This window comes from Enterocloster citroniae (assembly GCF_040545455.1).
Taxonomy (GTDB): domain Bacteria; phylum Bacillota; class Clostridia; order Lachnospirales; family Lachnospiraceae; genus Enterocloster; species Enterocloster citroniae.
The window spans coordinates 1-57,671 of sequence record NZ_JBEPLZ010000028.1; the positions used below are offsets into that span (position 1 = coordinate 1).

50 protein-coding genes, 1 tRNA gene and 2 pseudogenes (1 of these 53 running past the window's edge) are annotated in these 57,671 nt (G+C 48.3%); 44 read left to right on the forward strand and 9 right to left on the reverse strand.

Translation table 11 applies throughout. The features are described 5' to 3' along the window. The first annotated feature begins 448 nt into the window (after positions 1-448). Together ABID13_RS24395 and ABID13_RS24400 are read left to right on the forward strand one after the other, a co-directional pair. Positions 449-1,222, forward strand: a complete 774-nt coding sequence (locus ABID13_RS24395) for a DUF4393 domain-containing protein (RefSeq protein ID WP_048930356.1) — start codon at positions 449-451, stop codon at positions 1,220-1,222. Between the two features lie 148 nt (positions 1,223-1,370). Further along, positions 1,371-1,748 (forward strand): annotated as a pseudogene (locus ABID13_RS24400) (site-specific integrase); the annotation flags it as partial. Between the two features lie 130 nt (positions 1,749-1,878). Here ABID13_RS24400 and ABID13_RS24405 read toward each other — a convergent pair. Then, a tRNA-Leu gene (locus tag ABID13_RS24405) sits at positions 1,879-1,961 on the reverse strand. Between the two features lie 131 nt (positions 1,962-2,092). Between ABID13_RS24405 and ABID13_RS24410 the strand changes: the two genes are divergently transcribed. The 9 genes from ABID13_RS24410 to ABID13_RS24450 all read left to right on the forward strand — a co-directional run bounded on the left by ABID13_RS24410 (position 2,093) and on the right by ABID13_RS24450 (position 11,260). After that, entirely contained in the window at positions 2,093-2,446 is a 354-nt protein-coding gene (locus ABID13_RS24410) for an anti-sigma factor family protein (RefSeq protein WP_007870773.1), read from the forward strand. Between the two features lie 115 nt (positions 2,447-2,561). Next, positions 2,562-5,336: a DNA polymerase I gene (gene polA / locus ABID13_RS24415; protein WP_048930357.1), complete on the forward strand. Its 2,775-nt coding sequence runs from the start codon at positions 2,562-2,564 to the stop codon at positions 5,334-5,336. After that, complete coding sequence (gene coaE / locus ABID13_RS24420) at positions 5,326-5,964, forward strand: dephospho-CoA kinase (protein WP_048930358.1); 639 nt, start codon at positions 5,326-5,328, stop codon at positions 5,962-5,964. The genes polA and coaE overlap by 11 nt, the downstream gene beginning before the upstream one ends. A gap of 18 nt (positions 5,965-5,982) precedes the next feature. Then, the gene (locus ABID13_RS24425) at positions 5,983-6,780 is read left to right on the forward strand and encodes an MBL fold metallo-hydrolase (RefSeq protein ID WP_007870776.1); all 798 of its coding nucleotides are present in this window, start codon (positions 5,983-5,985) and stop codon (positions 6,778-6,780) included. A gap of 165 nt (positions 6,781-6,945) precedes the next feature. After that, the gene (locus tag ABID13_RS24430; protein ID WP_007870777.1) at positions 6,946-7,218 is read left to right on the forward strand and encodes an ACT domain-containing protein; all 273 of its coding nucleotides are present in this window, start codon (positions 6,946-6,948) and stop codon (positions 7,216-7,218) included. Between the two features lie 78 nt (positions 7,219-7,296). Further along, the gene (locus tag ABID13_RS24435) at positions 7,297-8,661 is read left to right on the forward strand and encodes a PFL family protein (protein ID WP_007870780.1); all 1,365 of its coding nucleotides are present in this window, start codon (positions 7,297-7,299) and stop codon (positions 8,659-8,661) included. Positions 8,662-8,676: 15 nt separating this feature from the next. Next, complete coding sequence (locus tag ABID13_RS24440; RefSeq protein WP_048930359.1) at positions 8,677-9,318, forward strand: histidine phosphatase family protein; 642 nt, start codon at positions 8,677-8,679, stop codon at positions 9,316-9,318. A 45-nt stretch (positions 9,319-9,363) separates the two neighbouring features. Then, positions 9,364-9,999: an HAD family hydrolase gene (locus tag ABID13_RS24445; protein WP_007870785.1), complete on the forward strand. Its 636-nt coding sequence runs from the start codon at positions 9,364-9,366 to the stop codon at positions 9,997-9,999. 43 nt (positions 10,000-10,042) lie between these two features. Next, on the forward strand, positions 10,043-11,260 hold the full coding sequence (locus tag ABID13_RS24450; RefSeq protein WP_048930360.1) for a class I SAM-dependent methyltransferase: 1,218 nt from the start codon (positions 10,043-10,045) through the stop codon (positions 11,258-11,260). A 54-nt stretch (positions 11,261-11,314) separates the two neighbouring features. Here ABID13_RS24450 and ABID13_RS24455 read toward each other — a convergent pair whose 3' ends face one another. Next, positions 11,315-12,574: a nucleotidyltransferase gene (locus ABID13_RS24455; RefSeq protein ID WP_007870789.1), complete on the reverse strand. Its 1,260-nt coding sequence runs from the start codon at positions 12,572-12,574 to the stop codon at positions 11,315-11,317. A gap of 266 nt (positions 12,575-12,840) precedes the next feature. Here ABID13_RS24455 and ABID13_RS24460 point away from each other — a divergent pair, with 266 nt between their 5' ends. From ABID13_RS24460 to rpmF, 6 genes are all read left to right on the forward strand, one after another. Continuing rightward, complete coding sequence (locus ABID13_RS24460) at positions 12,841-14,304, forward strand: S1C family serine protease (protein WP_007870792.1); 1,464 nt, start codon at positions 12,841-12,843, stop codon at positions 14,302-14,304. A gap of 134 nt (positions 14,305-14,438) precedes the next feature. Next, positions 14,439-14,771: a cyclic-di-AMP receptor gene (locus ABID13_RS24465; RefSeq protein WP_007870796.1), complete on the forward strand. Its 333-nt coding sequence runs from the start codon at positions 14,439-14,441 to the stop codon at positions 14,769-14,771. 284 nt (positions 14,772-15,055) lie between these two features. Next, complete coding sequence (pta, locus tag ABID13_RS24470) at positions 15,056-16,051, forward strand: phosphate acetyltransferase (RefSeq protein WP_007870799.1); 996 nt, start codon at positions 15,056-15,058, stop codon at positions 16,049-16,051. A 24-nt stretch (positions 16,052-16,075) separates the two neighbouring features. Further along, positions 16,076-17,272, forward strand: coding sequence for an acetate/propionate family kinase (locus ABID13_RS24475; protein WP_007870800.1), 1,197 nt, complete (start codon positions 16,076-16,078; stop codon positions 17,270-17,272). A gap of 97 nt (positions 17,273-17,369) precedes the next feature. Continuing rightward, positions 17,370-17,897: a YceD family protein gene (locus ABID13_RS24480; RefSeq protein ID WP_007870803.1), complete on the forward strand. Its 528-nt coding sequence runs from the start codon at positions 17,370-17,372 to the stop codon at positions 17,895-17,897. Positions 17,898-17,900: 3 nt separating this feature from the next. After that, entirely contained in the window at positions 17,901-18,083 is a 183-nt protein-coding gene (rpmF, locus tag ABID13_RS24485; protein ID WP_002564324.1) for a 50S ribosomal protein L32, read from the forward strand. A gap of 77 nt (positions 18,084-18,160) precedes the next feature. Here rpmF and ABID13_RS24490 read toward each other — a convergent pair whose 3' ends face one another. Then, complete coding sequence (locus ABID13_RS24490) at positions 18,161-19,135, reverse strand: helix-turn-helix domain-containing protein (protein ID WP_048930361.1); 975 nt, start codon at positions 19,133-19,135, stop codon at positions 18,161-18,163. Between the two features lie 222 nt (positions 19,136-19,357). Between ABID13_RS24490 and ABID13_RS24495 the strand changes: the two genes are divergently transcribed. Further along, positions 19,358-20,719, forward strand: coding sequence for an MATE family efflux transporter (locus tag ABID13_RS24495; protein ID WP_048930362.1), 1,362 nt, complete (start codon positions 19,358-19,360; stop codon positions 20,717-20,719). 92 nt (positions 20,720-20,811) lie between these two features. Here ABID13_RS24495 and ABID13_RS24500 read toward each other — a convergent pair whose 3' ends face one another. Beyond that, the gene (locus ABID13_RS24500; protein WP_048930363.1) at positions 20,812-21,948 is read right to left on the reverse strand and encodes an aldehyde dehydrogenase family protein; all 1,137 of its coding nucleotides are present in this window, start codon (positions 21,946-21,948) and stop codon (positions 20,812-20,814) included. Positions 21,949-22,089: 141 nt separating this feature from the next. Continuing rightward, positions 22,090-22,605 (reverse strand): SDR family NAD(P)-dependent oxidoreductase, encoded by a 516-nt coding sequence (locus tag ABID13_RS24505; RefSeq protein ID WP_048930364.1) that lies wholly within the window; start codon positions 22,603-22,605, stop codon positions 22,090-22,092. Positions 22,606-22,787: 182 nt separating this feature from the next. Between ABID13_RS24505 and ABID13_RS24510 the strand changes: the two genes are divergently transcribed. The 10 genes and pseudogenes from ABID13_RS24510 to ABID13_RS24555 all read left to right on the forward strand — a co-directional run. After that, positions 22,788-23,156: a hypothetical protein gene (locus ABID13_RS24510; protein ID WP_007870816.1), complete on the forward strand. Its 369-nt coding sequence runs from the start codon at positions 22,788-22,790 to the stop codon at positions 23,154-23,156. A 170-nt stretch (positions 23,157-23,326) separates the two neighbouring features. Then, positions 23,327-23,998, forward strand: coding sequence for a response regulator transcription factor (locus ABID13_RS24515; RefSeq protein ID WP_007870818.1), 672 nt, complete (start codon positions 23,327-23,329; stop codon positions 23,996-23,998). Further along, entirely contained in the window at positions 23,995-25,098 is a 1,104-nt protein-coding gene (locus ABID13_RS24520) for a HAMP domain-containing sensor histidine kinase (protein ID WP_048930365.1), read from the forward strand. The genes ABID13_RS24515 and ABID13_RS24520 overlap by 4 nt, the downstream gene beginning before the upstream one ends. A 24-nt stretch (positions 25,099-25,122) precedes the next feature. Next, on the forward strand, positions 25,123-25,497 hold the full coding sequence (locus ABID13_RS24525; RefSeq protein ID WP_007870822.1) for a hypothetical protein: 375 nt from the start codon (positions 25,123-25,125) through the stop codon (positions 25,495-25,497). Positions 25,498-25,539: 42 nt separating this feature from the next. Further along, positions 25,540-25,815 carry a hypothetical protein gene (locus tag ABID13_RS24530; RefSeq protein WP_007870824.1) on the forward strand — a complete coding sequence of 92 codons (276 nt, stop codon included), beginning with the start codon at positions 25,540-25,542 and terminating at the stop codon, positions 25,813-25,815. Next, positions 25,751-26,713 (forward strand): MATE family efflux transporter, encoded by a 963-nt coding sequence (locus ABID13_RS24535; RefSeq protein WP_197092193.1) that lies wholly within the window; start codon positions 25,751-25,753, stop codon positions 26,711-26,713. The genes ABID13_RS24530 and ABID13_RS24535 overlap by 65 nt, the downstream gene beginning before the upstream one ends. Before the next feature lie 95 nt (positions 26,714-26,808). Next, the gene (locus ABID13_RS24540) at positions 26,809-27,363 is read left to right on the forward strand and encodes a PDDEXK nuclease domain-containing protein (protein WP_330376744.1); all 555 of its coding nucleotides are present in this window, start codon (positions 26,809-26,811) and stop codon (positions 27,361-27,363) included. A 359-nt stretch (positions 27,364-27,722) separates the two neighbouring features. Beyond that, a complete protein-coding gene (locus ABID13_RS24545; protein WP_048930368.1) occupies positions 27,723-28,310 on the forward strand; it encodes a WHG domain-containing protein in 588 nt (195 codons plus the stop codon). Positions 28,311-28,344: 34 nt separating this feature from the next. After that, the gene (locus ABID13_RS24550; protein WP_045092621.1) at positions 28,345-29,142 is read left to right on the forward strand and encodes a class I SAM-dependent methyltransferase; all 798 of its coding nucleotides are present in this window, start codon (positions 28,345-28,347) and stop codon (positions 29,140-29,142) included. A 195-nt stretch (positions 29,143-29,337) separates the two neighbouring features. Next, positions 29,338-29,487: pseudogene (locus ABID13_RS24555) on the forward strand (recombinase family protein); the annotation flags it as partial. 443 nt (positions 29,488-29,930) lie between these two features. On the opposite strand, the gene ABID13_RS24560 reads toward ABID13_RS24555, so the two are convergent. Beyond that, positions 29,931-32,723, reverse strand: coding sequence for a response regulator (locus ABID13_RS24560; RefSeq protein WP_334291750.1), 2,793 nt, complete (start codon positions 32,721-32,723; stop codon positions 29,931-29,933). Positions 32,724-33,024: 301 nt separating this feature from the next. Then, the gene (locus ABID13_RS24565) at positions 33,025-34,467 is read right to left on the reverse strand and encodes a GntR family transcriptional regulator (RefSeq protein WP_045092623.1); all 1,443 of its coding nucleotides are present in this window, start codon (positions 34,465-34,467) and stop codon (positions 33,025-33,027) included. Positions 34,468-34,649: 182 nt separating this feature from the next. Here ABID13_RS24565 and ABID13_RS24570 point away from each other — a divergent pair, with 182 nt between their 5' ends. From ABID13_RS24570 to ABID13_RS24585, 4 genes are all read left to right on the forward strand, one after another. Beyond that, positions 34,650-38,537: a PAS domain-containing hybrid sensor histidine kinase/response regulator gene (locus ABID13_RS24570; protein WP_048930369.1), complete on the forward strand. Its 3,888-nt coding sequence runs from the start codon at positions 34,650-34,652 to the stop codon at positions 38,535-38,537. A gap of 73 nt (positions 38,538-38,610) precedes the next feature. Then, positions 38,611-38,904, forward strand: coding sequence for a hypothetical protein (locus ABID13_RS24575; protein WP_048930370.1), 294 nt, complete (start codon positions 38,611-38,613; stop codon positions 38,902-38,904). A 104-nt stretch (positions 38,905-39,008) separates the two neighbouring features. Continuing rightward, a complete protein-coding gene (locus ABID13_RS24580) occupies positions 39,009-39,209 on the forward strand; it encodes a hypothetical protein (protein ID WP_048930371.1) in 201 nt (66 codons plus the stop codon). 169 nt (positions 39,210-39,378) lie between these two features. Continuing rightward, positions 39,379-39,768, forward strand: a complete 390-nt coding sequence (locus ABID13_RS24585; protein ID WP_147329421.1) for a hypothetical protein — start codon at positions 39,379-39,381, stop codon at positions 39,766-39,768. A gap of 160 nt (positions 39,769-39,928) precedes the next feature. On the opposite strand, the gene ABID13_RS24590 is transcribed toward ABID13_RS24585, so the two are convergent. Then, positions 39,929-40,561 carry a TetR/AcrR family transcriptional regulator gene (locus ABID13_RS24590; RefSeq protein WP_048930373.1) on the reverse strand — a complete coding sequence of 211 codons (633 nt, stop codon included), beginning with the start codon at positions 40,559-40,561 and terminating at the stop codon, positions 39,929-39,931. A gap of 166 nt (positions 40,562-40,727) precedes the next feature. Between ABID13_RS24590 and ABID13_RS24595 the strand changes: the two genes are divergently transcribed. The 6 genes from ABID13_RS24595 to ABID13_RS24620 all read left to right on the forward strand — a co-directional run bounded on the left by ABID13_RS24595 (position 40,728) and on the right by ABID13_RS24620 (position 49,166). Then, a complete protein-coding gene (locus ABID13_RS24595) occupies positions 40,728-42,719 on the forward strand; it encodes an oxidoreductase (protein ID WP_048930374.1) in 1,992 nt (663 codons plus the stop codon). Between the two features lie 15 nt (positions 42,720-42,734). Further along, positions 42,735-43,628, forward strand: a complete 894-nt coding sequence (locus ABID13_RS24600; RefSeq protein WP_048930375.1) for a cupin domain-containing protein — start codon at positions 42,735-42,737, stop codon at positions 43,626-43,628. Positions 43,629-43,904: 276 nt separating this feature from the next. Further along, entirely contained in the window at positions 43,905-44,399 is a 495-nt protein-coding gene (locus ABID13_RS24605) for a GNAT family N-acetyltransferase (protein WP_048930376.1), read from the forward strand. Positions 44,400-44,610: 211 nt separating this feature from the next. After that, positions 44,611-45,540 carry a helix-turn-helix domain-containing protein gene (locus tag ABID13_RS24610; protein WP_048930377.1) on the forward strand — a complete coding sequence of 310 codons (930 nt, stop codon included), beginning with the start codon at positions 44,611-44,613 and terminating at the stop codon, positions 45,538-45,540. Between the two features lie 115 nt (positions 45,541-45,655). Beyond that, positions 45,656-47,461, forward strand: coding sequence for an ABC transporter ATP-binding protein (locus tag ABID13_RS24615; RefSeq protein WP_048930378.1), 1,806 nt, complete (start codon positions 45,656-45,658; stop codon positions 47,459-47,461). Beyond that, complete coding sequence (locus tag ABID13_RS24620; RefSeq protein WP_048930379.1) at positions 47,421-49,166, forward strand: ABC transporter ATP-binding protein; 1,746 nt, start codon at positions 47,421-47,423, stop codon at positions 49,164-49,166. Before ABID13_RS24615 ends, ABID13_RS24620 begins: the two co-directional genes overlap by 41 nt. Positions 49,167-49,190: 24 nt before the next feature. Here ABID13_RS24620 and ABID13_RS24625 read toward each other — a convergent pair whose 3' ends face one another. Continuing rightward, positions 49,191-51,041: a putative bifunctional diguanylate cyclase/phosphodiesterase gene (locus ABID13_RS24625; protein WP_048930380.1), complete on the reverse strand. Its 1,851-nt coding sequence runs from the start codon at positions 51,039-51,041 to the stop codon at positions 49,191-49,193. Positions 51,042-51,390: 349 nt separating this feature from the next. Between ABID13_RS24625 and ABID13_RS24630 the strand changes: the two genes are divergently transcribed. From ABID13_RS24630 to ABID13_RS24655, 6 genes are all read left to right on the forward strand, one after another. After that, on the forward strand, positions 51,391-52,674 hold the full coding sequence (locus ABID13_RS24630) for a hypothetical protein (RefSeq protein ID WP_048930381.1): 1,284 nt from the start codon (positions 51,391-51,393) through the stop codon (positions 52,672-52,674). A gap of 194 nt (positions 52,675-52,868) precedes the next feature. Beyond that, a complete protein-coding gene (locus tag ABID13_RS24635) occupies positions 52,869-53,045 on the forward strand; it encodes a helix-turn-helix domain-containing protein (RefSeq protein WP_156200125.1) in 177 nt (58 codons plus the stop codon). Between the two features lie 163 nt (positions 53,046-53,208). After that, entirely contained in the window at positions 53,209-54,414 is a 1,206-nt protein-coding gene (locus tag ABID13_RS24640; RefSeq protein ID WP_048930382.1) for a GGDEF domain-containing protein, read from the forward strand. 8 nt (positions 54,415-54,422) lie between these two features. Continuing rightward, positions 54,423-55,670 (forward strand): GGDEF domain-containing protein, encoded by a 1,248-nt coding sequence (locus tag ABID13_RS24645; protein ID WP_007870870.1) that lies wholly within the window; start codon positions 54,423-54,425, stop codon positions 55,668-55,670. Between the two features lie 23 nt (positions 55,671-55,693). Then, on the forward strand, positions 55,694-56,743 hold the full coding sequence (locus ABID13_RS24650; RefSeq protein WP_048930383.1) for a cobalamin B12-binding domain-containing protein: 1,050 nt from the start codon (positions 55,694-55,696) through the stop codon (positions 56,741-56,743). Next, positions 56,740-57,671, forward strand: partial view of a putative bifunctional diguanylate cyclase/phosphodiesterase gene (locus ABID13_RS24655; protein WP_048930384.1) — the 5' portion only. Its footprint extends 817 nt past the window's final position; the window shows 932 of its 1,749 coding nt (coding positions 1-932); it begins with the start codon at positions 56,740-56,742; its stop codon lies off the right edge, out of view. Before ABID13_RS24650 ends, ABID13_RS24655 begins: the two co-directional genes overlap by 4 nt.

Below are 57,671 nucleotides of genomic sequence, written 5' to 3' on the forward strand. Positions count from 1 at the left end.
ATTTCAAAAAAGTTGTTATAATAATCTTGTTTTAGCATAGTTCCATTATAACATGGAACGGAGAGAAAGATGGTTGTTGTTAGCCATCTTTTTTTTCTTTTTAGTGGATAAATTTCAGGGGCAGGCGTGACTCGCATGAGTCACGCCTGCCCCTGTTCGGAACCATCTATTTCCCGACAGCCCCTTCTTTAGTGGAAAATTTTTTGTATCAAATTGTTTTGTTCTATCTAACCGTTTTAATGTTGTAAGTAGCGTTGGATTAATTGGATGATAAGAGTGGACTTACTTATGTATTGAATACCAAAACAAAAAAGTTTCATAAAACTTCATGCGAAAGTCTACCTACATCTAATCGACAGGACATGGTTTTAAGTCGCGATGAGATCATAGCTAATAGGTATGATCCATGTAAAAAATGTAACCCATAACAAAATTCGGAGGAAGGTATATGGATATAAATATTATACCGAAATTTCTTGATTCAGCATTAACTCCAGTAGGAAAAGAAGTTGGTGAACGATTGGCGGATATTGTAAGTCTTGTTTTTACCCCAGTAATTAAAGCCAAGACAAGAAGAGATAATAATCTTAAACTATTTCTGGAAGACCTTGATAAAAAAGTTAATGAAATACCAGAAGATAAACTTCAGGAACCGCCACTAAATATAGTGGGACCTGCACTTGATGATGTGGCAAAGTTTTATTATGATGAAGAATATTTAAGAAAATTATTTGCAAATTTAATTGCTTCGTCAATGAATAAGGATTGTTATGTACATCCGTCATTTATAAAAACTATTGAACAGATGTCTCCTGATGATGCCCAAATAATCTATAAAGTGTTAGTTCCATTGGGACTAAATTTCTCAGATCATGTTAGAAATATATTTATAGCTGGGGAATTTACTCTTATATTTATTGAGGGTTCTAATCTAAAGCAGTGGCAGGATGCAACATTATTATTCACTATACCAAGAGATATTAAGGTGCCACGTAGATATCCAGATCAATTGGCACTGAAAAGAGGATTGACAAATTTGGAGCGCTTAGGATTGATATTTTTTAGTGATTTGAGAAAGTCAAATTATAAATTAGAATTATTTCCTAATGTACCGAATAACGGGGTTTACGAGGTTACTGTAGCGGCAACAACCTATGGTACATCCTTTGCAAATGTATGCTGTGAAAATCCGTATGATCATAAAATTTATACAATGTGGTGAATTGTAAAAAATGGGGAGACAGTTATTCTGTCTCCCTAAAAATATGTAAATTATATCCAAAATGTCTCCTATATAAAGACACAAAATAATAAAGAACTGAAAGAAGTCCGTAATGCACGGACGAATTACCACATGAAAGAATAAAAAGCATCGGTATTATCCGGTTACAGATGAAATACAGGCGCTTTTAGATAAGATCTATGCTGTTGAAAAGAAGTACGGTTATTTGAGTGAATATATATTCTCTGACGAAAGAGGCCGGATCCATGCAAGTGTAATATCTGATTGTGCGAGGAATGCGTCTATTTATATAGGCATGAGTTCAAAACCTATCCATAGCTATAGACGTACTGTATCTTCAAAGATGAGATGCAGTGGTGTAGCAACTCCAATTGTTGCTTCCTTAATGGGACATACAGAAAAAGTAAACGATGATTTCTATTCTTATGATGTCTCAGGTGATAAGTATAAGCTTGAAATTGTATCAAAAGTCAATAAAGATATTAAACAAAATATGACATTTTGATACTCAAGGAATACCACCTTTTAAGGAATACCAATTTTGGTATTCCATTTAAATGTTACACAAAAAATATAAAGCCTCAGAAACAACGCAAATACGGTGCTTCCAAGACTTTACACTTTCCAAAAAACAGTGCCGGCAGTGGGACTTGAACCCACACGATGTCGCCATCAACGGATTTTGAGTCCGCCTCGTCTGCCATTCCGACATGCCGGCCTATCTTTGCAACGTTGATTATTTTATCACAGTAAAGAGAGTTTTGCAAGTATTTTTTGCGTTGAAAAAGCAGATGATTTATTGTATGATGTAAGAAGATTTGATTACAATGACAGTTAGGAGGTGCGGCTGTGACCTGCAGGGAAGCGGAACGTCTGGTTATGCCTTATATTAACGGCAGCATTACAGATGAGGAGTTGGAAGAATTTTTAAACCATATTGAGCACTGTGAGAACTGCCGCGAGGAACTGGAGATTTATTTTACGGTGGATGTGGGTATCCGCCAGCTGGATGAGGGAACCGGCAGCTATAATATCCAAGGGGCGCTGGAGACAGCACTGGAGCTTTCACGTCAAAGAATCCACACATTAAAGCTTCTTCAGACAGCCAGGTATGCGGTGAACACCCTTTGTTTCTGGGCGCTGCTCATGGCACTGATACTGCAGTTTCGGTTATGGGGACAGAGCGGATTCCTGGGCCTGTAGAACCGGATATTGTTGAATCCGGGCCTGTAGAACCGGGTATTGCGGAATCTGAGCCTGTGGAAACAAAGACACTGACCGGCAACGGTATTTCAGATAAAGAAAGGACTATCTTAATATGGACAAACTAGTTTTAATCGATGGACACAGTATACTAAACCGGGCATTTTACGGGGTACCGGACCTGACGAATTCTGAGGGTCTTCATACCAACGCAGTGTACGGTTTTTTAAATATCATGTTTAAGATCCTGGAGGAAGAAAAAGCGGATCATCTTGCGGTGGCCTTTGATTTAAAGGAGCCCACCTTCCGCCATGAGATGTATGATGATTACAAGGGCACAAGAAAACCCATGCCCGAGGAGCTCCACCAGCAGGTACAGGTCATGAAGGATGTGCTTACGGCCATGGGAGTGCCGATCATGACCCTGCCTGGTTTTGAGGCGGATGATATCCTGGGAACGGTTGCAAAGAAAAGCCAGGCACGGGGAATCAATGTGTCCGTGGTATCCGGTGACAGGGACTTGTTACAGCTGGCGGACGAGCATATTAAGATCCGCATTCCCAAGACCAGCAGGGCAGGCACCGAGATCAAGGATTATTATCCGGAAGACGTAAAGAGGGAATACCAGGTCACCCCTGTGGAGTTTATTGATGTAAAGGCTTTGATGGGGGATGCCTCTGATAATATACCCGGTGTCCCATCCATCGGTGAAAAGACGGCCACCAGCCTGATCGCTGCTTACGGAAGTATTGAGAATTGTTATTCCCATCTGGATGAGATCAAACCGCCCAGGGCACAGAAAGCGCTGGGGGAGCACTACGATATGGCCCAGATGAGTAAGAAACTGGCCACCATTTGCCTTGACTGTCCGGTGGAGTTCCGGTACGAGGATGCAAAGATCGGAAACCTGTATACCCCGGAGGCATACCAGTATATGAAGCGGCTGGAGTTCAAGTCCCTGCTCACGCGGTTTGACGCATCGGCTGTGGAGGATTCCTCTGAATCCAGCCTGGAGGAACATTTTTTCCTGATCAAGGATGAGAAGGAGGCGGAAAAGGTATTTGCCAGGGCTGATAAATGCCAGGTGGCAGGTCTGCAGCTCATAACCGGCAGGAACACTGCGGCAGCGGAGGCGGCAGAGCAGATGGCCTTTAGTTTTGATGAGAACGGCGAGGTGAAGGCGGGAAAGAAAGCGAAATCCGGGCTTAATCCGGTAACCGGCCTGGCTCTGTGTTTTGGGGAAGATGAGATCTACTGCATGGCTGCAGGTGAAAAACTGTCAGGAGACTTCCTGGTCAGACGGGCGCGGGTGCTGTGCACTAAAAGAGCAGGCAAAGCAGCAGATAAAAGAGCGGACAAAGCAGAGGGCACATGGGTCCTGAACCTGAAGGAAATGCTTCCCTATCTGGAGATAGAGGACACGGAACCTGTTTATGACAGCGGAGTGGCAGGTTATCTGCTGAATCCGCTAAAGGACACCTATGCCTATGATGACCTGGCCAGAGATTATCTGGGGCTTACCGTGCCCTCCAGGGCGGATCTGCTGGCCAAGGCGGATCTAGGCGATGCGCTTTGGGATGAGGATGCCAAAGCGGTAACCTGTGCCTGCTACATGGGATATGTGGCATGGAAGGCGGCCGGTCCCTTAAAGCAGCAGCTGGAAGCAACGGGCATGTATGATCTTTTTAAGGATATTGAGATGCCCTTGATCTACAGTCTTTACCACATGGAAAAGGAAGGGGTTAAGGTAGAACGGGAGAACCTTACGGAATATGGGAACCGCCTGAAGGTGCAGATCGATGAACTGGAGCAGGAGATCTACAAGGATACGGGCAAGGAGTTTAATATCAATTCACCAAAACAGCTGGGCGAGATCCTGTTTGGGGATATGCAGCTTCCCGGCGGAAAAAAGACCAAGACAGGCTATTCCACGGCGGCGGATGTGCTGGATAAGCTGGCCCCGGATTATCCCGTGGTGCAGAAGATATTGGATTACCGCCAGCTTACAAAGCTGAATTCCACCTATGCCCAAGGGCTGGCTGCCTATATAGGTGAGGATGGCAGAATCCATGGGAAATTTAACCAGACCATCACGGCCACGGGAAGGATCAGCAGCACGGAGCCTAACCTCCAGAATATCCCTATCCGTATGGCCCTGGGACGTGAGATACGCAAGGTATTTGTTCCCAAGGAAGGATATGTGTTCGTGGATGCGGATTATTCCCAGATTGAGCTGCGTATCCTGGCCCACATGTCCGGGGATGAACGTCTCATCGAGGCATACCGTTCCGCACAGGATATCCATGCCATTACGGCCTCCGAGGTGTTCCATGTGCCCCTGGCAGAGGTGACGCCGCTGCAGAGGCGCAATGCCAAGGCGGTTAATTTCGGTATTGTTTATGGCATCAGTGCATTTGGGCTCAGTGAGGACCTGAGCATTTCCAGGAAGGAAGCGGTGGAGTATATTGACAAGTATTTTGAGACCTATCCGGGAGTAAAGGTGTTTTTGGATAACCTTGTAAACCAGGGAAAGGAACAGGGATATGTGACCACACTCTATGGAAGAATACGCCCTATTCCCGAACTTAAGTCCGCCAACTTCATGCAGCGCCAGTTCGGTGAGCGCGTGGCCATGAATTCCCCCATCCAGGGATCGGCGGCGGACATTATGAAAATTGCCATGATCGCAGTGGACCGGGAACTCCGTTCCAGAAACTTAAAGTCCAGGATCGTGCTCCAGATCCATGATGAACTGCTGATCGAGACTGCCAGGGATGAGGTGGAGATTGTCAGGGAACTGCTGGTGGATAAGATGAAACACGCCGCCAGTCTGAAGGTTTCACTGGAAGTGGAAGCGGAAGTGGGGGATTCCTGGTTTGATGCAAAATAGTGAGAAGAATGCGGAGGGCAGGGTGACGGATCAATGTAAGGCAGGCAAATTCATACTGGGCATAACCGGCGGAGTGGGTTCAGGCAAGAGCAGGATCCTTGCCATCCTAAAAGAAGATTACGGATTCCATGTGATCCAGGCGGATCAGGTGGCCAAAGACCTGATGCAGCCTGGAATGGAGAGTTACCTGGCAGTGGTGGGGTATCTGGGACCTTCTGTGCTTTTGGAGGACAAAAGCCTGGACCGGGCCGCCATGGCGGAGATCATTTTCCATGATCCGGAGAAACGAAGGGGTGTGGACGAACGGACACACCCTCTGGTGTGGAAGGCAGCCATGGAGGAAGCCATGGCTGCAAAGGAGGACCGGGTGGTCATAGAGGCCGCCATTCCCTCAAAAGAATTTCGTGACAAGTGCAGTGAAATGTGGTATGTTTATACATCAAGGGAGAACCGTATCAAGCGCCTTGAGGAGAACCGGGGTTATACGGTGGAGAAAACCCTGGCTATTATGGAAAATCAGGTGTCGGAGGAAACATTCCGCGCATTTTCCGATGCTGTCATAGACAATAACGGAACGCTGGAAGAGACCAGAGCACAGATTCAGGCGCTCTTAGAACATATATTTTAGGCAAAGGATTGTAAAAACATGAGAATGGTAAGCATTGCAAGCGGAAGCAGCGGGAACTGCATCTATATAGGTTCCGATGACACACATATCCTGGTGGATGCAGGGATCAGCAATAAGCGGATCCAGCAGGGGCTCAATGAGATTGGCCTTAGCGGGAATGATGTGAATGGAATCCTGATTACCCATGAGCATTCGGACCACATTAAAGGGCTGGGAGTACTATCCAGGAAATACCACGTGCCGGTATACGGTACAAGGGAGACATTGGACGAGATCGCCTCATCCGGAAGTCTGGGAGAGTTTGACAGGGATCTGCTTACTCCCATCTGCCCTGATGTGGATTTTACACTGGGGGACCTGAATGTGAGGCCCTTTAAAATCGACCATGATGCGGCTAATCCCGTTGCATACAGAGTGAACTGCGGTGACAAATCGGTGGCGGTTGCCACGGATATGGGGCATTTTGACCAGTACATAATCGATAACCTCCAGGGACTGGACGCCCTTTTACTGGAATCCAACCATGATGTCCGCATGTTGGAGACAGGCCCCTATCCCTATTACCTGAAACGAAGGATCTTAGGGGACCACGGCCATCTGTCCAACGAAAATGCGGGCAGGCTGTTGAACTGCGTTCTCCACGATAAGCTGAAAAAGGTCTTTTTGGGACATCTGAGCAAGGAGAACAACTATGAGGAACTGGCATATGAGACGGTCCGTCTGGAGATTGACGAGGGAGACTGCCCGTATGGTGCTTCCGATTTTTCCATCTCGGTGGCGGGCAGGGATCATATGAGCGAGATCGTGTACTTGTAAGTAAAAGGGAAGGCGCCTGCCTTCCCTTTTTAATTGCCGGGCCGTGGCAGCGAACAAAAAAATCTGAAAACCAGGCAGACAATTTTAAAAACATATGCTACAATGTCAAAAGATAAATATATCCCCTATGGATTACAGGGAAAAAATGGTATGAGGAGAATGAAAATGAACAAAGCAATTATCACTGTAGTAGGAAAAGACACAGTAGGGATCATCGCAAAAGTATGTACCTATCTGGCAGACAATCAGATTAACATTCTTGACATTTCCCAGACCATCGTGCAGGGTTACTTTAACATGATGATGATCGTGGATGTGGGCGCCATGACCAAGTCCTTTGGACTGGTATCAGAGGAGCTGGAACGCGCAGGTGAGGAAATCGGCGTTAAGGTTAAGATCCAGAGGGAAGACATTTTTACAAAGATGCACAGGATCTGATTCAGGTTCAGACGCAAGCCTGCAATCCGGCGCTCACAGGACAGCGCTGAGTCATTCATAAGAAAGGGTCAACAGGACATGATTAATATATATGAAGTAAATGAAACCAACAATATGATCGAGCACGAGAAACTGGACGTGCGTACCATTACTCTGGGCATCAGCCTTCTGGACTGCGTGGACAGCAATCTGGATCGGGTAAATGAGAACATTTACCGCAAGATCACCACCCTGGCAAAGGATCTGGTGGCCACGGGCCGGGATATTGAACGTGATTTTGGTATCCCCATTGTTAATAAACGTATTTCCGTCACTCCGATCTCACTGGTGGGAGGGGCGGCCTGTAAATGCCCGGAGGATTTTGTCACCATTGCAAGAACTCTGGACAAGGCTGCCAAAGAAGTGGGGGTAAACTTTATCGGCGGTTATTCCGCCCTTGTAAGCAAGGGCATGACCACAGCGGAGCGAAACCTGATCCTTTCCATTCCACAGGCGCTTGCCGAGACCGAGCGCATCTGCAGCTCCATCAATGTGGGTTCCACCAAGACAGGGCTTAACATGGATGCAGTGGAGCTTATGGGCAGGATCGTGAAGGAGACGGCAGAGGCCACCAGGGACAATGATTCCCTGGGCTGTGCAAAGCTGGTGGTATTCTGTAATGCGCCGGATGACAACCCCTTTATGGCAGGGGCATTCCATGGCGTCACAGAGGCGGATGCCATCATTAACGTAGGGGTCAGCGGCCCGGGAGTTGTGAAGGTGGCTCTTGAAAAGGCCAGAGGAGAGAATTTTGAGGTCCTGTGCGAGACGATCAAGAAGACTGCATTTAAGATCACGCGTGTGGGACAGCTGGTGGCCCAGGAAGCCTCCAGGCGTATGGGGATCCCATTTGGCATTATTGACCTTTCCCTGGCTCCCACACCATCTGTGGGCGACAGCGTGGCTGAAATCCTGGAGGAGATCGGTCTGGAGCGCGTAGGGGCGCCGGGAACCACGGCAGCCCTTGCCATGCTCAATGACCAGGTAAAAAAGGGCGGCGTAATGGCCTCCTCCTACGTGGGCGGCTTAAGCGGCGCATTCATTCCTGTCAGCGAGGACCAGGGAATGATCGATGCCGTAAGTCTGGGCGCCCTTACCCTTGAAAAATTGGAAGCCATGACCTGCGTATGCTCTGTGGGACTGGATATGATCGCCATACCGGGTGACACTCCATCCACCACCATTGCAGGTATCATAGCGGATGAGGCGGCCATCGGCATGATCAACCAGAAGACCACCGCAGTGCGCCTGATCCCGGTGATCGGCAAGAAGGTGGGAGATACAGCTGAGTTTGGCGGGCTTTTAGGCTATGCGCCGATTATCCCGGTCAACACGTTTTCCTGTGAGAAGTTCGTTACCAGGGGAGGAAGGATTCCGGCCCCCATCCACAGCTTTAAGAACTGATCAGGGGGAATCCATATGAAGCTTTATTTGATCCGGCATGGACGGCAGTGCAGCAAGCTGTGCAATGTGGATGTTGATTTAAGTGAAGAAGGTTACAGGCAGGCGTCTCTCTTAGGAGAGCGCCTGTTTCATGAAAACATACAGGTTGTATATTCCAGCAATCTGCTGCGTGCCGTGGAAACGGCCCAGGCAGCCAACCTGTACTGGAATGTGGAGCATATCATACGTCCGGAACTCAGGGAGATAAGCTTTGGGGACATGGAAGGCATGACGGATGAAGCCATTGCAGTAAAATATCAGGCATTTAAGGAGCGGCAGAACCGTATGGAGGAGGATATTCCTTATCCTGGTGGAGAATGTGCATCTGATGTGGTGCGCAGGGCGGAACCGGTGTTTATGGAAATGGTCCGAAGCGGCTGTGAGCGGATCGCGGTGGTGACCCATGGCGGGGTCATCCGGTCCATGACTGCCCATTATTTGGGAATCCCCATGGCCAAGTGGCGGCTTTTGGGATCCAGTCTTGAAAACTGCAGCATTACAGAACTGTGCTGGAACAGGGAAACAGGCCGTTTCCTTATGGAGAGATTCAATGATTACGCACATTTGCAGACGCATCCGGAGCTGTTGAGGAATGCCTGGGTGGATGCAGAGAATTAAAGCGCGGACGCAGACTGTGGGAGCGGCGCGCAAAAAGGAGCCGGTATGAAAAAAGGAATTATATTTGATGTGGACGGAACTTTGTGGGATGCGGCCGTACAGGTGGCGGATTCCTGGAATGAGGTGCTTTCAAAGCATCCTGATCTGGATGTGAAGATCACGGCACAGGACATGTATGACAATATGGGAAAAACCATGGATGAACTGGGAAAGACATTTTTTCCATCCCTCACCCATGAGGCATGCATGAAACTGATGACTGAGTGCATGGAATATGAGAACCATTATCTCTTAAGCCATCCCGGTCCCCTGTATCCCGATGTGAAGGAGACTCTGATCCGGCTTGCCAGGCAATATGAGCTGTTTATTGTCAGCAATTGCCAGCGCGGGTACATTGAAGTACTGCTGAAAAGCTGGGGGCTGGAGGAATATATCAGGGACAGGGAATGCTTTGGAAACACCGGACTTCCCAAGGGCGATAATATCAGGATGGTGGTCAGAAGAAATCATCTGGACCAGTGCTTCTACGTGGGCGATACGGCCATGGACCAGGCAGCGGCGGCAGCGGCAGGAGTCCCTTTTGTCCATGCAGCCTATGGGTATGGAAGAACAGATGGGGCGGCAGCCAGTTTGGAATATATGGCACAGCTGCCGGGAATCGCAAAACAGCTTTTGGGTTAGGGGTCTGCACCGAAAGCAGTGGGAGTCTCAATGGGAGGAAAACATGAATCAGGAAGAGTTAAGGGATGTGGAGCGGGCGCTGAATCTGTTTATGGACGGATCACTGGAACGGATTTTGCTGAGTAATCCCGTGGACAAAGATGTAATGGCAAAATCGCGTCTGCGTCCCCTTTTGTTAAAGGGGGAGCTGGTATTCCAGGCCGAGGAACAGGTGGGAAAGCAGGCATTTCACCGCAATATGAATAAGGAAGAGGCAGTGGATTATATAAAGGCGCTGCTGGACGGGAGTTTCCGGCAGGCGGAGATCGCCTCAGCCAATGGAAGCGCCCTGATCCTTGTGAGTAAAAAGGGAAAGGTGACCGTGAAGGTGAAGCGGTCTTCAGGCCGGCCCGCGCGGATCCAGGCAGGAACCGCCGCCCTTTCCCACAATCGGAAAAAACAGTATATCCTGGAGGAAGGAAAGCCGGTCCCCTTTTTAGTGGACCTGGGCGTTATGACAAAAGAGGGGAAGATCGTCAGCAGCCGTTATGACAAGTACCGTCAGATCAACCGCTTCCTGGAGTTTATAGAAGATATCCTTCCCAATCTGGACCAGACGGAAGAGACCACGATCATTGATTTCGGGTGCGGGAAATCATATCTCACCTTTGCCATGTATTACTACCTGAAGGTGCTCAAGGAATATCCCGTGCACATCATCGGCCTGGACTTAAAGCAGGACGTGATCGACCACTGCAGCAGCCTTGGCAGGCAGTACGGATATGACAGGCTGGATTTCTACCACGGAGACATTGCCTCCTACCAGGGCGTGGACCATGCGGATATGGTGGTAACGCTCCACGCGTGTGATACGGCCACGGATTATGCCCTGGAAAAGGCCGTGGACTGGGGGGCGAAGGTGATCCTCTCCGTGCCCTGCTGCCAGCATGAGCTGGCAAAACAGATGGAGAACGACCTGATGAAGCCGGTGCTTCAATACGGCCTGATCAGGGAGCGGATGGCCGCTCTCTACACAGATGCCATTCGGGGACAGGTACTGGAATACAGGGGATATAGAACCCAGATACTGGAATTTATTGACATGGAGCACACGCCTAAGAATATCCTGATTCGTGCCATTCTTCAGGGAAAGAAAAAGGACAATGGAAGCCGGATCAGGGAGCTGACAGGATTTATGGGAGTAGAGCCCACAATTGTAAAACTGCTGGCCCCGGAGCTCTTAGACCCTGAACTGCTGCCCCCTAAACCTCTGGTCCCCTGACACCGGAATTGCTGTACCCGGAACGTCCGGCCCCCAAATCTCCTGTACAAGGGATCACAGGATGCACACCGGCTGGGTGTACTCATTCCTGGCCCTGTATCCATAGGTATGTGCCAGAATGCTCTGGCGCACATGGGAGGCGTAGATATCCCGGTTCAGCATGGACATGGATGGCCCTGAAAGGATGCGTGATGCATCAGCCGTCTTTGTGACCAGCGGAACGGCGGACTGCTTTTTCAGGACGGAGAGCAGTTCCTTTGATTCCTTTTTAAAACCAAGAATACGGGCGTAGGGTGCATACCCTGCGCTTTTATATTCCTCCATATCACGGTCCGTAATGCCTAGGAGGAGATGGAGAAGGGCGCGGCTGACACGGGTGTAAGTGTACTGCCTGGTTTTCAGCTGCCGGATGCGTCCCTCCCATGACTCCTGTTCCAGAAGGCGTGTGTCCAGGCGGGAGGCCATTTCCCTGGACAGATCCGCGTAAACGGACAGGTCCCGGTTCTCTAGGGATAAGGAGAGCAGGGCATAATCCAGCAGACCGGAGAGGTCCTGGGCTGTGACAGGGGGTTCCTCCCGGTACAGGGGAAGGATCGCGGCAGGCACATGGGAAGTGAGCAGGCGCATTGCTGTGTCCTGCTCTTTTTTTGTCAAAAGGCTGCGCAGGGCGGAGGCGGAAGCCTGTCCGTGTTCCAGCTCCTGATCGTGATAGCCCTGTCCGCTGCGCTTAACGGTCACTGGTTTCAGGGAACTGCGGCTGCGGATAATGGCTTTGCAGTATTCTATACCCAGCAGATTGTTGGGAGAGCCCAGCAGGCTGTTCAGGCTGTCCCGGCTTAAGGGAATGTCTTTGTGTTCCCCTGCCATTTCCAAAAGGGCGTGGTTTCTGGCCTGGGGCCAGCTGAGGCCGCGGCGCAGGCCCTGGGACAGGGCGGCGGAAAATACCGGACTTTCATCTGCCAGCAGTGCGGCCGCGGTCTGGATATCCTGAATGGAACCGTCCTCGCTGCCAAAACAAATGGTATCCACTGCGCCCAGCGCGGTAAGAAGCGCCACGCCGCAGGCAGCAAAGTCCTCGGCGCTGCTGACAGCAAACACAGAGGGCATTTCCACCACCAGATCGGCGCCGCAGGCCAGGGCCATCCTGGTGCGCAGATATTTGCTGTATACAGCCGGTTCTCCCCGCTGTACAAAATCCCCGCTCATGACCACCACGCAGAAATCCGAGCCTGTCAGTTCTTTGGATTTATTTATATGAAATTCGTGACCACTGTGAAAGGGATTGTATTCGGCAATGATTCCGGTCAGTTTCATAATTTGTCACCTCATATCATGTATCATTTTGATCATTTTCCTGTTTTTTATCATGTCCATTATATCTGTAATCCACACCCGCGTCCAGTATTCCTTGGTCTGGATTGGAATTAGTTTATATTCAGTTTATAAATCTATAATAAATCGAACACAAATTCTCCACAATCACTTCACAATTCCACCATAAATCCTGAGTATATTTATAACTATCAAAAGGGTAACATCAAAAAAATAAAATAGAGAAATGTATGAAAGGAGACTTTTTTATGTACGAGAACGAAAACAGAAACTTAAATGAAAATACAAACCCCGAAGGAAATATGCCGGAGACAACCGTGAACTGGACCACTCCAAAGCCGGAGGATTCCCGGAACCAGGGAAATAACGGTTATGGCCCGTCATATGGAAACAGCCGCCAGCCGGGATATGATCCCATATATTCCCAGCAGACCGTGAATGGAGGCGGTCATCATGGAAACGGATCAAGCAATCCTCACCGTGGCCCAAAGAAAGGAACTTGGGTGAAACGGGCGGCAGGGATCACAGCTGCAGCCGTCCTGTTCGGTGCGGTATCAGGCGGTGTGATGACAGGTGTCAGCTATCTGGGAGCCAGGATGACCGGCCTTTACGGCACAACCACGGCCCAGGTTCAGACCCAGGCTCAGATCCCGCAGGTGGCGCCCGCGGTTACCACACAAAACAGTGACAATGCGGCAACCGTGGCGGCAGTGACCGATGTGTCAGGGATCGTGGAGAACGTAATGCCCTCCATTGTGGCCATCAATGATACCATGACAGTGCAGCAAAGGGATTTCTTTGGAATGCCACAGACCTATCAGGCACAGAGCAGCGGCTCGGGAATTATTGTCAACCAGACGGATACGGAGCTTCTCATTGCCACCAATAACCATGTGGTGGACGGCGCCCAGGACCTTAAAGTCACATTTGTGGACAACAATGATGTGAGCGCGGCGGTAAAGGGTACGGATTCAGCTTCCGACCTGGCGATCATCGCAGTGCAGTTACAGGATATACCTTCTGATACCATGAGCAAGATAAAGGTTGCATCCCTTGGGGATTCGGACAATATTAAGGTAGGCCAGCAGGTAGTTGCCATAGGAAACGCCCTTGGATACGGCCAGTCCGTTACGGTTGGCTATGTCAGCGCCCTTGACCGGGAGATCACGGACAGCAGCGGGATCACCAGGACATTTATCCAGACCGATGCTGCAATCAACCCAGGCAACAGCGGCGGTGCGCTGATCGACCTCAATGGAAATGTGATCGGGATCAATGCTGCCAAGACGGCTTCCACCGAGGTGGAGGGCATGGGGTTTGCCATTCCGATTTCAAAGGCACAGGAAATTTTAAATAACCTGATGACAAAGAAAACACGTGTTGCAGTTACCGAGAGCGCACAGGGCTACCTGGGAATCCAGGGAACCAATATTGATGCATCGGCAGCCCAGGAATTTGGTATGCCGGTGGGAATCTACGTGTACAAGATCGTGGAAGGCGGAGCGGCAGCATCCTCTGAATTAAAGGAAAAAGATATCATAACCAAGTTTGACGGCCAGTCCGTTACCAATATGGAGGAGCTAAAGCAGATGCTCACCTATTATGAGGGCGGTTCCACCGTTACACTCACCGTCCAGTCCCTGGTGAACGGGGCTTATGTGGAGCATGATGTGCAGGTTACACTGGGCACAAAGCCGGCAGCTGATTCATAAAATACCGCAACGGTTCAGGCCGGTCAGGAAGATAAGCCGCCCTGAACTGTTACAAAATACCAATAAATATTTATACCTATTTTATGGAAAATATGATATACTGAACCTAATAGACATTAAAGGAGGTTCAGCTTATGAAATTAGTTTATGCAATCGTAAGGAACGACAACGAAGATGATGTAGTAAGCCAGTTAACCCAACACCACTACAGCGTAACAAGGTTATCGACCACAGGCGGATTTTTAAAAAAGGGCAATACCACACTTATGATCGGTGCGGAAGACGATAAGGTGCAGGAAGTTATTGATATCATCAAGCAGGAGTGCGGACAGCACCAGAAGCTAACAGTGAACATGCCATACATTTCCGGTACCACCATGGTGAATTACGCCACCATGCCCATGACCGTGGAAGTGGGCGGAGCCACCATCTTTGTGATCAATGTAGACCGTTACGAGAAAATTTAATACACATTGCAGGCAGCAAAGGCGCCTGTGCACGGCTGGGACCAACAGCATCTGCACAGACGCCTTTTAAATATGTAAATGATTGGATATTCTTCAAGAATCTGGATACCCTAAAGTCTATATAGGACAGAATAAGGCCCGGTGCCTTTGCTATTCCGTAAAAACATATATATGCAGAGTACTTAAAAAAATGCAAGAATTTGTTAAATTCAACTTGTTTCCCCCATTCACTGCGTATATAATAAGTCTATATGCATTATTTACAATAAGGAAAGGGGTATACCATGGGATTTATTGATGTTATTAAAGAAAAAGCAAGAGCAGATAAGAAGACCATTGTTCTTCCAGAGTCTATGGACCGCAGGACATGGGTGGCTGCTGAGAAGATTTTAAAAGAGGATTTGGCAAATCTTGTTATTATCGGAACACCGGAGGATATCGGTGAGCACAGCAACGGACTGGACGTGTCCGGCGCAACCATCATCAACCCACAGACATATGAGAAAACTCAGGAGTATATAGATTTATTCGTAGAACTGAGAAAAGCCAAAGGCATGACCGAGGAAAAGGCCAGGGAAACCATTTTGAATGATTATGCATACTACGGCTGCCTGATGATCAAGAAGGGCGATGCGGACGGTATGGTATCCGGCGCCTGCCATTCCACTGCCAACACACTGCGTCCATGCCTGCAGGTGATCAAGACCAAGCCAGGCACAAAGCTGGTATCCGCATTTTTCCTCATGGAAGTTCCGGACTGCCAGTTTGGCGATAATGGAACCTTTGTATTTGCCGACTGCGGCCTGAACCAGAATCCGAATCCGGAAGAACTGGCGGCAATTGCAGTATCCTCTGCTGAGAGCTTTAAGCTGCTCACAGGAAGGGATGCCAAGGTTGCGATGCTTTCCCATTCCTCCAAAGGCAGTGCAAGCCACGCAGATGTGGACAAGGTGGTAGAGGCAACCAGACTGGCTAAGGAGATGGCTCCTGAACTGGAACTGGACGGCGAGCTTCAGCTGGATGCAGCCATTGTTCCTGAGATCGGCGAGTCCAAGGCTCCGGGCAGCAAGGTGGCCGGACATGCGAACGTACTGGTATTCCCGGACCTGGATGCAGGCAATATCGGATACAAGCTGGTGCAGAGACTTGGCAAGGCAGAAGCCTATGGCCCAATGTGCCAGGGTATTGCAAAGCCTGTTAACGATTTATCCAGAGGCTGCTCTGCAGATGACATTGTAGGTGTTGTGGCTATTACCGCTGTACAGTGCCAGAATAATTAATAAGATTAAGGAGAATATTACAATATGAAGATTTTAGTAATCAATTGCGGCAGCTCCTCTTTAAAATATCAGTTAATTGATATGGAGAATGAAAGTGTAGTGGCAAAGGGACTTTGCGAGAGGATCGGAATCGAAGGCTCAAAGCTGACCCATCAGCCTTCCGGCAAGGACAAGTTCGTGATCGAGAAGCCGATGCCAACCCACAAGACGGCCATTGAGATGGTAATGGAAGCACTGCAGGATGCAGACCACGGAGTGATCAAGGATACCAGCGAGATTTCCGCCATCGGACATCGCGTACTGCACGGCGGCACTGTGTACAGCGATTCCATTGTTGTGAACGAGGATGTAAAGAGAGTGATCCGTGAATGCTTTGACCTTGGACCTCTGCATAACCCGGCAAACCTGATGGGAATCGAGGCATGTGAGGCTGCTATGCCAGGAACGCCCAATGTTGCTGTATTTGATACTGCGTTTGGCATGTCCATGCCTGAGAAAGCATATATGTATGCGATCCCTCATGAGTACTTTGAGAAATACGGCATCCGCCGCTACGGCTTCCACGGAACAAGCCACAAGTTCGTATCTGCTGAGGCTATCAAGTTCGGCGGCCTGGATCCCAAGACCGCAAAGGTGATCGTGTGCCACCTGGGGAACGGCTCCAGCGTGTCTGCTTCCATCGGCGGCAAGTGCGTGGATACCAGCATGGGATTAACGCCTCTTGAAGGACTGATCATGGGAACCAGAAGCGGTGACGTGGATCCTGCCGTGCTTCAGTTCATCATGAACAAGGAGGGCCTTGATATCAACGAGATGCTGAATATTCTGAATAAGAAGTCCGGTGTTTACGGTATGACAAACGGTATCTCCAGTGACTTCCGCGATATTGAGAATGCTAAGGCAGAGGGCAACCATCTGGCAGAAGTTGCACTGGATGCGTTCATCTACCGCGTGACCAAGTATGTGGGTGCTTACGCAGCAGCCATGAACGGCGTAGATGCGATCGCGTTTACCGCAGGCGTTGGTGAGAATGACAAGGCCGGAAGAAAGGCTATTTGTGAGAATCTGGCTTACATGGGTGTGAAGATCGATGACGAGCTTAACAATATACGCGGCGAGGAGAGAGTGATCTCTTCTGCTGATTCCAAGGTAAAGGTTATGCTGATCCCAACCAATGAGGAGCTGGCGATCGCAAGAGAGACTCTTGACCTGGTTCAGTAAATTTCCATAAGAAATTGCGTATTTCTGGAAACTTTTTATTGACAAACCCCTTGCACCTATGTATAATAGCATAGGTGCATATCAAGGAGTATATGGTATGCTGATTAATTTATCGGAACTGTTTCCCGTGGAGGGAAAGTCTAAAACTTATACCCAGGAGCTGGATATGACACAGTTTCAGGCGCCGGACGGCACCTATGAGATTGTGGAAAAACAGCCGGTGACCCTGGTGATAACAAACCGGGGCGATAAGATACTTACTGTGACAGGAGAGGCTGACCTAAGCCTTGAGATGCCGTGCGGCAGGTGCTTGGAACCGGTGAAAGTTCCCTTTCATCTGGAGATTGACCAGGAACTGGACATGAACCGGACAGAGGAGGAGCGGGTAGAGGCTTTGGATGAGCAGTTCTATATTAATGGTTATAATCTGGATGTCGACCAGCTGGTTGGTAATGAGTTAACCTTGAACCTGCCTATGAAGGTTCTCTGCAGTGAAGACTGTCAGGGGATTTCTAATAGATATGGTACAAATCCGGGCTCTGGAGAAGGTGACTGTGATGACAGCCCACTGGATCCAAGAATGTCAGTTATCCAGGATATTTTTAAACAGTTGAAGGAGGTGTAAACCATGTCTATCTGTCCAAAGAATAAATCTTCAAAAGCAAGAAGAGACAGCCGCAGGGCAAACTGGAAGATGAGCGCTCCAAATCTGGTAAAGTGCAGCAAGTGTGGCGCTTTGATGATGCCTCACAGAGTTTGCAAGGCTTGTGGTTCTTATAACAAGAGAGAGATTGTAAGCGTTGAGGATTAATTTTCAGCGTCTCTGTGACAAGGAAAATGAAGTTGGATCAAGGCCTCCGGGGTATTGCCCTGGAGGCCTTGCTTGCGTTAAAAAGGTGTTTTCCAAAAAGCAGTTCGGTATTCAGCAGGTGTCAGGCCTGTACTTTGGCGGAATAATTCTGAAAGACGGCTGGAGGTGGAATATCCCACACTTTTAGCTATTTGGCCGATCGTCAGATCACTGGTGGTCAAAAGGCACTCTGCATGGCTCACTCTTCTTTGCTGAATATAACTTGTAACAGAGCAGTGATAAACGCTCTGAAATAGAAGTTTGAATTTGGAAAGACTCATGCAGGCAAAACCGGCCAGCTTCTCCAGGGGTATTTCACCGGCATAATGGTCGTTGATATAAGCTGCGGCCAATTCGATGTGCTTTAAATCCTGCATGCTGATTTCTGCCGATTTGGAATGTTTTGGATTGTTTTTCAGACGGGAGAGAAGCGTGGAAACCACTTCTGCAACCTTCCCCTCATAAAACAATTTTGCTGCCATTCCCTCACCACGATAATGTTCCACCTGTTTTAGAAGTATGACTAATTCCGGGAAATTCGCCTCCTGATCCAATTGGGAAAAAGCGGTAGAGGGGTTAAAATATTCTTCCGGATAATTTTCCTTCATATAATCCTTATAATAAGCCGGTGCAATACCTATCCCAACACTGCGGATCGGTATTTTTTTGTGTACCCAGATTTTATACGGTTCCTCATTGCCCGCTATGCTTTGGATGCAGCCTGCATGGATCCGTCTGTAGGGGGTAAGCTGTTCACCTGAGATGGAGTCGTAATATATGACACTTAAATATCCTGAAACATTGCTTTCTACCAGTGTATCTTTATGAAAATAAAAATCATGAATCTTGATATCGAATAAATCCTTTTCTCCATAGGCCCAAAAGCAGCCGGCCCCCATTTCAGGTGCCATTTTCCAGCATGTTCCTAATAGGCCGTAGGGGTGTTCTTCACATGAAGTAAATCCATAGAACTCCATGAGACGGGCATTCCAGTATTCCATTGTATGCTGCATTTAAGTCCTCCATTGAAACGATCAGCCATTTCTTTGAAACGATTAGCCATAAAATCGCGCAGATGATTGTATCATTTCAAATAAAGTGCTATCTTGATCATGAGGTTAGCGAATTCTAACCGCATTATATCATTATCACACAAAACCGTCAATAAGTGAAATCTTTAGACGGTGTGTGGAATGCACTACAAAACTCTCAACTATAAGAATGGAGGCGTGCTGATGTCTGAAAAAATGAATACACGGGCTATGCTGCTGAGTGACAGCCCGTGGAAGCTGGTAGCAAAACTTAGTGTTCCCGCAATTGTTGGAATGGTGGTGGTAGGGCTTTATAATTTCATGGATGGTGTTTATGTCGGGCAAATGATAGGAGATCGTGCAATGGCCGCAGTATCGGTGTCTTATCCCTTTACTTTAGCCAATACCGGGATTTCCACCCTGATCGGCGTTGGCTCTGCCTCGGTCCTGTCCAGGGCGATCGGGAAGAAGGACCAGGCTGTAATCGATAAGATCATGGGGAATTTAATTGCTCTAAACCTCATATTTTCACTTATCATTATGGCGGGTGGTATGATTTTTACAAAGCAGATTTTGATGCTTTCCGGTGCAAAAGGTGAAATCCTATCGCTTGCAACACGATACCTGCGTATTATTTTTGCCGGCAGTCTGTTTGTCAACTTTGCACAGTCGGCAAACATGATCATGCGCGGTGAAGGACTGCTTAAACGGGCCATGATGTTCAGCGCCGGTTCCGCGGTCATGAATATTATCCTTGATCCGGTTTTCATTCTGCTTCTTAATCCCTATGGGCGGGGAATTGATGGGGCCGCCTACGCAACAATTCTTTCCCAGGTCGCATATGCAGCTGCCACACTGTGGTACTTTAAAAAGAAAAGCAGGGCAGTGCGGATCCATGCTATACGTATTGAGAAAGATCTATTTCATGAAATTATCGGCGTGGGTGTATCTGCTATGCTCATGCAGGTTATGATGCTCGTACAGCAGACCGTGCTTTATAACCTTGCTGCTCAGCATGGAGGCGATACATGGCAGATTATTCTGGGGGCAACTTATCGTGTGGTTTCCTTTGCCTTCATTCCTTTGTGGGGGCTTTCACAGGGATATCAGCCGGCCGTGGGTACCAACTATGGGGCAAAGCAATATGACCGTGTAAAATACATAACCAAAATTTTTTCCATAGCAGCAACCTTGCTGGCACTCATTTTCTATTTGCCGATTATGACTGCACCCAAAGCGATCCTATCCATGTTTATAACAACTCTTTCTGTGGCAGAACAGGGAGCGGGGGCATTTCGCCTGTTTTTTATATCCTTTATCCTGTTAGGCTTCTGGATTGTGGTCCTGACTCTGATGCAGTCCCTGGGCAGGGCCACGAAGGCAAGTGTATTGGTGATCCTGCGCCAGATTGTCCTCTATATTCCTGCTGCAATTATTATGCCGCATGTGGCTGGACTGGGGGTACATGGTATATTCACAGCACCGGTGATCACGGATATGATTGTATTGATCGTAGCAATCAGGATGGCGGTAAGCGAATTTAAGAGGATGGATGGAAAACCATAGGGGAACAGATATTCGGAAGTCCTGGATTACGGAATTGCGTTTTACAAAAAGCAAGTGCAGGGTCAAAGCAGTTCATGTATGTCTTAAATAATTCAGGCTGGATGCATCAGGATGGACAGGTAGATACACAGACGGTTAGGCACCATATTTAAGGCCACTGCTGTTGCATACCAAACGCCGTAGAGCGCGGCTGCATTCTTTGTGCTGCATTTCTGATCCAGCATTCCCCACAGATAGCTTCCAACCGTGCCGATTAGTGCGCACACCGACATGGCTATCATAGCAGCACTCCGGGACAGTTCGATACTGGTCAGCCGTAGGATCAGCTGACTTATTACGCCCACGGTAACCATCATGTATATGCCCACGCCCAGACTGACAAACCAGAATTTTCTGGTGCGCAGAAAACAGCGGTAGGTCTGTGTCCCCTGCTCCGGCGGTTCACCTTCTGCCGCCAGGGCTGCCTCCTCATCCGTCAGATTAGCCGGATTCTCCCCAGCCTCCTGGGGAGTGTCAGGTATAAGCATTGCTCCGATGCATAGCAGGATCATCATACAGCCAATGATTGTGATTGCCCATTCGATCCCTCCGCACACCTGGGTCAGCATGGTGATTACAATTACAATGGAAGCCGAGGCCGGATTATTTCCCATCGCCGCCCAGCCTACAACAAGCTCCTGGGATTTCTTTTTGAGCAGAGCTACAAACTGATCGGCAATGCTCTCCTGAACACAGATGACAGGCAAAGCCATGCAGTGCATACCCCTACAGCCAAAGGAGGAGTTGATGACCGCATTGACACTGTTCTCCAAATCAGCGTCTTCCAGAACCAGGGCATGGTTCTTTGCCCCACACTGGGCCTGGACACGCTTGCCGTTAGCAGCCGCCTTGGAATAGATCTCCTTGCCAACGCCGGTGGTGCCGACAAAGGTTACGGCCTTGACCCTGGGGTCGGTGAGAAGAATATCCGCTTCGTGGTGGCTGCATGTGACCAGATTCACAACGCCCTTGGGAAATCCTGCTTCAGTGTAGAATAACCCCAGGATCCGGATGGCGGTTAAGGGGGTGGGAGAAGCCTCTTGCGCCGAGGTGATCGCTATTTCTACTTCCTCCTGGGTGCAGCGCGGCACTTCGGCGATCACTTCGCCGGTGTTGGAATCGGTTACAGACATATAAATATCGGTTTTGGACTCGCGCCATTCACCATATACGCAATACTTTTTTTTCAATAGACATTGTGATTTCCTCCTGGAATTGTTAGTTTATTTCACGCGGTATACCTGAGAGTAGTCGCAGGGGTCATTGTAGAAGGTGTGTTGTGCTCCCAGATACCGCTTGATCTTCAAATCGGCCAGATACTGTGCAATGGGCTAGTAGGTAGGCATATCGTCTGGATCAGGACGGATAAACCTGATACTGCCGGAGCAAAACGTGGTTTCCGGTTCGCGGATGGGGAAGGGATAATCCGCTGGTCTTTCCCATGCTTTGGGGTTGAATGTGACATAACTGGCATCGGCTCCGCCGCCGCTGCCAACGGCCCGGATCCCGATGACAGAGGAGAGATTGATGATTTTGCCGTGAATGTCATGTACCTTCATGTACCGGCCAAAATGCTTGCAGGTAAGCATGACTGATTTTACATTGGCATCAAACATGGCATCCCACGTATCTGCCGGGAACTCGGTTCCGGGAAATTTCTTGTTGACCCCCTGGGAGTTAACAAGAATATCAACCGTTCCCATCTTTTCCAGGGCATCTGACAGGAGAGCTGTCACATCCTCCTCTTTGGAAGCATCCCCTGCATGGTATAGGATATCCGCGCCGCCGCCTGCCTTAATTTCATCCTGGGCACGCTTGAGGGAATCTTCCCTGCGGCTGGATATCATCACCTGGCACCGGCTTCGGGAAGTTGATGTTAGAAAGGGGCCGATTTCTTATTACATTTAATAATTCTCAAACAATTCTCAATCATTCCAATAACAATCATGGGATACAATGCAATCATCCAGTGAGATATCACTAAAAAATGTACGCTGGCGTACACAAAACAAGAATGGAGGATCATTTCATGGAAAAGAAAAACTTTGTATCACTGATCATGGGAACTGTTGGAGGGATTTTATTCGGGATCGGCATGTGTATGTGCCTGTTACCTGAGTGGAACGCATTTAGGCAGGGGATTCTGGTATCGGCCGTTGGCGCGGTTGTGCTGCTGGCAATGCTGTCCGTGCGCCGCAAAATGGAGGGAAAACCTGCAATACAGCTGAATGCCAAAGCGGTGGGATCTGTGGTACTCGGCATTGCAGGCGCCCTGGTGCTTGGCAGCGGTATGTGCTTGACAATGGTATGGAACATGCTGGTACCTGGTATTGTCATAGGAATTGTGGGTATTGTTTTGCTGCTGTGTTTAATCCCAATCTGTAAAGGTTTGAAATAATACGCTAAAGTCAAAAACGGAAGCAAAAAACATCTGGCAGAGGAGAGGAAGACTCATTAGAAAGAGGTACATGTCAGGCCAAGAATGAATTTTAACAATTCTCAAACAAAAGGTATGGTATACTCTATATAAAAGTAATATTGTCATACGGAATGGAAGGAGATGTTACTATGGTCCATATCTTAATCGTGGAGGATGATTCTGAACTGAATCGGTTTGTATGTTCTTATTTGAATAACAGCGGTTTTATAACTAAGGGATGTTTAAATGCCCGGGATGCGTATGATGAAATGTATAACACGTTATATGACCTGATCATATCGGATATTATGATGCCGGAAATTGACGGGTTTGAATTTGCCAGAACCGTCCGGCAGGTAAATAAGACAATCCCCATCCTGTTTATGTCTGCAAAGGATGACTTGAATTCCAAGCAAAAAGGATTTCAGTTTGGGATTGACGATTATATGGTAAAACCCATCGAGGTGGAGGAACTGCTTTTGCGTGTGCGTGCCCTGCTCCGCCGGGCCAATATAGAGGTGGAGAGAAAGATAACCATCGGCAACCTGACATTGGATGCGGATGCGGTGACCGCTGTTGTAGATGGAACAGAGCTTCCGGTTACAACCAGAGAGTTTAATATTCTGTATAAACTGCTGTCTTATCCCAATAAGACATTTTCCAGAGGGCAGCTGATGGATGAATTCTGGGGATTGGAGAGCGATATCGGGCTGCGGGCAGTTGATGTATATATCACGGGAATCCGAAAGAAATTTTCCGCATGTGATGGCTTTTCACTGAAAACAGTCCGCGGACTTGGATATAAGGCGGTGCTGCAATGAAAGACAAGCCTGCCGAGCTAAGCTATAAAAGAAGCCTGTTTTCCATCAAGTCATATTTTTTTTATTTTCTGATCATTACATTTGCCATCACCTGCTGTCTGCTGCTATTTTTGAGCCATCTTGAACCGGACTATGGAAGTGTCCGTGAAAGCGCTAAACTGACAGCCATGAATGTTGTGCTGATCAGCCTGATCTTAACGGTTTTAGATGGGATCTACCGTAAGATAACGCTGGAGTATCCGATGAAACGGATTTTAAAAGCCTCCCAGAAATTGATAGGAGGCGATTACTCTGTCCGGATCCCTCTTGCCCATGATTTTGACAATACCAATGAACTTGATGTGTTAATTGAAAATTTTAACCGGATAGCAGAGGAACTGTCCGGGGTGGAAACGTTGCGCACCGACTTTGTTTCCAATGTATCCCATGAAATAAAAACTCCGCTGTCAGTCATTCAAAACTATGCTTCTTTATTGCAAAATGCAGAGCTTTCGGAAGAAAAAAAGAAAGAGTATGCAGGGGCGATAGTGGATGCATGCCGCAGACTGACAGGGCTCATCACCAATATCTTAAAGCTGAACAAGCTGGAAAACCAGCAGATTTTTCCGGAAACAAAGGAGTTTGATTTAGATACCCAGCTGTCTGAGTGTATCATACGTCTTGATAATGTGCTGGAACGGAAAGATCTGGAGGTAGAGGTGGATATAGAGGAACGGGTAAAAGTAAAGTCTGATGAGGAATTGCTTGACCTGGTCTGGAATAATCTTTTGTCCAATGCCATAAAATTCACACCGCCGGGAGGAAAAATCACAGTCAGTTTAAAATCAGATAACACAATGGCAGTGATAAAAATATCAGATACAGGCTGCGGAATCAGCAATGAGGTGGGAAAACGCATGTTTGAAAAGTTTTATCAGGGGGACAGCTCCCATGCCACCCAGGGAAACGGCCTGGGGCTTGCTCTGGTAAAACGGGTGGTGGATATTGTCGGAGGCGATATATCCATAGAGAGTAAACTGGGAGAGGGGAGCACATTCACCGTGCGGCTGAAAAAGATCCCGTCCGGAGGGCGGGGGAATCAGTCATCGCCGGAAAAATGAACATAGGGTTGGAGGTTTATTTTTATGGAAGAGAATGAGAAAAAATTCATATATACTTACTCCGCGGGAGAACAGGAGGAGATCAAACAGATTCGTCAGAAATATCTTCGTCCGGAAGAAAATAAGATGGAGCAGCTGAGAAAACTGGACGAAAGCGCAACAAAAAAGGGTATGGCAGTTTCACTGGTTTTGGGAATCGCCAGCACACTTTTTCTTGGCATTGGCATGTGCTGCACAATGGTATGGGCGGATACTATGTTTATTCCCGGCATTGGGATTGGCCTTCTGGGCATTGCCGGAATCGGGGCCTCATTTCCCCTGTACCGGTGTATTACAAAAAGACAGAGGGAGAAGCTGGCGCCTAAGATCATGGAGCTTACAAATGAGCTGATGAAATAAAAACACCAGCATAATAAATCAAAAAATAAAAAAGGTTCGGACATGAAGAAAATAGATTTATCACAAGGTAATATCAGAAAGCTGGTGGTACGGACCGCGGTTCCCATGGTTGTCGCACAGTTTGTCAGTATGCTTTACAATATTGTTGACCGTATTTTTGTGGGAAGGATACCGGGGATCGGAGCAGTAGCCCTGGGCGGTATTGCCCTTGTTTGGATCCACCGAAGCAAATCTTCCCTATGCAGTCCAATATGTGAGAATCATCAGCATGGGCATTCCCTTCTCCATGCTGATAACGGGAATGAATGTTTTTATTAATACCCAGGGGAAAACATTCATTGGTATGATTTCCGTGATCATCGGTGCCGTGATCAACATTGTATTAGACGCGGTGTTTATTCTGGTCATGGACATGGGAGTGGCAGGAGCTGCATGGGCCACAGTGATCGGTCAGGCGGTATCGGCAGCCTGGGTGGTTGGATATCTGATATCCTCCCGCTCGGTAATCCGCCTGAGAAGGTGCAATCTGATACCTGATCGACAGACTCTTGGCAGCATTGTGGCATTGGGGATCTCTAACTTTATCACAACCGGGGCGGAAAGTCTTGTCAATATTATTTTAAACCATTCTTTGAGAAAATATGGCGCAGCCGCGCTGTCCGGCTTTGCCATTGACGGGGCCACGCTTGCAATCTCCGTGGGAACGATCGTTACCGCGACTTCCTCCTTTATACGGCAGCCGGTCAATGGTTTCTGCCAGGGCCTGCAGCCGGTTATAAGCTATAATTACGGCGCGGGGAGACAAGACCGGGTCCGCCAGGCCATTACCTGTTCCATTGTTATAACAACCGTTTACGCTGCGGTCCTGTGGCTGCTTCTGATGGCTGTTCCCGGAAGCTTTTCCAAAATGTTTACGGAGAGCGGTGAGGTGATCGCGGTTTCCAAAAACCTGATCCGAATTTATGTCTTTGGCATGCTGTTCTCCGGTGTGCAGTCCACGCTGATCCAGTCCTTTATTGCCAGAGGGATGAAAAAACAATCCCTGCTTGTATCTGCGTTCAGTAAATGCTTGTATGTGCCCCTTCTCTTGATCCTTCCGGCATTGGTAAAACCGGCTTACAGTGTGCTGGCGATCTATGGGGCTCAGGCGATCACAGATATAATCGGCGTTCTGTTTATTGCAATACTTGCTTCAGTGTACAAAGGATTACAATAAAAATGGACTACCAACCTGCAACTTCTACCGTTCTTTCAAAGAGCGGTATTTCATTTTTCTGAAATGTAATGATCAGCGGATATTATGAGCGTTTAATGCTATCAGACGGTAAGGCGCCTTCCGCCATATCCCAGGCTGCGCCTGCGAACATAATCAGGGACATGTATATGTTGGAGTTTTTAGATCTGCCAGAGCCTTATAGGGAATATGATTTGAAAAAGGCCATTTTGAAGAACATGAAAAAGTTTTTACTGGAATTTGGCAGGGATTTTATTTTTATGGGAGAAGAATATCATCTTCAAGTAGGAAAGAACGACTATTATACGGATTTAATCTTTTTTCATAGGGAACTACAATGCCTTGTTGCAATTGAGTTGAAAATTGATGATTTCAAACCGGAATACCTGGGAAAAATGCAGTTCTATCTGGAAGCGTTAGACCGGGATGTAAAGAAGCCCCACGAAAATCCCAGCGTTGGCATTATTCTTTGCAAGAGCAAGGACGAGGACGTTGTTGAATATGCCCCGAGCCGGAACATGAGTCCAACCATGATTTCCGAATATCGGACGAAACTAATCAGCAAGGAAATCTTACAAAAGAAACTTAAGGAATTAACGGAAATGGTGGATGAGGATAAAAACTCTCAATGACGTTGAGAGTTTTTCAAAAAATCAATTTATTATGTTAGTACAAAAATAGCAGGGGATTATAATGAGTCTCTGCTATTTTATGGCCTCAAGCCAATATAAGGAGCGAAGCGATGCTGACTCTTCGGGCCATGTTGGCCCGAAGCCGGGTTTGGGGAGGTTCCCCAACAAGCAGATGTTTGACGTTCCGGCCGAAGAGCCGGAATGTCATTTATTTCCCCAAAATCTATTACATAGCTTCGTGACAAGTTGGCTTAACGTAAACAAGTATCAATTTTCAATATATGCTTGACAAATCACTTATGTTATGCAACAGTTGTTATACAACATAAGTGACGCGAAAGCTGGAAGGAGAAACTAATATGCCACCAAAAGCAAAAATAACAAAAGAAAAGATATTGAATACTGTTTTAGAAATCACAAAAGAAACCGGCTTTGAAACGGTAAACGCAAGAAGTATTGCCAATAAATTGCAATGTTCTACTCGACCAATTTTCACTTGCTATGAAAATATGGATGAAGTAAAAAAGGATTTTCTTAATTTTGCGTATAAATACTATGAACAGTTTGTTACATCTTATCGTGATTCGGAAAAAATCAATTCTTCTTTAGTTTACCCACTATCATACATTGAATTTGCTCAAGATGAAACCTATTTATTTAAGTTTTTGTTCATAGATGATATGGACTTAAATATGTCAAAAGCAACAGATTTTTATAAAGAAGAAGATAATGAAAAAAGAGCTAATGACTTTTCTGAATCTATCGGAATCAGATTAGAAAAAGCAAAAACAATTTTTTTGGATTTATTTTTATACTCTCATGGTATTGCTGTTCTTACGGCAACAAAGAAAATGAAGCTGGATAAAGATAGCGCTCAAAAAATGGTGATAAACGTATTATCCATTTTGATAAAGCAAGAAAAACCTGATTGGCATTTAGAAATATAATTTTACTAGATTAAACGCAAAGGAGGTTTGTTAGGTGCAATCAAATCAATACTTAATTGACTTTTATAGCAATTATGATGAGGAAAAACGGTTGCTATTAAAGCATGGCTCTGTTGAATTTCTTACCACTATGCGTTACATTGAAAAATATGTAACACCTGGCAATCATATACTTGAAATCGGAGCTGGAACAGGAAGGTATTCACATGCATTGGCTCGCCAAGGCCATGCTATTGATGCAGTAGAATTAGTAGAGCATAATATAGAAATCTTCCGTAAAAATACACAACCAGGTGAAAACATAACTATTACACAAGGTAATGCCATTAATTTATCTGCTTTTTCTGATAACACATATGATATTACCCTGATTTTGGGACCACTTTATCATTTATACAATGTCACAGATAAACGGCAGGCTTTAAGGGAAGCGATTCGCGTAACAAAACCGGGAGGAATTGTTTTTGCTGCTTATGTTATATCAGATGGCTGCCTCCTTGATGAAGGATTTATGCATGGCAATATCAATGTTGCTGAATATATAAAAAATGGTCTGCTCGATTCAAAAACATTTGCTGCAAAATCTGAGCCAAAAGATTTATTTGAACTTGTTCGTAAAGAAGATATTGATCACATAATGTCTGTATTCTCTGTAAATCGTTTACATTATGTAGCAGCAGATGGTACCGCATTACTTATGCGTGACGCCATAGATAAAATGAATCAAGATACTTTTGAATTATATTTAAAGTATCATTTCGCTATTTGTGAGCGAATGGATTTAATAGGTATAACAAGCCATGCGATTGATATATTTAGAAAACCTACATAAATAACTCAAACCAACATTATATAGCTATGAAATAAATTACATAGATTTATAAAATTCCTACCGCTATAACGGTGAAAGAAAAAACCATCGTTGCGGAGGTATTTCGTGTTGCTTCTTAAAAAAAGAGGCGGCGGTTTTGAAGAAATTCAGACCGCCGTTTTCTTTTTGAAAAAAAGAATATAGAGGGTGTATTAAATCGTCAATGATGCCGCCGACTTCGCTGGGACAAACGGCTGTTATCTTTATCAGGGCCGGGCTGTGAAGGAGGATAAGGACAGGAGCCTGAAAGACCAGATACTTGTTATCGCTCCCCATGAAGGGCTTGTTTCTTCCGACACATGGCTGAAATCGCCGCTTTTGGTCGCTGTCCGTAATGTGGGTTATGCAGATGCCCTGGTATCAATGATGTCTTTACAGGCTGCCCTTCTTGTGTCTTTTGGTGATGGAGAGCCGGATCCCAGGCTGATGAATGGGATTTCCGGAGCCGCAGTCTGTGGGACCGTATCGCTGATTGGAATTTATATGATATATTCTTCCGGCAGACAAAAAAGAAACGAATGATTAATATCTCTCAAACAGGATCATGACAAAACGGGAATAATGGTATGATAACTTCCTCTATGGCAGTACTCTTGGAGTCTCCTCGCAAATCTGAGCACCAGGAGATTCCGAGAGAATATTGAAAATTCAGAGGAGGAATGTTTATATGGGGAAGCAGATGGCGGAGAGGGAATGTGTCTGAGCGGGGCGTGAATGAGAGGGGCGTGAATGAGAGGAAATTACATGCTCTATCCGATCCACTGCCCCAAAGTTTCCATAAGCAGTTCCACATCAATGGGTTTTGCAATGTGGTCATTCATTCCCGCACTGTGGGCTTTTCCTATATCGGATGCAAATGCATTGGCTGTCAGGGCCAGGATCGGGATGGTATGGGCGTCCTCATGTTCCAGGGCGCGGATCGCTCTTGTTGCTTTGTAACCATCCATGACGGGCATTTGGATATCCATCAGAATGCAGGCATATTCTCCGGGAGCAGAGGTTTTAAACCGGTCCACTGCCATGAGACCATTATCCGCTGTATCGATCAAAAGGCCATGGGCCTTAAGCAGTTCCATTGCAATCTCGCGGTTGAGTTCATTATCCTCTGCCAGCAGAAGCTTTTTACCGTTTAAGGCAGCATTTGGCCGTGTGTGCATGGCGCTCCGGGATTCAGAACGGTCGTTTCTGCGGAATTTTTGGAAAGCATATACTATTTTTGATTTAAATAAAGGTTTTGTGATAAAGGCATCTGCGCCTGCCAGCCGGAACTTATCCTCAATCTCAGAAAAGTCGTAGGCGGAAATAATGATAATGGGCATATCCGGGCCAACCCTTGTGCGGATCAGCTTCAGGGTTTCCAGACCGTCAATATCGGGCATGATCCAGTCCAGGATCACTGCAAAAAAGTCATCCGACTGTTCATGGGCCTTAACAACACGGTCCACGGCTTCCCTGCCGGACAGAACCCAGCTGCACTGCATTCCCAGTTCATTCAGGATTTCTGAAACACTTTCACATATGGCCTGGTCGTCATCCGCCACCAAAACAGGCAGTCCGGCCAGTTCCCCGTCATCTGTTTCCGGCTCACTGCACAGATCAAAGGTAACGGCAACCACAAACTGGCTGCCTTTTCCCGGAGTGCTTTTCACCTCGATGGTGCCGTTCATCATGCGTACGATATTCTGTGTGATCGCCATTCCAAGGCCGGTGCCCTGGATATTGTTGATCCTGGCGTCATCTGCCCGGGAGAATGGTTCAAAGACATGGGAGATGAAGTCCTCATGCATTCCGATCCCTGAGTCGGTGACCACGAAAGAATACTGTCCCTTGCCCTTTGCAAAAGACGGGGTTTCCTGGATCCGCAGCCCGATGTTCCCGCCTTCAGGCGTATATTTGACGGCGTTGGAGAGTAGATTTACAAGCACCTGCTGCAGGCGTCCCTTGTCTGTCACCACATGTTCATGGCGGACCCGATTGGCATTTACCTGCAGTGTCTGATATTTTTCCGCTACCAGAGGGCGGAATACATCCATCACATCTTCGATCAGCTTGGGAAGGGAGACTTCCTCATATATCAGATCGATCTTCCCGCTTTCAATCTTGGACATATCCAGAACCTCATTGATCAGATTCAGCAGATGGCGGCTGGAGGTGTTGATCTTTGCAAGGCAGTCCTGTATTTTATCTGGTGAGTTCAGATTTGACTGTGCAATGACCGACATGCCTATGATGGCATTCATAGGTGTACGGATATCATGGGACATGGAGGAGAGGAAGTTGGTTTTTGCATCACTGGCAATCCGGGCTGTCTTACAGGCATCCTCCAGCACCTGCCTCTGTCTCGCCTGCTCCATGCGCTCCTTGGTTACGTCAAGGCCCACGCTGTAATAGGAGGGGATGCCGTCCCAGCTGTCCTGGGCACTGACAAAGCTGAAGGACAGTGCCAGTATTTTGAGAGCGCCATGATAAGTGACAATACGCCCTTCGGCCGCTGTGGGTTTTCCGGTCACCCTTGACTGATCCATAATATCAGTTATATGGACAATATCATCCGGGTGCACATAGGTACACTGGGAATGCAGCACCTGCTCAAATTCATTCCCTGTATAGCCGATCAGGTCCAGGAAGCCGCCGCCATACCAGAGGATTGTCCTCATATCTCTGGCATCCACCCGCGCAAATCCGCCATGGACACTGTTGATCAGCGCATCCCGCTCCTGGTCCTTTTTAGCCAGTTTATACTCCGCGCTGAACATATCATGGGAGAGTTCCAGCCGTGCCCGGTGCCCCTTCCAGCCGATCTCCAGATTCTTGATCATAAATGTCCGGCCCAGAGTGGGATTATAGAACTCCCACTTATAAAAATTATCTTTGTTCAGTTTGCAGTTGGTGCAGAAAGGGCAGGGGGAGGTACGTCCCTGGATCACTTCATAACACTTACGGCCAACTGTTTTCGCTGCCGGCATGCCAAGAACCTCGCAGGAAGTATGATTCAGATAAAGAAGCTCATATGTATCCATATCACTGACATAGGCATTTCCTTCGTATGTATCCAGCACCGATTGGAAGCAATGGTGCTGCTGTTGGCATAGCCGGGCCTGTTCTTCTTTTTCAAAGGCCAGCGCGTTTACATCGGCTAATTCCAATTGGAGCACCGGGCTCCTTGCTGCCGGATCCGCGGTTATGGTCCCCAGAAGGCGTACCCAGGAAAAACCATCTGCCTTCCGGGGCAGCCGGATGGTCATATCAAGATTAGGATCACCTGTGGAGGCTGCCTGAGCCGCCTCATGGCGTATTGCTGTGAAATCATCGGGAAACGGACGGTAGTACTCCTCCAGACTTGAGAAGAGATGATAAAATCCTTCCATTGTATATCCTGTAAGGCGGAAAAAGCCGGAGTTCCCCCATAAAATTGTTAAGGAGTCATCCAACAAACAGCAGATAACACCGACCTTTAATAAATCGATTCCTGCAGGACATGTTCTTCCTGACAACTGCGGCGGATCAGAATCCCTTCGTTTGTATCTTTTTTTGATATCCATTGTTTGGCCACCCGTCCTAAAAACTGCAATTCTATGTTCACATACCTAATTATTGCCATAAGTATAACAAAAGAAATAAAAAATAGCAAGGGGTGTCTTGGTGTCCAGGATGCTGCAGATTCTTGCTGTTTTTATTATGGTTGTTGGGGTGCAGTGAGTTATCTGTCATCATTTGGAACTTTAGATTGGCCTGGTTTGGTATTTTAATCATTTCTTCCTTTCCTAAGATTTGAAAGAGTTCTTTGCTTTGCGTACAAGCCTTTGTGCACAAGCCTTTTGTTCCAGGGTCAGGTAACTTTACCTAAAGGTCAGGGATCAGAAGTCTTTCTGCTTCTCCGATTCCCAGCCGGACCAGTTTAGTGATTGCAAGACGGAACTCATGGATCATGAGTGCTTCCAGATCACCGGAAAAACGGATGGGATCCCTGTCTTTCAGGGACTGGAGTAAGGTCTTATAAGATGAGAGACAGAAATCGGTCTGTCCCTCATCTTCTTTCCACATACTGCGCAGGCCATATCCCCAGAAGAGCTGCTTTAAAAGCTCGCTGTAAACGGTACGGACCGCCCGGTAGGGGGCAAACTGCCTTAACAGGTCAAGGGCGTCATAAGCAATAAGATGATACATCTGACGCGCTTCCATTGTAGTCAGGAATTCTATGCTTTTCTGCATTTGTTCAGCATCTAAGGATGATATTGTAAGTTCTGAAACCTCTTTACAGGACAGTGTTAAGATCTGCAGGCTCTGCGCCATATCCAAGAGACGTTTGCGGACCACCGGGTTATCAAAGTCGCAGTTACCCGCCGTCTCATGAAAAGGAAGGACCTTGGTTCCGATTCGTTTCATGGACTTGACCGCGCCAACGCCGTTGAGCAGGGAGAGGGTGCGGCGTACTGTGCTCACAGACACATTCCTCTCTTTGGACAGTCTGTTAAGGGAGGGCAGCAGCGTATCCACCGGATAACGGCCAAGGCTGATGTCGATCAGCAGGTCCATGGCAAGGGAATAGCAGATCTGTGACGCCTTTTTATAGGAATTCCAAGTAAAGGAAATCTCATCCTGCGGCGGCAGTGTGATCCGTTCCTTATAAAATTCACATAAGGACACAGACAGGAAATCCTGGGCCTGACAGATCAATTCCCTGAGAGGGTCCCAGTCCTGGTTAAGACAAAAGTCCAGGGACCGGGGGGCAAATTCATTGACGGCATAATCACACCATGGATTGTCCGGCACACATAAAAAAGGAGCTTCAAAGAACATATAGACCTGCCAGAGGAGCCGGGTAAGTAGGTCGTTGCCCAGGGAGTCGTATGCCTGCATCATATGGTTAAATGCTATAAAAGGCTGCAGGCCATGATTCCTCTTTCGTTCCATCATATTGGTGTAAATCTCCCCTGGGGCATTTTTCAGGCCGATCCACTGGGCATTGGTAAAGAGCGGACGCAAAGATCTGCTCAGATCGATCAATGCGCTCTTTCTAGGGGAAAAGAAAAGCTGGACATGCTGTTCTATTTCCTGTTCCCCGTAATCCTTAATGACGGTTGACCCCACATTCTGGGACAGGGTAACATATCCCTCCTGTTCCAACTGGAGATAAGCGCTGCGTATGGTATCCAGTGATACAAGGAAGTTTTCAGTGTTGTTTTCCATTGTGGGGAGAACATCGCCAAAGCGATAGGCGCCAAATTGTATATGTGTCTTCAGAACATCATATACAATTTGGCACCGTTCCATATCATTTTTCACGTATTCACCTCGTTTTAACTATTTAATATACCATAGCAAGTATAACATGATTGCGGTTACTTGTAAAACGTTGCTATTCCCAATAAAATTTGGTATACTGGAAGCATTATTATGTATGTGAACATAGGGAAATAAAATCTGCAGTGATTCAGCCCGGACGGCGTGAGAGGAGTATTCCAGCAATGACAAAGGATACAGGGATTTCCATGGACCAGCTAGAGTCCATATTGGATCATTCACCAACAACCATTATTATCAGTTCTCTGGACAACCGGGAGCTTCTTTATGCAAATAAAGCTGCGTGTTCCAGAATATCCAAAAAGGGAAAGGACAGCCCTTTGACCTGTTATCAGGCGTTTGGATATGACAGTCCCTGTCCTACCTGTCCGTCAGGAAGGGTTGGACAGGAGGAATCCGCGCTCCGTGAACTTTATGATCCTGAGAACGGCCATACCTACCGGTTTGTTGGAAAGGATATTGACTGGGCCGGCCGCCCGGCACATATTGAGTATATCTCTGACATCAGCAAACAAAAGCTGCTGGAACAGGAGTTGGACCACCTTGTAAATTCCATTCCGGGTGGAATCGCAAGCTACGAGGTGAGGGAGGGCCGCTTTGTCCCCGTCTATTTCTCGGACGGTGTTATGGAAATCTCCGGCCACACCAGGGAAGAATACAATGAAATGGCTAAAAACGATGCATTGGATGTCATCTATGAGGCTGACCGGGACCGGGTAATGGCAGCCGCTGCAAAAGCGCTGGAAAGGGGGGAGGCTTTAGATGTATCTTACCGGATGCGCCACAAAGACGGCCGTCTGATCTGGGTTCACTTAAATGGACGGCAGATTAAATCCTCCTCTGTGGCCGCCATGTTCTATGCCGTGTTCACAGGGCTGTCCTCGGAAAGCCGCTTATATCAGAATATCACCAACGAAACCGCGGACAGCATCTATGTCATTGCAAAGGATACCTTTGAACTGCTCTATGTCAATGAAACCGACAGCATACTTTCACCAGCGCCGGGCTGTCTTGGCGAAAAATGTTATGCTGCCCTCCATCACCAAAAGGCGCCTTGCGGATTCTGCGGCATTATGGCTGGCAGGATGGAAGGCGAAGAGTATGAGATTAAAGAAGACGGAACTGAGCGGATCACCTATACCCGTTCCATTGAGACTGACTGGAACGGCATTCCTGCTTATGTAAAATACGTAAGGGATGTCACTGAGATAGTCCAGACCCGAAGGGATAAAGAACGTCTGGATCTTTACTTTAGAAGCATTGTAGAACAGTTCCCCGGGGGTATTTCCATGATGGCATATAGTCCGGACGGGACCATGAAGCTGGAATTTATTTCTCCGGGCTTTGCTGCCATGATGCAGCGGACCGTGGAGGAGGCGAAACGCCTGTATGATGAAGATATCTTTGCAAATATCCATCCCGAGGACGTGAAGAAGAATCTGCGTAAGCTAAATAAATTTTTAAAGAGCAAAAAAGGGTCATGCGAACTGATCGCACGTATGCAGCGGAAGGATGGAACTTATCTCTGGACCAGCAGTATGCTGTCCATGCTGCCTTCAACGGATGACATCCTCCGGATCTACATTGTGTACACGGATATCACCAAGACGGTCAAAGAGCAGGAACAGCTGCGGCGCCGGTACGATGAGCAACTTCTGGAGCATTATCATAAGACAGGAGCCAATGAACTGATCCTGGGGCACAGTAATATTTCCCGAGACCGTGTTGTGGAAATGAGGGATTCCACAAATTCCGCTCTTGTGAAGCGGTTTGGGACCAGCCGGGATGTTTTTTTTCAGGGGCTTGCGGGGATGATCACAGATAAAGAGGATTACGAAACATTTTTAAACATGTTTATGAATGAATCTCTATTGGAAGCATACTCCCAGAATAAAACAGAGCAGGTGATGAAATGCTTCATCCAGCTGCCGGAGGAGAAATACGGGCGTTTCGTCCAGTTCAAAGTGAATCTTCTCACAGGGCCGGAGGCGGGGGAGGTCATAGGAATCCTTACGGTTACCGACATCACGGAAGAAAACATATCGGAACGGATCTTCCATCAGCTTTCTGTGACCAGCCATGACTTTGTGGTGGATGTGGACCTTCTCCATGATTCCTACAGGATACTGGCTTATTACAAAGGCGCTTCCTACATTCCGCCTCTTGAAGGTTCTCATTCGGGTCAGGCGGCAAATATGGCAGATTCTGTAGTGCTGCCAAAGGACAGCAGACAGTTTGTACATGCGCTGGATGCGGAAGAAATGCGCAGAAGATTAAAGAAAGGTCCCTATACCATTACCTTTTCCACGGCAAATCATGGGGATATCCGCATAAAGAACATGACCATTGCCTCCATTGAACCTCTCCTGGAGCGCTATTGCATGGTGTGTACGGATATCACGGATTCTGTCAGGGAACAGCAGGGGCTGCTGCACATGATGGCATATACATTTGAACTCATGGGACTGCTGGATATCAGCAGCGGGAGCGTTACCATGTACACCAGAAACATGGTCCTGGAAAACCTGCTCCCTGACACCATAGAGAATTATGAGGAAGCGGTTGGGATCTTTACTGATCACGATATCGTGTCTGAATCCGTAAAGGATGTGCAGGATCAGTTTCAGATCCGCTGGATCCTTAACCGGCTGGAACAGGAGCCGTCTGGATATGATTTTGTAGCAGCCTGCCAATGCGAAAATGGTCTCAGGTATAAACAGTTCAGTATGCTTTGGGGTAACAGGAATCATGATACGGTCTGTGTGGTCCGGGCGGATGTTACGGACATGATCGCTGAGGAGCGCAAGGTGAAAACGGAATTGGAAAACGCTCTGGCCAACGCGGAGGCGGCCAATGAGGCAAAAAGTAATTTCTTATCCGCCATGAGCCATGATATCCGCACCCCCATGAACGCCATTGTGGGCATGACGACCCTGGCTTTTGCTCATATGGATGACAGGAAGAGGCTGGAGGACTGCCTGCAAAAGATTACTGTATCCAGCAGGCATTTACTAAGCCTGGTAAATGATGTGCTGGATATGAGCCGGATCGAGCAGTCCAGGATATCACTGAACCATATGAAGCTTCTGCTTCCCGATATCGTGGACCAGCTGACTGCGATCCTGATCCCCCAGGCCAGGGAGCAGGGCGTGCGGCTGTCTGTTTGCCTGGAGCAGGTTTCCCATACCGCTTTTTACGGTGACTCACTGAGGATCAATCAGATTCTGATCAATCTGTTGAGCAACGCGATTAAGTTTACCCCTGCTGGCGGCAGGGTGGATTTTTTTGTGGAAGAGTTTGCGCCTGATCATGCACCGGCGGATGCAGGGGCGGGTGCAGAGGCGGAAGAACCTGCAACGGATCATACGCAGGCGGATATACGGTACCGGTTTACCGTGCAGGACACGGGAATTGGAATGAGCGGAGAATTCCTGAAGCATATTTTTGAACCATTTACCCGGGAACAGGCAGCGGCACAGATCGAAGGCACCGGTTTGGGGTTAAGCATTGCAAAGAGACTGGTTGATATAATGGGAGGCGAAATCTCAGTGGAGAGCAGGATCGGACAGGGCAGCAGATTTACCGTGGAACTGGAGTTTGAAAAGGCAGAACCTTCTTTAAACGTGAACGCGGACAAGGGAGAGACCTCTGATTCCAAGATGACGGACCTATTGACCGGACGCCGCTTTCTGGTGGCCGAGGATAATGAGATCAATGCTGAAATCCTCCGCGAACTCCTTTATATGGAAGGGGCCTCCTGTGTACGCAGGGAAGACGGAGTCCGAACGGTGGAAGCCTTCCGATCAGCAGAACCAGGGACCTATGATGCCATACTGATGGATATCCAGATGCCTGGAATGAACGGATATGAAGCAACCCGCGCAATCCGCAGCCTGGACCGTAGGGATGCAAAGGAGGTACCGATCATAGCTATGACAGCCAATGCCTTTGCGGAAGATGTCCAGGCGGCATTGGAGGCAGGGATGAATGCCCATGTGGCAAAACCCATTGACATGGATCTGCTGCGGGCCGCCTTAGGTAAGGTGTTCTGACACAGGGCAAATACACACCACCAATGGGCATTATTAATAAAAGTGTATTGATGGAGGGAAAAAATAAACATAAATGAATGATGAATTGATGGATGTGCTGAAGGTGATCGCAGATAAACGGATGGAGAGGACGATTGAAGGACTGCTGAGTGAGGACGCAGCATACAGGAAATTGTCAAAGTCAGCCTGTTCCATGGAACGGATCTATGATGCATTAAATCTGGATCCGGATATAAAGATAGTGATCGATCAACTGCTGGCAGAGAGGGATGGGATGAATATGGAGAAAACATCCCTTGCATATTGGGCGGGGATGATGGATGCCATTATTATTTTACGGAATATGGATATCATTACCCTGGCGTAACTTGTTGTTTATATAAAATAGTGGTAAACTACTAATAGTGAATAAGGACAGGACCTCCAGGGTTTTTACCCCAGAAGTCCTGTCCATAAAAAAGGATGACCGGAATGGATACGATCATTGTTCGTGGAAATAAGCCACTGATACTCATAGCCGTTCTGATGTTTGCGGCTGCCTTTATCTTTTTACCTATTATTATCTATTCTGACCTAAATGGAAATGAGACAGTTTTGTTTGGCTATATAATGGCCGCGGGTTTCTTTGCCGGCGGTTTGCTTTTACTGCTGTATTATAAGCTGCAGCGCTGAACTGCTGAAATTCTTTGAGATGAGAGGAATCCCCATTACACTGCAGGATGTATCCATCCGTGAGGGAAAGGTGACTGTAAAACAGGACCAGGGCGAAGTGACTGAAAGGATTTGGGCAAAACACCCGCGTTTTTATCAATCACCGTTATGGATCAGGCGTGTAAGGCTGATGTTGAAACTGATGAATATCGCCGGAGTTGTGCTTGCGGTGGCGGCATGGCAGTTATTTGATATAAGACAAGAAGGTCTGGTATACATATTCTGTCCCCTTGCCTTTTATATTACATATCTTTTATTTTACCGGATCATTGTATTTGAGGTTCCGAAGACGGCCACAAAACATTGGAAGGAGACACATATCAATTTCCCCTTTGCAGCCCTGATCCTTATGATCCCGGTTTTATTGATCGCCCGCCCTGCCCGTTCGCGCAAAACAGTGTTGGGGATATGCCTCCTTTTGCTAATGTACGGCTATATCAGTATGCCCTATGTCAACTGGGTCTTTTGTACCGGACAGCCGGAATATGAACCAGGAGTCGTGGTGGATAAGGCGCATTGACAAGCCGCATTGACAGGACTGTCAGCCATAAAACGGTCTATGCAAAAGGCCGGGATATACAGGCGGATTTATGATCCCCTTGTGTATCCCGGCCTTTGTTTGTCCATGGAGCGGGCAGCTCAAACGCTTTTACCAGTGCCGCGGGACCTTTGGACCAGTCTTACAGTGAACCGGCCGTGAGTTGATTTAGAATAAAGTCCAGATCCTTTGCAGACTGTTCCATCAGGTCATAGGTGTAGTCATGGAGACACCAGTCCAGAATGGTTCCGCGGCCGATCCGAAGCAAAAAATCCGTGATCTCTTCAGAATCCATGGAAATGCTGCCGCAGCCGGAACCCGTGGCCTGGGCGGGCGGGGTGATAAGTCCCTCATCCACAGCCTGCCTCACAAATCCCAGGACCGCCTGATAGTAGGAACGGCTTTTTTTGGTAATATAATTGTCCCTGATGGAAAGCTGGGAGATATAAAGCTCTTTGGCAAATTGCGCCCCGTTGTCAAATATGTACTGATTCAGGCTCAGCACAATGTGGCGGATGGCCTTGACCGGGTCCTTTTCATGGTATGAGTTTAAAAATTCGCTCAGGCCCTCATCATAGGATGCAAAGCCCTGGGCGATCAGATCCTCCTTGGACGAGTAATGGTGGTAAAATGCTCCGGTGGAAACGCCGCTTTTTTCACAGAGCCTGCGGATGGTCAGGGCAGGGTAGCCCTCCTCGCGGATCAGCTCATATGCGGTGTACAATAATTTTCGTTTTGTTGTCATGGCTTGTTTCTGCCGGTTGGTCATTTCCATGTTCCATCCTCCATCTTCCTTGTGGGCGTCAGACGCTTATGGATTATTCTAGTATAAAAAGTTGAAAAAAACAAGAGAAGAGCGTTGACATTTTCCTGTCAGTCTGTTAAACTTCATTTCAGATAACGTGTTCGGCGAACAATGATATGTGAAAGGAGACAGTAAAATGAAAACCACGTATGAGGCTTTATTTGAACCAGCGTATATTGGCAAATGTAAGCTGAAGAACAAGATGGCCATGGCTCCCATGGGGCCCATCGGCTATGCGGACCCACATTTTGCCTTTAACCAGAGACTCCAGGATTACTATGTGGAGCGGGCGAAAGGCGGCATCGGTCTGATCATTACAGGTGTCTGTACCGTGAATGTGGATGTAGAGGGCATTGGCTCACCGGGTATTCCGTGCGTAACCAAGAACCCCAAGGCATTTGTACATAACGGGAACCAGATGAATGACAGGATCCACGCCTATGGGGCCAAGATCTTTTTGCAGATGACTGCTAATGCAGGAAGGAGTACCATGCCCGGCATGGTTCAAAACTGTATTGCGCCGTCCGCCCAGGAGAACCGGTTTGATCCGTCTCTCATCCATCGTGAGATGACCAGGGAGGAAATCCGGCAGTATACAAACGATTTTATAAAAGGCGCTGTCATCGCCAAGCGGGCAGGATTTGACGGCGTGGAGATCCATGCGGTCCACGAGGGATACCTGTTGGACCAGTTCGCCATCGCTCTCTATAACCATCGGGAGGATGAGTACGGCGGAAGCCTGGAGAACCGTCTGCGCTTTGCCACGGATATTGTCCGCGGGATCAAGCATGCCTGCGGTCAGGATTTCCCCGTGTCCCTGCGCTTCAGTTTAAAGAGCTGCATGAAGGGGCTGCGTCAGGGAGCCCTTCCGGGTGAAGTCTATGATGAGGCCGGGCGGGATATAGATGAGGGGATCCAGGCGGCAAAGTTCCTGGTATCCGCCGGTTACGATGCTCTGAATGTAGATGCCGGAACTTATGATTCCTGGTACTGGAACCATCCGCCCATGTATTTTGAGGAGGAAGGAATGTACCGGCCATTTGGTGAGATCCTGAAAAAAGAGGTGGATGTACCCATCATCCTGGCGGGCCGGATGGAGAACCCGGATATTGCCGTGGAGGCATTGGGAAAATCCTGCGATATCGTGGAATACGGCCGCCAGCTTCTGGCCGACCCGGATTACCCGGAGAAGCTGCGCAGAGGCCGTCTGGACGAGGTACGGCCCTGCCTGGGATGCCATGAAGGATGTCTGGGAAGAATTTCCAAGGCTCCTGTGTCCTGCGCGGTGAATCCCGCCTGCGGGCGTGAGATGATTTATGGGATCACCCCCGGGGCCAGAAAGAAAACCGTCCTGATCGTGGGCGGAGGCGTGGCTGGCTGTGAGTGCGCCCGGGTAGCCGCCGCAAGAGGGCACAAAGTGATCCTGTGTGAAAAGTCCGGCTGTCTGGGCGGCAACCTGATCCCCGGCGGCATGCCGGAATTTAAGCGCTATGACCATCAGCTGGTGCGCTGGTATGAACGGCAGCTGGAGCTGGCCGGCGCAGAGGTGCGTCTGGGACAGGAGATGAATGCCGGGGAAGTGGAGCGGTTTCCGGCAGATGTGGTGGTCATCGCAACCGGGTCCGTTCCCATACGGCTTTGCCGGGAAGAACTGTCCGCGGCCGTGACGGCGGATGAGGTGCTGATGGGCCGTGTGGTCCCGGGAGAACATGTGGTCATGATCGGCGGCGGCCTGGTAGGATGCGAGACAGGACTGTGGCTTGCAAAGCAGGGGAAAAAGGTGACCGTGGTGGAGATGCTTCCGGAGATTCTGGGCGGACCCAAGGCCCTGCCGTTTATGAACTATTCCATGCTCCTGGATCTTCTGAAGTATCATGGGGTAAAGATTTTAAAGAACGCCCGGGTTACCTCCATCCATGACCGTATTGCGTCAGTAGAGCAGGAGGGTGGAATAACACAGCTGGAAGCAGACACAGTGATCTCAGCCGTGGGATACCGGTCCGAGAACCGGCTGTATGAGGCAGTGAAGAACATGGACCGGGAACTTTACAATGTGGGGGATTCCAGCCGGGTTCACAATATCATGTACGCCATATGGGATGCATATGAAGTGGCAAGGAATATATAAAGGGGGAAAACAGGAATGAAAAAACAGTATGAGCATTTGATCATAAAAGGTATACGCTGGGTGGATTCCCTGCCGGATCATGAAGGTTCTGTGGGAGGGAAAGGATTTCACATTCTGATGAACGGGGAACTGGTGCCGGAGGCCAATGCCTGGGTGTGCCCAACCGTATTCCAGATCACCGGGCGCCAGTCGGAGATCGTGGCTTCGGGCACAGGCGCAAAGGCCAACCCGCATATCCATGAAGGGGATGAGATGTATCTGATCCTGGGAGAAAAAGGGGCTGTGGAATTCTGCATTACGCTGGGGGACGACACCTATTACCTGGAATCACCCAGTGCGGTCTATATCCCGGCGGGGCTTCCACATTCCATCCGTCCCACACGTTTTACCGAGGGGACCTACGGGGGATCCTGTCAGATCTACCTTTCCAGGGATTACGTGACAAAGCCGGTACCCGAGCATCCGATACGGATTGAGAATACGGAACATCTGATCGTAGGCGACATCCAGTGGGTGAAGAGTCTTCCGGACCACGAAGGTTCCGTGGGGGACAAAGGCTTTCCAATCCTGATGAACGGAGATCTGGTGCCGGAGGCCAATGCCTGGGTATGCCCAACCCTGTTTCTGGCGACCGAGCGCCAGGTGAAGATCGTGGAAGCCGGTACAGGGCCGAAGGCCAATCCGCATACCCACGAAGGGGATGAGATGTATCTGATCCTGGGGGATGAGGATGTTGTGGAATTCCAGATCACACTGGGAAATGATACCTATGATCTCACATCCCCCTGTGCAGTGTACATCCCGGCCGGCCTGCCCCATTCCATACGCGCCACAAAGTTCACCCAGGGGCGGTACGGAGGTTCCTGCCAGATCTATCTGGATAAAAATTATGTGACCAGACCGGTTTAAAAGTAAGGGATTCCAGAAACTGATAATTGAACGGAAGAGAGAGGGTCTGCTGTACCAGATTGGTGCGGCGGATCCTTTTTTGGGGATAGAGGGGGAGGCAAGATGGTGTCTAAGCGACCAGACAGGATTGTGAACAGAAGAATGAAGTAATGAGATGAAATGAGCTGATTGACATTTCCATGCGCTAATATTAGAATGAGAAAAGCTGGTTATGCATCTATACGCATTAGGCAAATAGGGCATACACGACAAATTGAATTTATTGAAGGGATAATAATGAGAATCGAAACAGAGCGGCTTAATATTATTGCACTTACCCCAGAGCAGCTTGAACTATGGACGCATAGCATTGGAGAACTTGAAAAGGAACTGCTATGCTCATACAAGGCGGAGCCAATGGAGGGCTTATTTCGTGAGATTGTATGCGGACAAGCAGAAAAAGCTAAAAAGGATCCGGACAATTACCTATGGCACACTTTTTGGTTTATTATTAAAAAGACGGATCATTGTGTAGTTGGATCGGTTGATTTTAAGGACGTTCCTAATAGTGACGGAGAAGTTGAAATAGGCTATGGCTTAGGGCGTGAATTTGAGCATAACGGTTATATGACAGAAACGGTTCAGGCGTTTTGTAATTGGGCTTTGCAGCAGGACAAAGTCAAGCACATTATTGCTGAAACAGATGTTGACGGCGCTTCATCGCAAAGAATTCTAACAAGATGCGGTTTCAAAGAATATGCCAGAAATGATACTGTATGGTGGCGGTTATAAATCCCGGTTTGCAGGCTTTGGAAAGGGTTATTAACATGCTCTGCAATCTGAGAAATAACTTGAGCGGGCCATCTGACCATGGTATAATAAAAGCATTAGCCAAAGCTAACTGAAATGGTTTTATGCTTATGGAAAGGGTGGTCATATCTTGCCGACAACACAATATAAACTTTTTCAAGACCGATCCATTTACCGGGATATCTGTGCTCCTATGACACAGCAGTTTTGCGGGAAAATGAAGGATCAGATTATTTCACTGTCTCCGGATATGGGGGCAGGTTACTTTCGTTACATTTCCCCGTGTAAAAATGTAGAAATGTATGTGAGTGATGTAACCTTCCGCAAGAGGACTGTTTTAAAGGAACAGACAAACAGGGAGTCTTTTTCCATCTCTTTTTGTATTTCTGATATTCTGGAATGGGGAAAGCCGGGCACACAGGGATCTGCCTTATTGGAAAGAGGTGATTGCTGTGTATATGAGAATGGCAGATATGAGGTGGAGAATTATTATGAAGCAGGACTGCGGTATATTGGAATTGGTCTGAACCTGCACCCGGACCGATTCGGGGTAGTGACGGATCATTTGCTGGAAAAGAAGGCGGCCGTATCTCCTGAAATGCCTGCACATAAACTTCCCAAATACAAAATGACCAAAACAGTGGAGGCTCTCCTGCACCAGATCCTTTGCTGCAATTATATTGACAGGCTGAGATTCCTGTATCTGGAAGGAAAAATACTGGAACTCGTTGCTGCATTTGCCAATGAAGTAATCCTGGAGCAGGATTTACTTACGGTCCAAAAACAAATGTCCATATCAGACCTCGCCGCCCTGGCCAGAATCAGGAAAATAATTGATGAAACATATGCGGAGCCGATGACTATTGCAGAACTTGCAAAGATGAGTTTTATGAGCGAGTCAAAGCTGCGGAAATGTTTTCAACAGCAATATGGCATGACCATTTATCAGTATGTGTTAGAGTGCAGAATGGAGAAAGCACGGGAACTGCTTGCCGATGGGAATGATCAGGTAAAGGAGGTCGCCAGCCTGGTTGGATACAGTAATATCAGCCATTTCAGCGAAGCGTTCCAAAAGAAATTCGGCCGAACCCCCAGCATGTACATGAAATCATTCAAACATTAATTGAATGATATTTGGCGTTTGGGGGTATAAAAAAAACAGATACGGGGGGATTTTCATCTTTTTATTTTTGTATAATAGTTAGTGAATACTAACCAAATATAATAGAAAAGAGGAAATGATCTTGACGGAAAAAAAGCAAAACTGGCTGTCAGGCATATTTGGATTTATCGGAGAATATAAGGGGGCTATGATCGGTTCTGTCACTCTTGCGGTCCTGAGCGTGGCATGCGGCCTGATCCCCTATTTTGCCGTGTCCCGTATCATCATCCTGTTCTTGCAAAACGAGGCTGAGATGGGGCGTATTGCAGGGATGGCGGCAATCGCATTAGGGGGATATGCCCTGCACAGGCTGCTGTTCAGTACAGCTACGGTGTTATCCCATCAAACTGCGTTTGCGGTTTTAAAGAACATCCGAAGTGCCATTGCCGAAAAGCTGATTTGTATGCCCATGGGTACGGTCATGGGCAGATCCTCCGGACAGTACAAGGACATCCTGGTGGACGAAGTGGAACGGGTGGAGTTTCCCATTGCCCATATGCTGCCGGAATTTACATCCAACCTGCTGATCCCCGTTGCTGTATTGATCTATATGCTGACACTGGACCCGCGTCTGGCTCTTTGTTCCGTTACAACTGTGGTGCTGGGTCTGCTGTGCTTTAAACGGATGATGAGCAATTACGAAGTCCGCTTTTCCAAGTACATGGAGGCTTGCGAGACGCTTAATTCCACTGTCATTGAATATGTGAACGGCATTGAGGTGATCAAAGCGTTCGGCCAATCCACTTCCTCTTACGAGAAATATGCCGATGCGGTGAACGGTTACAGGGACTATACACTGGAATGGTATAAGCGCTCCTGGATGTTCAGTTCCGCGGCCTATTCCATCATGCCTTCCGTTCTGCTGACTGTCCTGCCCGCAGGTGCCGTATTCTACAGAAATGGGACGCTGGAACTGCCTGTGTATATCGTTTGTATAATTCTGTCCCTGGGGCTTGTGCCGCCGCTGATCAAAGTGGTGGAGTTTCTGGACAACTTTGCGGTCATGGAGCAGACGGAAGCAATGGTACAGGGGCTTTTGTCCGCGGAGGAACTGTCCCGGCCTAAGAAGGCGGGACAGCCGGATGGATATTCCTTTGAATTTAAAAATGTGGGATTTGCCTACGATAAAGCACAGGTATTGCAGGATGTATCCTTCACTGCAAAGGAGGGGCAGATGACAGCGCTGGCAGGACCTTCCGGCTCAGGCAAATCCACCATTGCCAAACTCATGGTACGCTTTTGGGATTCCGGCTCAGGCGAGATCCTGCTGGGAGGAACGAACATCCGGGATATCCCCCAGGATATTCTGATGGATCATATCAGTTACGTATCCCAGGATAACTATCTGTTCAACATTTCCATTTTGGAAAATATCCGCATCGGCAGGCCGGGAGCCACCGTTCAGGAAGTAAAAGAGGCTGCAAAAAAAGCCTGCTGTCATGAATTTATCGAAAAACTGGAGCACGGCTATGATACCCTGGCCGGAGATGCAGGCGGCCAGCTTTCAGGAGGGGAACGTCAGCGGATCGCCATTGCAAGGGCAATCTTAAAAAATGCACCTGTAGTTATACTGGATGAGGCCACGGCTTTCACGGACCCGGAGAATGAAGATAAGATCCAATCCTCTATCTCGTCATTGACCCGGGGAAAGACTTTGATCGTTATTGCCCACCGCCTGTCTACCATCGTAAACGCAGACCAGATCCTTGTGGTGGACAGCGGCCGGATCGAGGCGTCTGGAACCCATAAAAAATTGATGGAAGAATGCCCGCTGTATCAGCGCTTGTGGAGGTCACACATGGATTCTATGCGTTGGGGTATGGGCAGCAGGAAGGAGGAGTATGATCCGGATCATAAAGCGTCTTTTAAAACTGGCAGGTAGGGATGCCTTTAAGATCAAGCTGGGATTCCTGTTTGGATTTCTGGAATCGATATTCAGCGCCCTTCCTCTCATTGCAGTATTTTTGGTCCTCCAGGAGACCGACCGGGCGGGACAGGGCAGTGATATGATACAACTGTCGGTCATAGGGCAATGTCTGTTCCTTCTCATCACAGGTGTGGCCGGGCGGACGGTGTTCCGCTATCTCTTGTCCCGGTACCAAAGCGGTACCGGTTATGAGATTTTCGCCAAACAGCGTCTTCTCATCGGGGATATGCTGAAGCGGGTGCCTATGGGGTATTTTAATGATAATCATTTAGGGGAGATCACCTCTGCTGTCACAACGGATATGACCTTTGTGGAAATGTACTCCATGCATCTGCTGGATAAGGTGGTAAACGGATATATCGCTGTTGTGCTGTATAGTCTGGTCATGCTGCGCTTTGACTGGCGCATTGGGCTGATTTTCATCCTGGCCATTCTTATTTCAGCCTTCCTGTACCGGTATTTGCAGAAACGGGGGAAGGAGCTGGCCCCAAAACGCCAGGCTGCCCAGGCCGGACTGGTATCGGCCGTGCTGGAGTACATACAGGGGATGGCGGTGGTCAAAGCCTTTCACATGACCCGGACCAGTTCCAAGCGGGTACATGAAGCCTTTGAGGAAAGCCGTCTGGCAAATTTCAAAATGGAAAAGACACTGATCCCCATAGTGGCTGCCTATGATTTTATGTTTAAGATTGCAAGCTGTATGATCCTGGTGGCCGCTCCGTATTTCGCCCTTGGCGGCAGTATGACCTATCCCGTCATGTTCCTGCTTTTGATCGCCTCTTTTACAATTTTCTCTTCCATCGAAAATATGGGAAGCGTGACGGTCCAGGTCCGCATGATGGATGCGTCTCTGGACCGTATCGAGGCCATCAAGGATGTGGCTGTCATTGATGAGGATGGAAGAGATGTGGATCTGGATCGTTATGACATTGAACTGAACCACGCCTCATTTTCCTATGGACAGCGGGAGGTGATCCATGACGTCAGCTTTACGATCCCCCAAGGGACCATGACCGCCATTGTAGGGCCTTCCGGCAGCGGGAAGACAACCCTGTGCAATCTAATTGCCCGTTTTTGGGATGTGCAGAAGGGTGAGGTGCTGGTAGGCGGTGTCAATGTGAAGGAAATGACCTGTGACAGCCTGCTTTGCAACATCAGCATGGTCTTTCAGAAGGTTTATCTCTTTAACGATACCATCTATAATAATATCCGGTTTGGCAGGCAGGACGCTTCCTGTGAACAGGTGGAGGAAGCGGCAAAGCGTGCCTGCTGCCATGGCTTTATCACAAAGCTTCCACAGGGCTATGACACCGTGATCGGAGAGGGAGGTTCCAGCCTTTCAGGAGGAGAAAAGCAGCGTATTTCAATTGCCCGCGCTATTCTAAAGGATGCGCCAATTGTGATTCTGGATGAAGCCACAGCCAGCATTGACCCGGAGAATGAGCGGGATATCCAGCTGGCCATCGAGGAGCTGACCCAGGGGAAAACCAGGATCGTGATCGCCCACCGTCTTGCAACAATCCGGAATGCCGGCCAGATCCTGGTTGTTGACGGTGGAAGGATCGTTCAGCAGGGCTCCCATGACGAGTTAATAACAAAGCCGGGAATCTATCGGCATTTTTGGACCATCCGGCAGAAGTCGTCCGGGTGGACATTATAACAGGGGATCTTCAGGAGGATTTTACTATGAAACAGGATCAGAAAGAAGCGCTTCATATTCCTGCTGGGGCATGGGGCGGTAGAACACATAACCCTGGATGTAATCGCAGCCGATCCCTTTTAAAAATTCAACCTGTTCCATGGATTCGATCCCTTCGGCAACGGTCCGGATATTAAATTTTTTCACCAGTGATACAATGCTTTCAACCAGCGCAAGATCACGGCTTTGATCCGGACCTTCCTCAAAAAAGAAACTATCGATCTTCAGTACATCGATGGGCAGGTTTTTCAAAAGTCCCAGGGAGGAATAACCCTTTCCAAAGTCATCAATGGAGCAGGAGAAGCCGGCGTCCTTGAGCCGCTTGACGGTTTGCAGGAGCAGGGCGGAGTTGTCAAAGACCATGGATTCCGTGAATTCAATTTCCAGAAGCTGGGGCGGGATGGAATACTTGTCACGGATGCTTATGTATTTATCAACAAAATGCTGGTCATAAAATTGAAGCCGTGACACGTTCACGGATACAGGAAGTGCCTGTATTCCTGAATCCAGCAGGCTTCGGAGCCATCGGCATACATTCTCGTACACATACTGGTCCAGTCTGTCGATCATATATTTTCTCTCAAACACAGGAATAAAACGGTCCGGTGCAATGATGGTTCCGGACTGGGACTGCCAGCGGACCAGAGCCTCGGAGCAGCCGATCTTACCGGTTGCAAGGTCCACCTTTGGCTGGTAGTAGACAGTAAATTCCCGGTTTTCAATGGCGGTCAGCATCCTGTTTTCAATATCCTTTTCTTCCCAAAGATGGCTGCGAATGCTTTCATCATAATAAGCGTAATTCTGATTGGCGCCGGTTTTGACTGTTTTTCTTGCAAAGTTGGCCCGGTCTAACAGCCCATCGATATTCAGCGTCTCAACAACATCTTCCACACAGCATATGCCGCAGCTGGTGGGCAGCAGCTGGCCGTCATGAAGCGTGCTCATGTATTGAAGGATCTCCAAATCTGCCTCTGACTGGCGCTTTCCAATCTCACTTTTATCTTTATAATGGAGAAGGAGCACAAAGTTGTCCGCCGATACGCGGCCGCATAATTCATGTTCACGCAGTCCTTTTTGCAGGATTGCTCCGTACTCGGACAGCAGGAGATCTCCGTAATCATATCCAAACACATCATTAATATATTTGAAGTCTGAAAAATCCGTATAGACAATGGCAAACTTGTCCGGCAGACTGTCCAGGAGCAGCTGCGCCTTTTCCTTGAAGGCGTTCATCAGATAGACACCGGTAAGGGCATCCCGCTGGGCCAGATCACTGAGTTTTTTGTTCTGGACCTCAAGTTTCAGCAGATTCTTGGAGTTTGCCCAAAAGATAAAGATCCAGGTAAGGGACATGATCCCGATCATTACAAGACATACGCTTAATAGGAACCGCATTTGCCGTGCCGAATACGCGTCCGCGGAAAAGACCGTGCGGTTGGCCTGCTCAAAAAAATCCTCGCTTAGAGCAAGGAGCTTTGTGCTGTCGCCGGACCCGCTGCGGTTGGCGGCGATCTCGGCCTTGATCTGAGTCCACATCAGCTCCAGATCTGCCAGCTCCATCTGATAGGCAGGATCACCGGGGTCCGGAAGGCCGTATACTGCCTCCCCGCCCTGCAGTTCCGAAAGGATGCCGTCCAGATATTCGATCATCTCATCACTGGGCTGATCGGAAATCTCCAGTTTGATGAGCCGCTGGCTGGCACCGCGGACAATACCCACATAATTAATAAGCCGTCCGTTGGTCTGGGATTGGAGCAGAGTGTGGATCGTAACCCCGCTGAAGAGAAAGAGTAATAAGAATAAAGAGATAAGCCCGCCTTTGAAAAATCGCTTCATAAAAATTGCCTTCTGCAGCCAAAGCTGTCTTTCTGATTTGATATGTTCATTTCATGATCAGGTCTTGTTTTTCAGGCATGTTCATTGTTAATAAGTATAACATACTGTTCACAAGGGGTCCAGCATCTCTTTTACAAGAGGGGGAGATTAACAGGCCGGTTCGTTTAGCGTCTGCGGTATTATTTAGAAAATACTTAAAAACTTGTAAGAAAATGGCAATCAAATATTTCGATTTTGTGATGCAACTTTGATACATTTCCATGCTATCATGATACAGAACGTACATACAATAAAAGATACATGCAACAAACATACATGGCGTGAAGGACGCCGAAGGGGAGGAAGGAAGATGGAACACAGGATCACAAGATGGCGGACCACGCTGTTCAGTATTGCATTATGCAGTATGCTGGCCGGCTGCGGACATGAGGAAGGGATACAGCAGCCGGAGAACACGGATACAAGTGCAGAACAACAGCAGGAGATTAATATAAATACACAGCAGGAGGACCGGCAGCAGGACCCATGGCAGCAGGACCAGCCGGAAGGCAGTCCGTTAAATGGAGGGACAGCGGCTGGTGGAACAGATAGCGGTGACGGCAGGCAGATTCCGGACCAGACGTTTGAACTGGACCTGGCTCCTCTCGGCCGGGTGACTTTTGTTTCCTATGGGCCGGATATGGACCGGGATCCCCAGTCGGACGTTGTGTTTCAAATACAAAAGGACGGCCGTGTCACCCAGACCCTGGAGGGCATGTATGGGGATAATATCCGTGCAGAGGAGTCCTTCAACCGTGTGGAGGCCGTCTCATTTCCCGATTACAACAATGACGGTTATGATGATATAATTACCATATGCAGCTATACACCCGCGTCCGGGGCGGAGATGGGAACCGGGTATTCAGAGGCAAGGATCTACAGCGGAAATGCACAGGGCTCATTTACCCTGCAGAGAGGGGTGACGGATGCTGCCAATTCTGCTGTTGCAGAGAAAACGGTCAGATCCATCCTGGGGTTCATGGGAGTGGGCCGCGGTAATGCACAGACAGATGCACAGCCGAACGCCCAGGCAGATGCACAGCCAGACACCCAGTCAGATACCCGGGCAACGTCCGGTTGGAAGCAGGCGTATATCGACCATCTGCAGCAGCTGGATGATAACGGGTGGGATGGTTACAGTCTGATCTATATAGATGATGACACGATACCGGAGCTGGTGAAAGTGGGGTGCTGTGAAGCCATGGGCTGCAGCATTGTCAGCTATGGGGATGATGGCATAAATGAAACATCTCTGAACAGGCTGTATTTTTCTTATATTGAAAGAGGCGGACTTTTGTGTAATTCAGAGGGAAACATGGATTACTATTATGACCTGGTCTACCGTATGGAGAAGGGCCGCCTGACCCAGATCGCCTCCGGTTACCGCGGTGCCCTGGATACGCCAAGGGAGTTTGATGCAAATGGGAATTTGGTGTATGTGTATGAATGGGAGGGAGTACGGATGGGGGAAAAGGAGTATGAACAGGCCCTGGATCAGGTTTATGACGGGGACAAGGCCAGACGGGGATATGAGAGGGATATGCTGATGACCAGGGAAGAGGCGATACGGTCCATAGAAACACATGCGCAGTAAGGATGGATGAGACTGTCTTTGACCGTGTGATGTTCAGGGCCGGATCAGCCGCCTATTCCAACACCTCAAATCCAGTATATACCATTCTTGCTTCATTGGTATCAACATTGGTCAACTTTTTGTAGAACCGGTATTTCCCAGGGGGCAGAGGTCCGTAGTGATATCCAAGGGGTTCCTCTGATCTGGCCCATTATATGGGGTATTCAAAAGCCAGTATCAGCTATGCGGTCAGGATACTGGCCCAAAAGGGCTGTATAGAGCTGGACGGTGATCATATTGAACTGACCGAGGAAGGAAAAAAACTCTCAGAGGATGTGCTGGAAAAGAATCAGTTCTTTACAAACATGCTGATCCGATGCGGGGTAGCATAAGAAGGAGGCCGGCCGGCAGAAGGATTGCCCGGACAGCCCCTTTTTTGTAAAGAAATGTTTGCATGGAAGTAATTCTTATGGTAAAATTCGTATAACACACTTATGGACAGAGTCGGAGTATTATCTCTTACATACAGTGAGAATCGCCGAAGGGAGGGAGTCGATGTCGTCTGAGGTTTATTTTGGATGGGGATTGCTGCCTCCTATTTGTATGTTTTTTATCTATGGCCGTACCTCCCTTTATGCAATGACGGCTCTGGGATATCCTCAGGAATCCACGGCCGGTAATTGGCTGAAGGCAGCCCTTCCCGGTGCGCTTTTGTATACCTTTTGGTGTGTTTTTAATCTCAATCTTCTGATGCTTTATATCATCGCGTATTTCTGTCATGTCCTGCGGTGGCTTCACACCCAGGATAGCCGTGAAAAGGAACTTTTCTCCGTCAACCTGCTTCATATCATGACCATATCCATTCATATGACTGTTATTGCATTCTGCGCCCTGGCCGGGGGAGTGTCCATGAGCGCCCTGCTGGCCCAGCCCTTCTGGCGGCTTTTCATCACATACATAGTGATCGCTGTCCGCATTGGGGCTGATCTGTTAATCCCATGGCAGAAAGAGGCCCTACAGGTGATCCGCTCACAGTCGGAAAGTGCGGAAAAAGGCCCGTTTATGCTGTTTCTCTGGTTCTGCAGCATTTTTTTGGTCCTGGACAGTCTTTTATGTACGAGCACAGAGGAGTGGGTCATGCTCCCGGTCCTTCTCATAACCGGCATTGCATTAAAACAATTTTTTATCCTGCGGTGCCTGCTGCATCTTTATTCCATCATGAAAGTCAGGCATCTGGAAGAGCAGTATCTGACCCTGGAACAGGAGCTGGCGCGTCAGACCCGGCAGGCGGCTGATCTTCAGAACAGACGTGATACGGATATCCTGACCGGCGTATTCTCCCGTCAATATCTCATGGAACAGCTGGAACAACTGCTTCAGGCGGAAGCTGCCTTTTCACTTGTGTTTCTGGATCTGGACCGGCTGAAACAACTAAATGATAAAAAGGGACACAAGGCCGGAGATGAGTATCTTATACAGTTTGCCCACTCTTTTCGGGCGCAGCTGCGTGAGAATGACGTGTTTGCCAGGGTGGGCGGGGATGAATTTGTTGCCCTGCTGCCCGGGTGCTCCGAGGAAGATGCCCGGGACAAGCTGTATCAGATCCGGAGCCTGTTATCCGGAAGGGAGTGCTGCGGCCATAACCTGTCATTCAGTTTTGGGGTGGCGGGTACATCCGGCAGAGCCGGTGAGGATATGTCCCAACTGCTTCGCCGTGCGGATCTGGCCATGTACCATGACAAAGAGCAGCGAAGAGGATAGGAGGTAGGATGTTGGCAGATGATTATATAATACTGATTCCGGTCTTATCGGCCCTGGCCTATTTCTATTTTAACTGGCGGTATTTTGTTTTTTTGCAGCGTCAGAAGGAGATGCCGCATATCCGTAAGGGTTTTGTATTAATATGTTACATGATCAATTATCTGTTTTTTGTGTTCTGCAGTGCGATGGAATATGTTTTGATCGTAAATTGGTCCGTATTTGCCATGATCCTGTTTTTTGAAACAGAATGGTACACACATAAGGACAGGCGGTGTTCTCTGTTTGGCACCCTGACCGGAATCATAATTGGTTTGGCCATCAATATCTTGTTCCGGTCTGTTATTTCTATTATCATGAACCAGCCGCTGCGGGATTTTGACAACCATATTTACCACGAAGGCAACCTGAAGGGCATCCCCATTATTGTTGGCTTCGTGTTTGCCGGTATAGTGTTTCAGGTTCTCAGCATGCCGGTATTTATAAAAAGGCTTAAGCTGATCCTACGCTATCCCCAGCACCATTCATTTATGCTGGAGTTGATGACAGGGCTTTTCTTTTACCTGTTTCTGAACCTGATCCTTTACTCGGCGCCGTCCAATGACTGGGTGCTGAAGGGCTTCAGCATAAAGTCCTGCCTGTTTAGTATGGTGGGGTACTGTGTGGCGGTCTGGTACACGTGGAGGATCTGCTTACTGTCCGACTATCAGGAGAAAAGCTGGGATGTGAAGCAGAAGCTGGAGGCATGGGAGAAAATAGAACCGCAGCTGCGCCATCAGGCATTCCATGACCCGCTGACAGGTTTGTATAACCGGCAGCAGGCGGATGAGACCATATCATCCATGATGGATCAGGGGTTGGGATTTGTCCTCTGTTTTGCGGATCTGGATGGTTTGAAGCGGATGAACGATACATACAGCCATGAGGAAGGGGACCGCTATATCCGGGCTGTGACTCAGCAGCTTCGCCATGCCTGCCGGAAGGAGCAGGATCTGCTGTTCCGTTATGGCGGTGATGAGTTTATGGTACTTTATACAGGAATTTCGGCGGAAGAAGCAGCGGACCGGATGGAGGGTGTCAACATCAGGCTTGGGGAGATGGCGGCGGCAGGAGAGTTCGGATGCCCGGTCTCCATCAGCTATGGGGTGGAGGACAGCAGGCAGTTTGCAGCAGCGGAAGAAATGGTCGCAGCAGCGGACAGGAAAATGTACCGGCAGAAGAGGTTAAAACAGGGCAGATCCGGTGAACAGATCAGATAGACGGACAAGGAGGCAAAGAAACAATGGGGCTGTTGTTAATGGGACATGATCCCAAATTCCAGCGATTGACCAATGAAATATTTACCCGTCAGCTCAGGGCGGATACCCGCCTTCAGGAGGAACTGGACGGGCGGGCAAGACAGAAAATGTACCAGGATGTGCAGTACAATGTGGATTTCCTTTATACTGCCCTGGAACTGGAAGACGAAGGGATATTTGAGCGGTATGCCAGATGGCTCTTCCAGCTGCTCATCCCCCTTATGTCTTATTGTACCAGGGAACGGGTCAGGGATATCATGGTGGACCATTATGAGCTGATCCGAAGCTGCATGGAGCCGGTTACAGATGATAAACAGACAAAGCTTCACAGGCTTCTTGACTGTGCGGTCCGCGCTACCGTGGAGGAATGTGCCTGCGGCAGCCAACAGCAGGAGGTATCCGAATCATATGAACAGGAGATTGCCCGGTATTTAGACTGTATGCTGCAGGCGGACACCAAAGAGGCTATGGCCCTTATTACGGAATATGCAAAAACCGGCATTCCCCTCAGCGATATCTGCGTGGATATCGTGGCGGAGGCAATGCGAAGGGTAGGGGACCTGTGGCACAGCCACCAGATCTCTGTGGATATGGAACACTACTGTACCTCCATCACCCAAATGTCCCTTTCCCAGCTTTATCCCCTGATCTTTAATCAGCAGCGGAAGGGGAAAAAGGTGCTGGTGGCATGTGTGGGCAGCGAACTCCACGAAATAGGCGCCCGCATGGTGGCTGACATGTTTGAATACAGCGGATGGGACAGCATTTATCTGGGAGCCGCGGTCCCTGTTGAGGCGGTTGAGAACGCGGTAAGGGAACATGCCCCGGCACTGGTGGCATTATCCGTGACCATGCCCCAGCATCTGCCGCTGTGCAGGGACGCTGTGCAGCGGCTGCGGACCACATGTCCCCAGGTTAGGATAGCGGTAGGGGGACATGCCTTTGAAGAGACGGAGATATGGAAGAGCTGGGATGTGGATATTTACACAAAGGATGCAAAAGAACTTGTGGCATGGGCGGATAATAAAATATGATCGTATATATTGCGTTATGTGACAAATGCGGAATTGTAAAACGTGTGATCCGCAGTGTCCCCATTGGCATTATAAATGAGGGAAAGGATGTAAGGCATCTGTTTGAAAATGGAGAAAAACTGGACGCCCTGCTTTGCGGGCAGTCAGGCTGTGAGGATTCCCTGCGCCTTCCTATAAAGGCAGAGGGGAACCCTCTGGTTTATGTTACGGTCAGAAGCATTGATTCCCAATTGCTTTTTTTGGCCTATGATGTGGATGGCTCCCATCTGTCCCGTTTTGTGGAACTGGTCCTGTCAGCTTTGGAAACTGTCCGGGAAACCACTGGGCAGGAGGACTATGGAGCGGGTTACTACGAGATCCAGAAGCTGAACAGCCAGCTGATCAATTACCAGAGGACACAGGCTAAAACCTATGCCCAGCTTCAGAGACTGCTGGATGAGACATGGAAGGCAAAGGGCATGATCGAGATGCTGGAGCGGGACACACTCACCGGCTTATATACGGAAAAAGCTTTTTGTGACCGGGCGGCCGCCGCACTCCATGCTCATCTGCAGCAGGAGTATGATATCATTGCAGTGGATATTGAACAGTTTAAAATCGTCAATGATGTCTTTGGCACGGTGGCGGGGGATCAGCTTCTTATGGACCTGTCCGCGACCCTTACAGGCGTTCAGACAGATGAACTGAAACTTATGACAAGGGCCAGGGCGGACACCTTCTTTATGATGCTTGTAAGGGAGGAGGACTATGGGAGTCTGGACAGGAGTATCTGCTCCTTTTTGGAAAATTACCCCCTGCCCATGCGTCTGCAGATCAAGATTGGGATTTACCGTATTGAAGAAAGGGAACTTGCCATTGAACGGATGTGCGACCGCGCACTCTTAGCTGCCGCCAGCATCAAGGGGAATTATGACCGCAGGATGATACA

Bases quoted from the DNA above. Each gene is read 5' to 3' on its own strand.
- ABID13_RS24465 (WP_007870796.1), top strand. From the start codon at position 14,439: ATGAAATTAGTTTATGCAATCGTAAGGAACGACAACGAAGATGATGTA.
- ABID13_RS24395 (WP_048930356.1), top strand. From the start codon at position 449: ATGGATATAAATATTATACCGAAATTTCTTGATTCAGCATTAACTCCA.
- ABID13_RS24635 (WP_156200125.1), top strand. From the start codon at position 52,869: ATGGGGTATTCAAAAGCCAGTATCAGCTATGCGGTCAGGATACTGGCC.
- ABID13_RS24590 (WP_048930373.1), bottom strand. From the start codon at position 40,561: ATGGAAATGACCAACCGGCAGAAACAAGCCATGACAACAAAACGAAAA.
- ABID13_RS24440 (WP_048930359.1), top strand. From the start codon at position 8,677: ATGAAGCTTTATTTGATCCGGCATGGACGGCAGTGCAGCAAGCTGTGC.
- ABID13_RS24545 (WP_048930368.1), top strand. From the start codon at position 27,723: ATGCCACCAAAAGCAAAAATAACAAAAGAAAAGATATTGAATACTGTT.
- ABID13_RS24495 (WP_048930362.1), top strand. From the start codon at position 19,358: ATGTCTGAAAAAATGAATACACGGGCTATGCTGCTGAGTGACAGCCCG.
- ABID13_RS24625 (WP_048930380.1), bottom strand. From the start codon at position 51,041: ATGAAGCGATTTTTCAAAGGCGGGCTTATCTCTTTATTCTTATTACTC.
- ABID13_RS24610 (WP_048930377.1), top strand. From the start codon at position 44,611: ATGACACAGCAGTTTTGCGGGAAAATGAAGGATCAGATTATTTCACTG.
- rpmF (WP_002564324.1), top strand. From the start codon at position 17,901: ATGTCTATCTGTCCAAAGAATAAATCTTCAAAAGCAAGAAGAGACAGC.
- ABID13_RS24585 (WP_147329421.1), top strand. From the start codon at position 39,379: ATGTTGAAACTGATGAATATCGCCGGAGTTGTGCTTGCGGTGGCGGCA.
- ABID13_RS24445 (WP_007870785.1), top strand. From the start codon at position 9,364: ATGAAAAAAGGAATTATATTTGATGTGGACGGAACTTTGTGGGATGCG.
- ABID13_RS24460 (WP_007870792.1), top strand. From the start codon at position 12,841: ATGTACGAGAACGAAAACAGAAACTTAAATGAAAATACAAACCCCGAA.
- ABID13_RS24595 (WP_048930374.1), top strand. From the start codon at position 40,728: ATGAAAACCACGTATGAGGCTTTATTTGAACCAGCGTATATTGGCAAA.
- ABID13_RS24430 (WP_007870777.1), top strand. From the start codon at position 6,946: ATGAACAAAGCAATTATCACTGTAGTAGGAAAAGACACAGTAGGGATC.
- ABID13_RS24620 (WP_048930379.1), top strand. From the start codon at position 47,421: ATGATCCGGATCATAAAGCGTCTTTTAAAACTGGCAGGTAGGGATGCC.
- ABID13_RS24575 (WP_048930370.1), top strand. From the start codon at position 38,611: ATGAATGATGAATTGATGGATGTGCTGAAGGTGATCGCAGATAAACGG.
- ABID13_RS24630 (WP_048930381.1), top strand. From the start codon at position 51,391: ATGGAACACAGGATCACAAGATGGCGGACCACGCTGTTCAGTATTGCA.
- ABID13_RS24450 (WP_048930360.1), top strand. From the start codon at position 10,043: ATGAATCAGGAAGAGTTAAGGGATGTGGAGCGGGCGCTGAATCTGTTT.
- ABID13_RS24560 (WP_334291750.1), bottom strand. From the start codon at position 32,723: ATGGATATCAAAAAAAGATACAAACGAAGGGATTCTGATCCGCCGCAG.
- ABID13_RS24435 (WP_007870780.1), top strand. From the start codon at position 7,297: ATGATTAATATATATGAAGTAAATGAAACCAACAATATGATCGAGCAC.
- ABID13_RS24530 (WP_007870824.1), top strand. From the start codon at position 25,540: ATGAAGAAAATAGATTTATCACAAGGTAATATCAGAAAGCTGGTGGTA.
- ABID13_RS24650 (WP_048930383.1), top strand. From the start codon at position 55,694: ATGGGGCTGTTGTTAATGGGACATGATCCCAAATTCCAGCGATTGACC.
- ABID13_RS24425 (WP_007870776.1), top strand. From the start codon at position 5,983: ATGAGAATGGTAAGCATTGCAAGCGGAAGCAGCGGGAACTGCATCTAT.
- ABID13_RS24645 (WP_007870870.1), top strand. From the start codon at position 54,423: ATGTTGGCAGATGATTATATAATACTGATTCCGGTCTTATCGGCCCTG.
- ABID13_RS24480 (WP_007870803.1), top strand. From the start codon at position 17,370: ATGCTGATTAATTTATCGGAACTGTTTCCCGTGGAGGGAAAGTCTAAA.
- ABID13_RS24490 (WP_048930361.1), bottom strand. From the start codon at position 19,135: ATGCAGCATACAATGGAATACTGGAATGCCCGTCTCATGGAGTTCTAT.
- ABID13_RS24615 (WP_048930378.1), top strand. From the start codon at position 45,656: ATGATCTTGACGGAAAAAAAGCAAAACTGGCTGTCAGGCATATTTGGA.
- ABID13_RS24455 (WP_007870789.1), bottom strand. From the start codon at position 12,574: ATGAAACTGACCGGAATCATTGCCGAATACAATCCCTTTCACAGTGGT.
- ABID13_RS24525 (WP_007870822.1), top strand. From the start codon at position 25,123: ATGGAAGAGAATGAGAAAAAATTCATATATACTTACTCCGCGGGAGAA.
- ABID13_RS24640 (WP_048930382.1), top strand. From the start codon at position 53,209: ATGTCGTCTGAGGTTTATTTTGGATGGGGATTGCTGCCTCCTATTTGT.
- ABID13_RS24600 (WP_048930375.1), top strand. From the start codon at position 42,735: ATGAAAAAACAGTATGAGCATTTGATCATAAAAGGTATACGCTGGGTG.
- polA (WP_048930357.1), top strand. From the start codon at position 2,562: ATGGACAAACTAGTTTTAATCGATGGACACAGTATACTAAACCGGGCA.
- pta (WP_007870799.1), top strand. From the start codon at position 15,056: ATGGGATTTATTGATGTTATTAAAGAAAAAGCAAGAGCAGATAAGAAG.
- coaE (WP_048930358.1), top strand. From the start codon at position 5,326: ATGCAAAATAGTGAGAAGAATGCGGAGGGCAGGGTGACGGATCAATGT.
- ABID13_RS24475 (WP_007870800.1), top strand. From the start codon at position 16,076: ATGAAGATTTTAGTAATCAATTGCGGCAGCTCCTCTTTAAAATATCAG.
- ABID13_RS24570 (WP_048930369.1), top strand. From the start codon at position 34,650: ATGACAAAGGATACAGGGATTTCCATGGACCAGCTAGAGTCCATATTG.
- ABID13_RS24540 (WP_330376744.1), top strand. From the start codon at position 26,809: ATGCTATCAGACGGTAAGGCGCCTTCCGCCATATCCCAGGCTGCGCCT.
- ABID13_RS24505 (WP_048930364.1), bottom strand. From the start codon at position 22,605: ATGATATCCAGCCGCAGGGAAGATTCCCTCAAGCGTGCCCAGGATGAA.
- ABID13_RS24605 (WP_048930376.1), top strand. From the start codon at position 43,905: ATGAGAATCGAAACAGAGCGGCTTAATATTATTGCACTTACCCCAGAG.
- ABID13_RS24515 (WP_007870818.1), top strand. From the start codon at position 23,327: ATGGTCCATATCTTAATCGTGGAGGATGATTCTGAACTGAATCGGTTT.
- ABID13_RS24580 (WP_048930371.1), top strand. From the start codon at position 39,009: ATGGATACGATCATTGTTCGTGGAAATAAGCCACTGATACTCATAGCC.
- ABID13_RS24510 (WP_007870816.1), top strand. From the start codon at position 22,788: ATGGAAAAGAAAAACTTTGTATCACTGATCATGGGAACTGTTGGAGGG.
- ABID13_RS24520 (WP_048930365.1), top strand. From the start codon at position 23,995: ATGAAAGACAAGCCTGCCGAGCTAAGCTATAAAAGAAGCCTGTTTTCC.